The sequence below is a fragment of the Gemmatimonadota bacterium genome, from assembly GCA_009692115.1.
In the GTDB taxonomy this organism is placed as follows: Bacteria; Gemmatimonadota; Gemmatimonadetes; order Gemmatimonadales; family GWC2-71-9; genus SHZU01.
This window is the reverse complement of record SHZU01000002.1, coordinates 286,176-343,027: the sequence shown is the minus strand read 5'-3', so window position 1 is coordinate 343,027 and position 56,852 is coordinate 286,176. Positions and strand designations below refer to the sequence as shown.

Annotated in this window: 56 protein-coding genes, 2 tRNA genes and 1 pseudogene (2 of these 59 cut by a window edge); 6 read left to right on the top strand and 53 right to left on the bottom strand. The window is 66.3% G+C overall.

What is annotated here, in order from left to right:
* The 7 genes in view from miaB to alr are tightly spaced (at most 4 nt apart) and all read right to left on the bottom strand, a layout consistent with a single transcriptional unit that may run on beyond the window.
* Positions 1-827 carry the 5' portion of a tRNA (N6-isopentenyl adenosine(37)-C2)-methylthiotransferase MiaB gene (miaB, locus tag EXR94_04060; protein MSR01902.1) on the bottom strand. It extends 484 nt beyond the left edge of the window, so the window shows 827 of its 1,311 coding nt (coding positions 1-827); its start codon is at positions 825-827; its stop codon lies off the left edge, out of view.
* A gap of 3 nt (positions 828-830) precedes the next feature.
* Positions 831-1,973: a hypothetical protein gene (locus EXR94_04055; GenBank protein ID MSR01901.1), complete on the bottom strand. Its 1,143-nt coding sequence runs from the start codon at positions 1,971-1,973 to the stop codon at positions 831-833.
* Position 1,974: 1 nt separating this feature from the next.
* Positions 1,975-3,204: a hypothetical protein gene (locus EXR94_04050; protein MSR01900.1), complete on the bottom strand. Its 1,230-nt coding sequence runs from the start codon at positions 3,202-3,204 to the stop codon at positions 1,975-1,977.
* Entirely contained in the window at positions 3,201-3,575 is a 375-nt protein-coding gene (locus tag EXR94_04045; protein ID MSR01899.1) for a cytidine deaminase, read from the bottom strand. The genes EXR94_04050 and EXR94_04045 overlap by 4 nt, the downstream gene beginning before the upstream one ends.
* A gap of 4 nt (positions 3,576-3,579) precedes the next feature.
* Positions 3,580-4,764 (bottom strand): phosphopentomutase, encoded by a 1,185-nt coding sequence (locus tag EXR94_04040; protein MSR01898.1) that lies wholly within the window; start codon positions 4,762-4,764, stop codon positions 3,580-3,582.
* A complete protein-coding gene (locus tag EXR94_04035; protein MSR01897.1) occupies positions 4,761-5,018 on the bottom strand; it encodes a DUF1844 domain-containing protein in 258 nt (85 codons plus the stop codon). The genes EXR94_04040 and EXR94_04035 overlap by 4 nt, the downstream gene beginning before the upstream one ends.
* The gene (gene alr, locus EXR94_04030) at positions 5,015-6,145 is read right to left on the bottom strand and encodes an alanine racemase (GenBank protein MSR01896.1); all 1,131 of its coding nucleotides are present in this window, start codon (positions 6,143-6,145) and stop codon (positions 5,015-5,017) included. The genes EXR94_04035 and alr overlap by 4 nt, the downstream gene beginning before the upstream one ends.
* Between alr and EXR94_04025 the strand changes: the two genes are divergently transcribed.
* On the top strand, positions 6,130-6,885 hold the full coding sequence (locus EXR94_04025; GenBank protein ID MSR01895.1) for a nucleoside triphosphate pyrophosphohydrolase: 756 nt from the start codon (positions 6,130-6,132) through the stop codon (positions 6,883-6,885). The genes alr and EXR94_04025 overlap by 16 nt on opposite strands.
* The gene (locus EXR94_04020) at positions 6,882-7,238 is read left to right on the top strand and encodes a hypothetical protein (protein ID MSR01894.1); all 357 of its coding nucleotides are present in this window, start codon (positions 6,882-6,884) and stop codon (positions 7,236-7,238) included. Before EXR94_04025 ends, EXR94_04020 begins: the two co-directional genes overlap by 4 nt.
* On the opposite strand, the gene EXR94_04015 is transcribed toward EXR94_04020, so the two are convergent.
* Positions 7,235-8,530 (bottom strand): asparagine--tRNA ligase, encoded by a 1,296-nt coding sequence (locus tag EXR94_04015; GenBank protein MSR01893.1) that lies wholly within the window; start codon positions 8,528-8,530, stop codon positions 7,235-7,237. The genes EXR94_04020 and EXR94_04015 overlap by 4 nt on opposite strands.
* Before the next feature lie 283 nt (positions 8,531-8,813).
* On the opposite strand from EXR94_04015, the gene EXR94_04010 reads away from it, so the two are divergent.
* Complete coding sequence (locus tag EXR94_04010) at positions 8,814-9,059, top strand: hypothetical protein (GenBank protein ID MSR01892.1); 246 nt, start codon at positions 8,814-8,816, stop codon at positions 9,057-9,059.
* 49 nt (positions 9,060-9,108) lie between these two features.
* Positions 9,109-9,672, top strand: coding sequence for a DUF2878 domain-containing protein (locus EXR94_04005; GenBank protein MSR01891.1), 564 nt, complete (start codon positions 9,109-9,111; stop codon positions 9,670-9,672).
* On the opposite strand, the gene EXR94_04000 is transcribed toward EXR94_04005, so the two are convergent.
* From EXR94_04000 to EXR94_03885, 24 genes are all read right to left on the bottom strand, one after another.
* Positions 9,619-10,182 (bottom strand): NUDIX domain-containing protein, encoded by a 564-nt coding sequence (locus EXR94_04000; GenBank protein MSR01890.1) that lies wholly within the window; start codon positions 10,180-10,182, stop codon positions 9,619-9,621. The genes EXR94_04005 and EXR94_04000 overlap by 54 nt on opposite strands.
* Positions 10,179-10,949 carry a DUF1295 domain-containing protein gene (locus tag EXR94_03995; GenBank protein MSR01889.1) on the bottom strand — a complete coding sequence of 257 codons (771 nt, stop codon included), beginning with the start codon at positions 10,947-10,949 and terminating at the stop codon, positions 10,179-10,181. Before EXR94_03995 ends, EXR94_04000 begins: the two co-directional genes overlap by 4 nt.
* Before the next feature lie 5 nt (positions 10,950-10,954).
* Complete coding sequence (locus EXR94_03990; GenBank protein MSR01888.1) at positions 10,955-11,293, bottom strand: DUF1475 domain-containing protein; 339 nt, start codon at positions 11,291-11,293, stop codon at positions 10,955-10,957.
* Positions 11,294-11,341: 48 nt separating this feature from the next.
* Positions 11,342-13,450: an ATP-dependent DNA helicase RecG gene (gene recG / locus EXR94_03985; protein MSR01887.1), complete on the bottom strand. Its 2,109-nt coding sequence runs from the start codon at positions 13,448-13,450 to the stop codon at positions 11,342-11,344.
* On the bottom strand, positions 13,447-14,382 hold the full coding sequence (gene ftsY, locus EXR94_03980; protein MSR01886.1) for a signal recognition particle-docking protein FtsY: 936 nt from the start codon (positions 14,380-14,382) through the stop codon (positions 13,447-13,449). Before ftsY ends, recG begins: the two co-directional genes overlap by 4 nt.
* Positions 14,383-14,396: 14 nt before the next feature.
* Complete coding sequence (locus EXR94_03975) at positions 14,397-16,187, bottom strand: hypothetical protein (protein MSR01885.1); 1,791 nt, start codon at positions 16,185-16,187, stop codon at positions 14,397-14,399.
* A complete protein-coding gene (locus tag EXR94_03970) occupies positions 16,188-16,571 on the bottom strand; it encodes a M23 family metallopeptidase (protein MSR01884.1) in 384 nt (127 codons plus the stop codon).
* Positions 16,558-17,436, bottom strand: coding sequence for a hypothetical protein (locus EXR94_03965; GenBank protein MSR01883.1), 879 nt, complete (start codon positions 17,434-17,436; stop codon positions 16,558-16,560). The genes EXR94_03970 and EXR94_03965 overlap by 14 nt, the downstream gene beginning before the upstream one ends.
* Positions 17,436-18,593 (bottom strand): cell division protein FtsZ, encoded by a 1,158-nt coding sequence (gene ftsZ / locus EXR94_03960; GenBank protein ID MSR01882.1) that lies wholly within the window; start codon positions 18,591-18,593, stop codon positions 17,436-17,438. Before ftsZ ends, EXR94_03965 begins: the two co-directional genes overlap by 1 nt.
* A gap of 19 nt (positions 18,594-18,612) precedes the next feature.
* Complete coding sequence (ftsA, locus tag EXR94_03955) at positions 18,613-19,866, bottom strand: cell division protein FtsA (GenBank protein ID MSR01881.1); 1,254 nt, start codon at positions 19,864-19,866, stop codon at positions 18,613-18,615.
* Positions 19,863-20,531 carry an FtsQ-type POTRA domain-containing protein gene (locus tag EXR94_03950; GenBank protein ID MSR01880.1) on the bottom strand — a complete coding sequence of 223 codons (669 nt, stop codon included), beginning with the start codon at positions 20,529-20,531 and terminating at the stop codon, positions 19,863-19,865. Before EXR94_03950 ends, ftsA begins: the two co-directional genes overlap by 4 nt.
* Positions 20,528-21,901 (bottom strand): UDP-N-acetylmuramate--L-alanine ligase, encoded by a 1,374-nt coding sequence (murC, locus tag EXR94_03945; GenBank protein MSR01879.1) that lies wholly within the window; start codon positions 21,899-21,901, stop codon positions 20,528-20,530. Before murC ends, EXR94_03950 begins: the two co-directional genes overlap by 4 nt.
* Positions 21,902-21,949: 48 nt before the next feature.
* Positions 21,950-23,050 carry an undecaprenyldiphospho-muramoylpentapeptide beta-N-acetylglucosaminyltransferase gene (gene murG, locus EXR94_03940; protein MSR01878.1) on the bottom strand — a complete coding sequence of 367 codons (1,101 nt, stop codon included), beginning with the start codon at positions 23,048-23,050 and terminating at the stop codon, positions 21,950-21,952.
* Entirely contained in the window at positions 23,047-24,237 is a 1,191-nt protein-coding gene (locus EXR94_03935) for a cell division protein FtsW (protein ID MSR01877.1), read from the bottom strand. Before EXR94_03935 ends, murG begins: the two co-directional genes overlap by 4 nt.
* Positions 24,162-25,505, bottom strand: a complete 1,344-nt coding sequence (gene murD, locus EXR94_03930; GenBank protein ID MSR01876.1) for a UDP-N-acetylmuramoyl-L-alanine--D-glutamate ligase — start codon at positions 25,503-25,505, stop codon at positions 24,162-24,164. Before murD ends, EXR94_03935 begins: the two co-directional genes overlap by 76 nt.
* 9 nt (positions 25,506-25,514) lie before the next feature.
* The gene (locus tag EXR94_03925) at positions 25,515-26,642 is read right to left on the bottom strand and encodes a phospho-N-acetylmuramoyl-pentapeptide-transferase (protein MSR01875.1); all 1,128 of its coding nucleotides are present in this window, start codon (positions 26,640-26,642) and stop codon (positions 25,515-25,517) included.
* 11 nt (positions 26,643-26,653) lie between these two features.
* Positions 26,654-27,997, bottom strand: coding sequence for a UDP-N-acetylmuramoyl-tripeptide--D-alanyl-D-alanine ligase (gene murF / locus EXR94_03920; protein MSR01874.1), 1,344 nt, complete (start codon positions 27,995-27,997; stop codon positions 26,654-26,656).
* On the bottom strand, positions 27,997-29,466 hold the full coding sequence (locus tag EXR94_03915) for a UDP-N-acetylmuramoyl-L-alanyl-D-glutamate--2,6-diaminopimelate ligase (protein MSR01873.1): 1,470 nt from the start codon (positions 29,464-29,466) through the stop codon (positions 27,997-27,999). Before EXR94_03915 ends, murF begins: the two co-directional genes overlap by 1 nt.
* Entirely contained in the window at positions 29,463-31,421 is a 1,959-nt protein-coding gene (locus EXR94_03910; protein ID MSR01872.1) for a PASTA domain-containing protein, read from the bottom strand. Before EXR94_03910 ends, EXR94_03915 begins: the two co-directional genes overlap by 4 nt.
* Position 31,422: 1 nt before the next feature.
* Positions 31,423-31,734 (bottom strand): hypothetical protein, encoded by a 312-nt coding sequence (locus tag EXR94_03905; protein ID MSR01871.1) that lies wholly within the window; start codon positions 31,732-31,734, stop codon positions 31,423-31,425.
* Entirely contained in the window at positions 31,718-32,638 is a 921-nt protein-coding gene (gene rsmH, locus EXR94_03900; GenBank protein MSR01870.1) for a 16S rRNA (cytosine(1402)-N(4))-methyltransferase, read from the bottom strand. The genes EXR94_03905 and rsmH overlap by 17 nt, the downstream gene beginning before the upstream one ends.
* Before the next feature lie 59 nt (positions 32,639-32,697).
* Positions 32,698-32,772, bottom strand: a tRNA-Asp gene (locus EXR94_03895).
* Positions 32,773-32,805: 33 nt separating this feature from the next.
* On the bottom strand, positions 32,806-34,539 hold the full coding sequence (locus EXR94_03890) for a hypothetical protein (GenBank protein MSR01869.1): 1,734 nt from the start codon (positions 34,537-34,539) through the stop codon (positions 32,806-32,808).
* Between the two features lie 71 nt (positions 34,540-34,610).
* A tRNA-Val gene (locus tag EXR94_03885) sits at positions 34,611-34,685 on the bottom strand.
* A gap of 870 nt (positions 34,686-35,555) precedes the next feature.
* Here EXR94_03885 and EXR94_03880 point away from each other — a divergent pair.
* Complete coding sequence (locus EXR94_03880; protein ID MSR01868.1) at positions 35,556-35,741, top strand: hypothetical protein; 186 nt, start codon at positions 35,556-35,558, stop codon at positions 35,739-35,741.
* A gap of 170 nt (positions 35,742-35,911) precedes the next feature.
* Here EXR94_03880 and EXR94_03875 read toward each other — a convergent pair whose 3' ends face one another.
* The 18 genes and pseudogenes from EXR94_03875 to EXR94_03790 form a co-directional block, all read right to left on the bottom strand.
* The gene (locus EXR94_03875; protein MSR01867.1) at positions 35,912-36,874 is read right to left on the bottom strand and encodes a hypothetical protein; all 963 of its coding nucleotides are present in this window, start codon (positions 36,872-36,874) and stop codon (positions 35,912-35,914) included.
* A gap of 322 nt (positions 36,875-37,196) precedes the next feature.
* Positions 37,197-37,364 (bottom strand): annotated as a pseudogene (locus EXR94_03870) (DUF4388 domain-containing protein).
* Positions 37,288-37,470 (bottom strand): response regulator, encoded by a 183-nt coding sequence (locus EXR94_03865; protein MSR01866.1) that lies wholly within the window; start codon positions 37,468-37,470, stop codon positions 37,288-37,290. The pseudogene EXR94_03870 and the gene EXR94_03865 overlap by 77 nt, the downstream one beginning before the upstream one ends.
* Positions 37,471-37,498: 28 nt before the next feature.
* Positions 37,499-38,023 carry a chemotaxis protein CheW gene (locus tag EXR94_03860; protein ID MSR01865.1) on the bottom strand — a complete coding sequence of 175 codons (525 nt, stop codon included), beginning with the start codon at positions 38,021-38,023 and terminating at the stop codon, positions 37,499-37,501.
* Entirely contained in the window at positions 37,860-38,852 is a 993-nt protein-coding gene (locus tag EXR94_03855; GenBank protein ID MSR01864.1) for an RluA family pseudouridine synthase, read from the bottom strand. The genes EXR94_03860 and EXR94_03855 overlap by 164 nt, the downstream gene beginning before the upstream one ends.
* A gap of 19 nt (positions 38,853-38,871) precedes the next feature.
* Positions 38,872-39,390 (bottom strand): signal peptidase II, encoded by a 519-nt coding sequence (gene lspA / locus EXR94_03850; GenBank protein ID MSR01863.1) that lies wholly within the window; start codon positions 39,388-39,390, stop codon positions 38,872-38,874.
* Entirely contained in the window at positions 39,374-39,757 is a 384-nt protein-coding gene (locus EXR94_03845; GenBank protein MSR01862.1) for a TraR/DksA family transcriptional regulator, read from the bottom strand. The genes lspA and EXR94_03845 overlap by 17 nt, the downstream gene beginning before the upstream one ends.
* Entirely contained in the window at positions 39,754-42,906 is a 3,153-nt protein-coding gene (locus EXR94_03840; GenBank protein MSR01861.1) for an isoleucine--tRNA ligase, read from the bottom strand. Before EXR94_03840 ends, EXR94_03845 begins: the two co-directional genes overlap by 4 nt.
* Positions 42,907-43,440: a DivIVA domain-containing protein gene (locus tag EXR94_03835; protein ID MSR01860.1), complete on the bottom strand. Its 534-nt coding sequence runs from the start codon at positions 43,438-43,440 to the stop codon at positions 42,907-42,909.
* Entirely contained in the window at positions 43,437-44,123 is a 687-nt protein-coding gene (locus EXR94_03830; protein ID MSR01859.1) for a YggS family pyridoxal phosphate-dependent enzyme, read from the bottom strand. The genes EXR94_03835 and EXR94_03830 overlap by 4 nt, the downstream gene beginning before the upstream one ends.
* Before the next feature lie 21 nt (positions 44,124-44,144).
* Positions 44,145-46,511, bottom strand: a complete 2,367-nt coding sequence (locus tag EXR94_03825) for a DUF2723 domain-containing protein (protein ID MSR01858.1) — start codon at positions 46,509-46,511, stop codon at positions 44,145-44,147.
* Positions 46,512-46,575: 64 nt separating this feature from the next.
* Positions 46,576-48,507, bottom strand: coding sequence for an ATP-dependent metallopeptidase FtsH/Yme1/Tma family protein (locus EXR94_03820; GenBank protein ID MSR01857.1), 1,932 nt, complete (start codon positions 48,505-48,507; stop codon positions 46,576-46,578).
* A gap of 48 nt (positions 48,508-48,555) precedes the next feature.
* Positions 48,556-49,110 (bottom strand): hypoxanthine phosphoribosyltransferase, encoded by a 555-nt coding sequence (gene hpt, locus EXR94_03815; protein MSR01856.1) that lies wholly within the window; start codon positions 49,108-49,110, stop codon positions 48,556-48,558.
* Positions 49,094-50,440 (bottom strand): tRNA lysidine(34) synthetase TilS, encoded by a 1,347-nt coding sequence (tilS, locus tag EXR94_03810; GenBank protein ID MSR01855.1) that lies wholly within the window; start codon positions 50,438-50,440, stop codon positions 49,094-49,096. The genes hpt and tilS overlap by 17 nt, the downstream gene beginning before the upstream one ends.
* Positions 50,437-51,012: a hypothetical protein gene (locus EXR94_03805; protein ID MSR01854.1), complete on the bottom strand. Its 576-nt coding sequence runs from the start codon at positions 51,010-51,012 to the stop codon at positions 50,437-50,439. Before EXR94_03805 ends, tilS begins: the two co-directional genes overlap by 4 nt.
* A 19-nt stretch (positions 51,013-51,031) precedes the next feature.
* Complete coding sequence (gene pdxH / locus EXR94_03800) at positions 51,032-51,664, bottom strand: pyridoxamine 5'-phosphate oxidase (protein MSR01853.1); 633 nt, start codon at positions 51,662-51,664, stop codon at positions 51,032-51,034.
* Between the two features lie 22 nt (positions 51,665-51,686).
* Positions 51,687-53,003, bottom strand: a complete 1,317-nt coding sequence (fahA, locus tag EXR94_03795) for a fumarylacetoacetase (protein MSR01852.1) — start codon at positions 53,001-53,003, stop codon at positions 51,687-51,689.
* The gene (locus EXR94_03790; protein ID MSR01851.1) at positions 53,000-53,890 is read right to left on the bottom strand and encodes a hypothetical protein; all 891 of its coding nucleotides are present in this window, start codon (positions 53,888-53,890) and stop codon (positions 53,000-53,002) included. The genes fahA and EXR94_03790 overlap by 4 nt, the downstream gene beginning before the upstream one ends.
* Positions 53,891-54,143: 253 nt before the next feature.
* Between EXR94_03790 and EXR94_03785 the strand changes: the two genes are divergently transcribed.
* Positions 54,144-54,605 (top strand): response regulator, encoded by a 462-nt coding sequence (locus EXR94_03785; protein ID MSR01850.1) that lies wholly within the window; start codon positions 54,144-54,146, stop codon positions 54,603-54,605.
* A 6-nt stretch (positions 54,606-54,611) separates the two neighbouring features.
* Here the strand turns inward: EXR94_03785 and EXR94_03780 are convergent, their stop codons facing one another.
* The 3 genes in view from EXR94_03780 to EXR94_03770 are tightly spaced (at most 21 nt apart) and all read right to left on the bottom strand, a layout consistent with a single transcriptional unit that may run on beyond the window.
* The gene (locus EXR94_03780) at positions 54,612-55,508 is read right to left on the bottom strand and encodes a peptidase M55 (GenBank protein ID MSR01849.1); all 897 of its coding nucleotides are present in this window, start codon (positions 55,506-55,508) and stop codon (positions 54,612-54,614) included.
* 21 nt (positions 55,509-55,529) lie between these two features.
* Positions 55,530-56,666, bottom strand: a complete 1,137-nt coding sequence (locus EXR94_03775) for a M20 family peptidase (protein ID MSR01848.1) — start codon at positions 56,664-56,666, stop codon at positions 55,530-55,532.
* Positions 56,667-56,677: 11 nt separating this feature from the next.
* Positions 56,678-56,852 carry the final stretch of a 3-keto-5-aminohexanoate cleavage protein gene (locus tag EXR94_03770; GenBank protein ID MSR01847.1) on the bottom strand. Its footprint extends 791 nt past the window's final position, so the window shows 175 of its 966 coding nt (coding positions 792-966); its start codon lies beyond the right edge, outside the window; the stop codon is at positions 56,678-56,680.

Here is a 56,852-nt window from a genome sequence, read left to right as displayed (position 1 = left end):
TACTGGTCCCGGTCATAGCGGCGAAGCATCCGTTTGAGGACGGCGCTCGATCCGCTTTGGACCGGCAGGTGGACATGCTCACAGACCGCCGGTGTCGTCGCCATGGCCTCGATCACCCGGTCAGTGAAATCGGTGGGATACGGGCTCGTAAATCGAATCCGCCGGATCCCCTCCACCGCGCCGACCGCTCGGAGCAGATCGGCAAAGTCAGCAGCCCCGTGGCGATACGAATTGACGGTCTGACCCAGCAACGTGACTTCGGTTTTGCCCTCGGGCACGAGAGACCGGACCTCGTGGACGATGTCCTCGATACTTCGGCTCCGCTCCGGGCCCCGGGTATAGGGCACGATGCAGAACGTGCACTTGTAGTCACAGCCCCGCTGCACGGTGACGAACGCCGTCGGGCCATCCGAACGAATCGGCGGAACGTCCTCGTAGTGTTCCCATGACCGGAACTCGGTGTCCGTCGCGCGCCGGCCGACCGATGCATCGTGAATCAACTCGGCAAGGTTTCGATAGGAATCGGGACCGATCACGAGATCGAGCTTGGGGACTCGATCGAGCAAGGTCGAGCCGAGCCGCTGCGCCATACAGCCGACGACCCCCAAGACCGACCCCGGGCGCTTATGCCGCTGGAGTTCCCCCACCCGACCGACGACCCGTTGCTCGGCGTGATCCCGGACCGCACAGGTGTTGACCAGCATCACATCCGCCAGCGCCGGGTCCTCGACCCGGGTATACCCATGGGCGAATAGAACCCCGAACATGAGTTCGGTGTCGGCCACATTCATTTGGCAGCCATAGGTCTCGATGTAGGCCCGCCGCATCGATCAGGGCCGAATCGAGAAGCCGAGCGTCACCACCGTCGCTCGTTCGGTGTAGCCACCGCCATCGGAGCGCCACAGTTGTTGGAGCGCCACGTCAAAGCCGCCGCGCCCCTCGGTGAAACGAAGGCCGGTGCCGGCCGAGATTCCGTATTCGTGAGGCTGGTTCCCGATCCGGATCGGGAACGGCAACGTCGCGTAAAATCCGCCGAGCCGCCACGGCCGGTGTCCCGGGTTCTTGGGATCGCGGAGGATCTCGATGCCGCCGGACATTTCATACGCGTTGTCGGCCCCGACGCCGCCTTGGGCTCGGATGTCGGCATCGGATGCCCGCCACCGCTTTTCGGAGTAGCTCGCCGCCAGCGCGACCTTCTGACTCGGCTGCCAGCGGGCCCCGAAACCAAAACTGGTCGGCAGGTCAGTCCGGGCAATCCGCGTCGTGTCGCGGTCAATGCCAAGATGCCCGTCGGTCCGGAACGTCCCGGCCACGGTGAGTCTCTGCGCCACCCGAAACATGGCGCCGGCGGAAATTCCCAAACCGAGGTACGACAGCGTCGATCGCTCCGACGCGGTGGCATAGGCCGAGTCGGAGAAGGTGCGCCGGTTCTCGAGCCGGTTCGATCCGGTGATGGCATGGAGGCCCAGTCCGAGATGCAGCGCGGAAGTGGCCCGCCATCCGCCCGCCAGGCGAACGTCGGACAGGCCGCCCCGGGAAATCAACGTGTCGAACACGCCAACCGGCACCCCGCGGAGGCTGACCGTGTCGGTGGTGCCTAAGGCGAAATTCCGGTCGGTGTAGCCCGACATACTGATCGCCGCGCCTAACCGGGTGCCGCCAATCGGCCCCACCGCGAGGATATGGGGAAACCGGTTGTCCTTGGCCGAAGACGATCCGAACGGATTGGTTGACCGTCGAAAATTCTGGGCGCTGGAGAACAGGGAGGCGAATTGAACCGCCAAGGCGGGGGTCGCCGGATTGACACTCGACTCGAGGTCGAACAATCCGAAAGCCCCTCCCGTGGCAATGGCCCGCGGGGACAGAGGCCGGACCGGGATGCCCAACCCCCGGACCCCGAATTGCGACGACTGGGCTTGGAGCCCCGCCGGCGTGGCCAACAGAGCAAGCCCGAACAGCAGAGCAGTCCTCATGCTACGGCCTCCCCGGGCGGGTCGGCAGCCCATACGTCAATCGAAGTCTCGGTTGTCCGGTTGGCGACCGAGTGGAGTAGAACACCGGCTGCATGAAGCCGCCGCCCAGGGGTTCGTCCAAATGGGCAATGAATACCACCGGCGGCGGCCCGCCGGCCACCTGCCATTGAGACACCATTGAGAACATGTCCGCCTGGGTCGCGTTGGTGGTGCCTTGGCCCAATCCCCCCTTGACCAACAGTCCGGCAGCCCCGAGCGGCGGGGACTTGGCCCCGAGATCGGCGGCCACGCCACGAACCGCCATCGAGTCCCCTCCCGGATTGTTCGGCAAGCCGTCGAGCCGAGCGGCCGGTGTCAACTCGAGGGTGGCCCGGAGGATCTGAGACGAATCCAGGATGAACTTCGGGATCGCGAAGCGAAGAATCGACCGGGCGGCTTGCGGCCCTCCGATGTAGAGCAGGTCGGGGTTGGCCCCAACCGCGAGGTCGCGGTTGCCAACGTAGCCCAGCTTGTCGGCGGCGTCGGGCCGAACCGACGTTCGCTGCCGTTGCTTGGCCGTATCGCTGACGTCGACTTTCCCGCGGGTTTCGAACAAGGGGCCGGAGGTGAGCCCCGACCCGCCACCCAAGCGGACCCCAGTGGGCTTGTCGGCCCGGACGGTGAGCCCAAGGGCAAACCGACCGCTGTCCGCCTCGGGACCATCGATCAGGGCGAGCCGGGGGCCCACAAACAGCGCTTCGATTTTGCCGAGTTTGACCGTGTCCGCGACCGCGATGCTGTCGAACGCCGGCGCTCCGGCGATCAGCGCCTGGAGCGAATCGAACGTGATGGCGGTATCCACCGTGATCGGGACGCGGTGGAGGAACAGCATGAGATTCTTGGCCGTACTGTCGCGGGCTTGGAGCGAAAATGAGATCGAGATGGTGTCGACGATCAGAGCCCGCTGGGCCCCATCGACTTGAATCGAATCGCGGCGTTGCTTCGGAAACACCAGAAACGACCGCAGTTCGCCGGCCGCCAGCCCGGATGAGACCAGGAGCACCGTGTTGGAAGCCCGAGGGAAATAGCCGAAAAACGCCGAGTCGCTCCCCGCAATCGCGAGGATCGTCGTGTCCCGGACGATGATCTGCTCCCCGGGACAGAGGGTTGGGCAATCACCCGGAGTAGTGATGTTTTCCTGACACGCCGCCACGGCGATGACTGTCGCGAGGCCAGCGAATAGTTTCCTCATGCCAACGACTCCGGCCCGAATGAATCGGGCAATAAATCTCGTATCCGCCATCGTTTGGTCGACGACGGTCCCACAGCCTCTACCACCCAGTCCACCCCGAACTCAGCCAGCACCTGCCGACAGGCACCACAGGGAGCCGCCGGCGGTTCCGTACCGGTCACCACCACGATCCTGAGGAACTCCCGAATCCCTGAACTGACCGCCTGGACCACCGCGGCCCGCTCAGCACAGATCGTCAGACCGTACGAGGCGTTCTCGACATTGCACCCCACGAACACCTGGCCGCTGGTGGCCTCGAGCGCCGCCCCGACCTGGAATCCCGAGTAGGGGGCGTACGCCCGTTGCCGGACCGCCCAGGCCTGTTCGACCACCGCATCAGCCAGACCACACCTCCGTTAAAAACGAGCGTCCGGCTGAGAGCGGCTCCACTCCCAGGAACTCCGCAATCGTCTGCCCAACGTCAGCGAGCGTCGTCCGTTCGCCGATCCCGACCGGCCGGACTTTCGGGCCGTAGATCAACACCGGGACCCGCTCCCGCGAGTGGTCGGTGGATGGGGTCGTCGGGTCGTTCCCGTGATCGGCCGTAAATATAATCAAATCATCCGGTTGCACGTTCCCGAGAAGCCTGGGGACGGCCTGGTCGAGTTCCCGGAGCCCTTGCAGGAATCCCGGCACGTCGTTCCGGTGGCCCCACGTCTGATCGAACTCGATGACATTGGCGAAGATGAATCCGGCCGTTGCCACCCGCAGGGCCTCCTCCAGCAGCCGATAGGCCGCCTCGTTGGTCGCAGCGTGCGTACTCTGGATGCCCCGTCCGGCAAAAAGGTCGTCGACCTTCCCAATCCCGATCCGGGGCTGGCCGGCCCGTTCCAGCCGATCGAGCAGTGTGGCCCCGGGTGGCGGCAGCGAGAAGTCCCGGCGGCGGGCGGTCCGAACCCAATGACCGGGCCCGCCTTCGAATGGCCTCGCAATGACCCTCGACACGCCCCAGGGCCCGGTACAGAGGGTTCGCGCTAACTCACAAGCCCGGTACAGTTCCTCGACCGGGACCACGCCCTCGTGCGCGGCAATCTGCAGCACGCTATCGGCCGAGGTGTAGACGATCCAGTGGCCGGTCCGGAGGTGCTCCGATCCGAAGGTCTCGATGATCGCCGTACCTGACGCCGGCCGGTTTGCCAGCACCCCCCGGCCGGTCCGGTCCGAAAAGGCCATGACCAGAGCCGCCGGGAACCCCTCCGGAAACGTCGGAAACGCCCGATCGAGCACCACGCCCGTGAGTTCCCAGTGGCCCGTAATGCTGTCCTTGCCCGGGCTCGCTGGTTGGGCGGTCCCATAGGCCGCCGAACCCGCCGCGGTTCCACTGATCCCGGCCAAGGTGCCGCAGCGACCGACTCCCAGCCGCTCCAATTCCGGCAAACCGAACCCCTCCGGGTACCATTGCGATGCCTGGGCCAGGGCGTTGCCCAAGGTATTGCTGCCCGCGTCGCCATACGCGGCTTGATCGTGCGCCGGTCCGATCCCGAGGCCGTCGAGAACGATCAGCGCCGCCCGGCGGCTCACGTCGAGTCGCCGCTTTGGACGAAGCGAAACCGAAGCGCCGTCAGGGCGTCCGCCAGGAGCTTGGCCTCGTCAGCCTCGAGGTGCCCCTGGGTCTTCTTCTCGAGCATGCCTAACGTGTCGATCAGAGTCTGGGCCACTTGTCGCGGGGTGATCCCCGGGATTTTCTCCGCCCCCGGGGGCAACTGGCCCGCCAGAGCTCCCTCGGCCTGTTGCGCCAAACCGAACACCAGCGTCGCAAGGTGCGGGTTCATCATCCCTCCAGGTATCGGCGGACCACCCGGGATCCGACCGCGGTGAGTAGTTCATAACTGATCGTGCCGGCCCGGCCGGCCTGGCGCTCCAACCCGACCCGGCCGCCGAACAGGGTGGCGATGTCGCCGACCCGGACCGCGCCCGCGGGAGCCACCACCATCGTCATGTCCATCGTGACCCGCCCGGCAATCGGCCACTCCCGGTCGCCGATCGACACCACCCCCGTGTTGCCTAACGTTCGATGAAGACCATCGGCGTACCCGATGGCCAGAGTCGCGACTTCGGCGTCGGCGCCCGCCAGGTAACTCGCGGCGTAGCTGACCGGGTCACCGGCCCGAATCGGGCGCACCGCGACGACCCCGGCCGTCAATTGCGCCACCGACGCACCGGCGAGACAGCCGGCCTCCCCGCCGTAGAGAAAGATGCCCGGCCGTGCGAGGGTCCCCGCGAACCGCCGCCGCCACTGCCCCGCGCCGCTGTTGGCGGCATGGATCAGCGGCGGCGGCGAACCGAGGGACGCTACGATCGTCTCGAACCGCGACCACTGGAGAATCGTCGCCGATTCCGAGGAGTCCGCCGAGGCGAAGTGCGTAAAAACCCCCTCGAACCCGTCCGCCTGCCGGAGCCGCACCGGCAACGCGGCAAGCCCGTCGGCGGCGTGCCAGCGAAAACCCGCCCGCCCCATTCCGGTGTCGATTTCGAGGTGAAAGGGCCCCGGCGAACGATCGAGCCAGGCGTCGAGACTTTCGAGATCGCCGATCGCGGGTCGGACCCCGAGCGCGATGTACTCGTCTATCCACTGGGGCCGAAACGGCCAGAACGCCACGATCGGACGCTCGATTCCGGCCTCCCGGAGCGTCCGGGCCTCGGCGAGCGTGGCCACCCCGAAGCCCCACGGCCCAACCGATTCAAGGGCCCGGGCCACGGCTACCGCGCCCAGGCCGTAGGCGTTGGCCTTCACCATCGGCATGATCGGGACCCCGACCAGGCTCGCGAATTGTCGCGCATTTCGGACAACGGCTGCGAGATCCACCGTTAACCAAGGTCCCTGTTCCTCCACGTCCCTCTCCCCGCGTCTATCCCGATTGGGTACAATAAGGGCCGGGAGACTAAATGCAAGAAAAGTCAGCGCTTGAACGAGCCATGGCGATGGTGGTCGATCTCCGAGCCCGGTGTGCCTGGGACCGGGTTCAGACCCGGGAGACGCTCCGCCCCTACCTGATCGAAGAAGTGCACGAGCTCGACTCGGCCATCGGCGAGCGGGACCCCGACGCGATTCGGCGCGAGGTCGGGGATTTCCTGCTCCATCTGGCGTGGCAACTCGTCCTGGCTGAGGAACTCGGAGAATTCACCGCCGAGCAGGTGGGGGCGGATGTCGAAACCAAGATGAAGCGACGGCATCCGCATCTGTTTGACTTGGGGCCAAAGGAACCCTGGGAACTCCTCAAGAAGCGGGAGGGGTCCCGCGGCGTCCTGAAAGGCTTGCCGGCGTCGCTTCCGGACCTGCTGCTCGCCTATCGGCTTGGTGAGCGAGCGGCGGCCATCGGGTTCGACTGGCCCGATACCCGAGGCCCAATCGACAAAGTCCGGGAGGAACTCGCGGAGGTGGAGGAGGCCTTGAGCGCCGGCGACCCGGCGGCCCTGGATCACGAACTCGGCGACCTGTTGTTCTCGGTCGTGAATCTCGCTCGGAAGGCTGGGGTAGTCCCCGGCCCCGCGCTGGACCGCGCCAACACCCGATTCCGCAGCCGGTTCGAGGGCGTCGAGGAGCTGGCCGAGGCGCGCGGACTTGATCCATCGACGGCCGGGCTCGCCGCGCTCGACGAGCTCTGGAATGAGGCCAAGCGGCGCGAGCGAGGCGGCAAATGAGAGCCCCGCTGACCGTGGCGGCCACGCTGGCAGCGGCGTGCGCGGGTTCCACGCGGCAAGCGGTGGTTCGGGCCGGCCCAGCCAATTGCCGGGCGGTCGACTCGGCGGCCGGGCAATGGCGGGCCGCGATTTTCATTGACGGGACCCGAGTGGGCGATCACCTCGGGGCCCGGCTCGAGCAGGCTCTGCCGGAAAGCTTCGAACTGACCGACCCCGAACCGCCCGGGTTCGCCGCGTTGCGGCCCGACGCGATCGACCTGCTCCAATTTTCCCGAGGGGCCGAGGTCGAAACCGCGATGGGCCTCTGCCCCGGCTACGTCGCGTGGCTCATCACGACGAAGCGGCCACGTTAGGGGTACAGCCGGTGGATCTGGCGGGGGAACGCGATCGTTTCCCGGATATGGGGAACGCCGCAGATCCAGGCCACCGTCCGTTCGACCCCGAGCCCAAAGCCCGAATGTACGAAGGTGCCATAGCGGCGGAGGTCGAGGTACCAGCCGTAGGCTTTCGGATCGAGCCCCTGGGCCTCGATCCGAGCCAGCAGGCGGTCCGGATCATCCTCCCGCTGCGACCCGCCGATGATCTCCCCATATCCTTCCGGAGCCAAGCAGTCGTTCCCCAGCACCGTCCTCGAATCGGCGGGGTTTTCCTTCATGTAAAAGGCCTTCACTTCCTTCGGATAGTTCATCACGAAGATCGGCCGATCGTATTCCTTGCAGAGCAGGGTTTCGTCATCGCCGCCAAGATCCTGGCCCCAGGTGAGGTCCGAGCCAAGCTGGTTGAGCCGGGCCACCGCGTCGGTGTAGGTAATCCGAGGGAATGGCGGGATGACCCGTTCGAGCGCCGCGGTGTCCCGTTCCAACTCCTTGAGCTCCACCTGACATTTGTCGAGTGCCCGGGCAACCAACGAACTCACGAACTCTTCCTGGAGCCTCATGTTGGCGGCGGAATCGGCAAAAGCCACTTCCGGCTCGACCATCCAGAACTCGGTCAAATGCCGCCGGGTCTTTGACTTCTCGGCCCGAAACGTCGGTCCGAAGCAGTACACTTTCCCGAGCGCGGCACAGGCCGCCTCGACGTACAGCTGGCCCGTCTGGGCCAGGTAGGCTTGCCCGAGATCGAAGTACTCGGTCGAGAAGAGATTGCCCGCCTCTTCGCCGATGCTGCCGGTCAGGATCGGTGTGCTGACGTGGCAGAAGCCCCGCTGGTTGAAGAAATCATGGATGCCTAAGAAGACTTGGTGGCGAACCTTGGCGATGGCAACTTGCTTCCGGCTTCGGAGCCAGAGGTGGCGATGCTCAAACAAGAACGAGGTGCCGTGCTCCTTCGGCGAGATTGGAAAGTCGACGCTCGGCCCGAGAATCTCGAGGTCGGTCACGCTCAGCTCGGCGCCGCCTTCTTGGCGGGCGTCGAGCCGGACGGTTCCCGTGACCACGACCGAGGTTTCGAGCGTCAGGGTCAGCGCCCGGTTCCAAATCTCCTCGGACACATCCCGTTTCGAGACGACGCATTGGACGTAGGCGGAGCCATCGCGAACCACGACGAACGCAATCTTGCCGCTCGACCGGGTGGTGGTGACCCACCCCCGGATCGTGACCGCCTGGTCCGCGAGCCCCGACAATTGATCAATTCTTGTGTCCTTCATACCGAGATTCCGTTAGTGCGGGTGCCTATTGTACCGAGGAGGCGAACACGGGGTCAATTGGCCGGGGTCTTTGGTCTGGGCAAGCCGGGACCGGCCCGGCCGTCTTTAGCAGGTAATCCCGGGAACAGCTGGGCGTCAACAAACCATACAGTGCTTCGTTTTTCATGTCTTGCGGTGTTGACAAATCTGACCAATGTTTGGGTCGCCAGCATCTCGGTGCCGTTCCGGAGATACGGCCCTGGTGGCCGGCCGTTCCACCCCTCGAGCCTTGAGAGGTTGTCTGATGTCCTCGCAGCACATGCAAGCCCGATTGAAGTCCGAGCACACGCTCCGGTATCCCCGACTGTCGCCCAACATGTGGTACGAGGTCTCGCCGATTTTCCCTGGGGTCACCACGCGCCGAGTCGACATTTTCGGCCGACGTATCACCCGGATTCGGACAGCCCGCAACTACGAAACGGTGCAGGCAGCCCACTTCGACTTCCGGACCCGGCCAGTCGCGGAGGAGCAAACCGCCGGGGTCAGGTAGCGCCCGGGTTCGGGTCCGAACCCAAGCATCGTTCGTCCCCGGCGGCGGGATGGGGTTGACCCATCCCGCCGCGAACGTTCTGGGCCAGCAGATCGGCTGGTTTGCGTGCGTCATGGGCGCCGCCAACGGCCATCCATTTATCGGGGCCGGCGTTGGGCTGGCGATTGTCGGGCTCCACCTCCGTTCCCTCCCGGACCCGGAACCGGAGATCCGACTCCTTGGCCTGGCCGCCGCCCTCGGACTGGGGATCGAATCCGGCCTGCAGGCCGCCGGCATCCTCAGCTATGCGAGCCCATGGCGCGCGGTACCCTGGCTCTGCCCGCCCTGGATTGCCGTCCTCTGGATTCAATTCGCAACCACGCTGCGTTTCGGCTTTCGGTGGCTTCGAGGTCGGCCTGCCCTCGCGGCCGTTGTTGGGGCCGTGGGCGGACCGCTGGCATTTCGGGCCGGCGAGGCGCTTGGCGCGGTTCGGTTCGCGCCCGATCGGCGGCTGAGCTATTTGGCCCTGGCCGTGGTCTGGGGCGTTTGCTTTCCAGTGCTGACGGTGGCGGCCGCTAAACTACCGAAGCAGCCCACCACCGACCGCCTTGGTCAGCAGGCGGACCAACCCTGAGTCGGTGGCCCGCCGGAGCGCCACCGCCAAGTCGCACCATTCGCCCCCGATGCCCTCCCCGCTCGCGATCGGTGGCATCCCTCCTACCCGGGCAATGAATCGCACGTCGTGGTGATCATGCGCCGCCCGATTAACCCGGGCCGGAATCCGATGGACATCCAGATCGACGACCGTCGGGTCGAACTCGGGCTCACACCCGGTTTCCTCTCGAACCTCCCGAGTCGCGGCGTCGAGCACGGTCGCATCTTCCGGGTCAATATGGCCCCCGGGTTGGAGCCACCGGTCAAGCGTCGGATGCTGAATCAGCAGCACCCGGTGCGCTGTGGTTGAAACCACCAGGGCGCTGGCGGTGAAGTGCCCCGGCTCGAATTGCGTCGCGGAAAACGGGGCCGGCGACCGGCAAAGATCGAGCATTGCTTCGCGGTGACGGGCCTCGGCCCGGTCGAGGGGCCGATGGCCGGTGAGCTGATCGAGCAGGCTCCGAAGCCGAGGGTCTCCCCGACCAGTCATCGCTTGGGGGGCCAGGGAATAAAGGAGCTGGTCCGAGCGACGTACTCCCGGTATTGGGGTTTGGTCTCGATCAATTTCTTTTCCAACAACACAACACCGGACACCTTCAGCAACAGGGCCGTCATCACCAGAGCGCTCAACCCGGTCCAGGCGCCTCCCGCCGCCACCGCGAGGCAGTAGAAGCCCCACCAGAGACAGGCATCACCGAAGTAGTTGGGGTGCCGTGTGTACCGCCACACCCCGGAGTCGAGGACTCGGCCGCGATTGGCCGGGTTGGCCCGAAACGTGGTCAACTGCCAGTCGCCGGCGGCCTCGAAGAAGAACCCGACGGCAAACAGGCCGAGCCCAAGCCAGACCATCGGCTGCCCGAGGGACGCCCGGCCCTGGAACATTGCGAGCAGGGGCAACGACACGAACCACATGATCACGGCCTGGAGATAGTGCACCGTGAACAGGTTGCCCCACCAGAATCGGGGTCCGCCCGCCCGGCGCATCGACTGGTACCGATAATCCTCGCCGTGGCCCCAGTTCCGCCAGGTGAGGTACCCGGAGAGGCGGAGCCCCCAGAGGCCGACGAGTCCAAGCGTCAGGTTCCGGACCACCCGGGCGTCGGCCGGCGGTTCCAGAGCGGTGTTCCAGTAGTACGCGGCCAGCACCACGAAGCCGAGGCCCCAGAACCGATCGACCAAACTGGCATCCTTCCGTGCCACGCTGCCAACCCACACCAGAGTCAGAAGCCCGAGGGCAAGGGCCAACCCGCCGAGCATCGGGGTCACGCCCGCGCCGCCTTCCGGGTAAACAGGCCATCGATGCCCGGGCCTTCGAGGTCCTTGAGAGCCAGGAGGAAGTAGGCGGCAATCGCAATGTTTCCGAGGGTCATCAGGAGGACGAACCAGGTGGCCCGGGCCAATCCCGATCGTTCTCGCCAACCAATCCAGACGAACACCGCCGCGAACCCGGAATACGCGTCGACCAGGGTGGCCTTGAACCACCAATCGGCCCACAGCCGGCCGCCGGCCGTGAAGACGTTCTCCCCCAAGCTGGCCCGGATGGTGACGGTGAGCATCACCAACAACACCAGCGTAAAGATGAATTGCAGTACTCGTTTCATTTTGTCCTTTTTCAACAATAGTATAATGTGAATTGTCTTTCTAGCCGTTTACCCAACCCGAAAAAGGACTTCCGCGTTTGGATACCTGGCCAACGCCTTGGCCTTGAGGGCTTTGTTTCGGGTCATGTCGAGGCCAGGATCCTCACCGAGAACCGCCTCGGCGAGTTCCCGGGCCGTCGCCAGCAAGTCATTGTCGTCCGGAAATCTGGCTACCCGAATGTCCGCCGTGCCCGACTGCCGTTGCCCGAGCAAGTCTCCCTGGCGGCGTTCCTCCAGGTCCAGTTCGGCAATCCGAAATCCGTCGTCGGTGGCCGCGAACGCCTTGAGCCGGGTGGCCGGATAACGACTGATCAGGACACAGTGGCTCGCCTGGCCGCCCCGCCCAACCCGTCCCCGCAGTTGGTGCAGCTGGGCCAATCCGAACCGTTCTGGATGCTCGATGACCATGATCGTGGCATTGGGAACGTCGATACCGACTTCAATGACGGTCGTCGCGACCAGCACGCTGATCTCCCCGGCCCGGAAGGCTCGCATCACCCGGTCTCGGTCGGCCGATTTGAGCTTGCCGTGGACCAGCCCAACGACCAAGTCGGGCCACCGGCCGATCAGGGTATCCGCCATCGTCTTGGCGGCCAGGAGGTCAGCCTTCTCGGTTTCATCGATGACCGGGAGCACCACGTAGGCCTGGCGGCCGGCCCGGCACTCGGCCTCGACAAAGGTGAGGACTTGATCCCGTTGGGCCGTTCCCCGCACTGCGGTGCGGATGGTGCCCCGCCCAGGCGGCCGCTGTTTGACCACGCTGAGATCGAGGTCGCCGTACCGGGTCAGGGCCAGCGACCGAGGAATCGGGGTCGCCGAAAGCAGCAGAACGTCGGGCGCCGAGCCCTTCGACATCAGGGCCGCCCGCTGTTCGACCCCAAAGCGGTGTTGCTCATCGATGACCGCCAGGCCGAGACGCTGGAAGGTGACCGTCTCCTGGACGAGGGCATGGGTGCCGACGACCACTCGCATCGCCCCGCTTGCCAGTTGTTTTCGGACGGTTTCCTTTTCGCGAACGCCAAGCCGCCCGACCAGAAGGCCCGGGGCAATGCCGAGCGGCTCGAGCATCCGGGATAGCGTCGCGTAATGTTGCTCGGCCAACAACTCGGTCGGGGCCATCAGGGCAGCCTGGTAGTCGTTTTCGACGGCCAGAAGCATGGCGAACAGAGCCACCACCGTCTTGCCGGTACCGACGTCGCCCATCAGCAACCGGTGCATCCGGTCCGGCGCCGTCATGTCGCCGATGATTTCTTTGAGCGCCCGCCGTTGATCCTCGGTCAGCGGCCACGGTAGCGTGGCCTTGAGCCGGGTGGTCAAGTCCCGCCGATTCTCAAACGCCACTCCCTGGCGGCCCCGTTTGGCGATGAATCGGGCCCGTCCGAGCATGACCTGGAGGTCGAGCAGCTCATCCAACGCCAATCGCCGCCGCCCCCTCTCTGCCTCGGCAACCGAGGTCGGGTGGTGCACGGCCCGCAGTGCCTCTGGGAGGGCTGGAAGCTGGAACCGGACCCTGAGGTCGTCGGGCAGAATTTCGGCCGAGAGGGCGACCAGGCTGTCGAGGTGCCGGTCAATGACCCCGCGGATCAGCTTGTGGCTTAAGCCCTCGGTGGCCGGATAGACCGACAGCACCCGGCCGGCTGCCAAGGGGTCCGGCGAATCATCGTCGCCCTCCTCCGCCAGGACGATGAATTCTCGCGGAGCCATTTGGCGACCGTGGTAGAACCGGATCGGGCCGGCCACGAGGAGGGTCTGCCCGACGACGATACTCCGATCGAGGAACGCCTGGCCGGGCCACACGCATTCGATGGCCCCGGTCTGGTCGCGGAGGACGGCGTGAAAGATCCGGAGGCCCTTCCGGGTCGGCAGAATGCCTTTGGCGACGACCCGCCCCACCGCGGCGGCATCGGCGCCGACCGCGAGCTTGACGATCGGGGTCACTGACGATGCATCGATGTATCGGTGGGGGAGGTGCCACAACAGGTCGTGCGCGGTCTCGATGCCGAGCCGGGCCAGTCCCTCAGCGCGTCGTTCGCCGATCCCTTTCAAGAACTTGACCGACATGTCCAGGCGGATCGGGGCCTTGGAGCCGCTCGAAAATCTAGGTGAGGAGTCGGTCACTCATCGGCACCACTTTCGACCAACTCTCGTCCAAACGCGAGCGGATCGAATTCGACGAGATCGTCGAGGCCTTCGCCAAGCCCGAGAAACCGAATCGGCACGTCGAGTTCCCGGCGGAGCGCGACCGCCGCCCCGCCACGGGCGGTGCCGTCGAGTTTGGTAATCACCAACCCGGTTGGTCGAATCGCTTGGGTGAAGGCCCTGGCCTGTTGGACCGCATTCTGGCCCACCGTGCCATCGAGGACGAGAAACGCCTCATGCGGGGCGTCGGTGATCTTCCGGCTGATGACCCGCCCCACCTTCCGGAGCTCGTCCATCAGCCCGTCTTGGGTATGAAGCCGACCGGCCGTGTCGATGATGACCAGACTCGCCCCCCGGGCGGAGGCCGCCTCCAGGCCGTCGAACGCGACGGCCGCCGGGTCACCTCCCGGTGCCCCGCTGACACATGGCACTCCGATGCGATCGGCCCAAATCTTCAATTGGTCGATGGCGCCGGCCCGGTAGGTGTCGGCGGCCACGAGCAGCACCGAGTCGCCTTGGCGCTTGAACCGGGCAGCCAGTTTGGCCACCGTCGTGGTCTTGCCGGTGCCGTTCACCCCCATCACGAGGAGCACGGTCGGTCCGGAGGCCGGGCGCCGGAGCGTTCCCGGGGCGGCCGGTCCCGCCAACAGCACCGCGACCCGCTCGGCAATCGCCCGCTTGACGTCATCCTCGGATTTGAGCTTGCCCCGACGAACCTGAGATTCCAAGTCGTCGAGAATATCGGTGGTGGCCGCGATCCCGAAATCCGATTCGAGTAGCACCCGCTCCATGGCCTCGAGGTCGGCGGCCTTGAAGCCCCGAACCAACGCGCCCACGTCGGTCAGGGCCAGTCTCTTGAGCTTACCCCAGAGCGACGATTTCTTGGCCTGGGTAACCCGGGAGGATGTCATGCTGGAACTTAGTACTATCGAAGCCCGGCCCGGCGCCGCCACCACCACTCGCCCGAGAGCGTCACGATGACCAGCGCGAAGAGCCACAGTTGGTCCCGAAGCGGGGCTCGCCCGGCCGGCGGCGCGGCGGTGGCTTCCCGCTCCGGCACGACCACCGGCCGGGGCAGCCACTCCTCGGAGTAGACCTCAACGCCCACCAGCCCGCTTCCGCCGCCCTCGAGCCGGTAGTCGTACCTCCCGGGAGCCAAGAACAGCTCGGCTCGTCCAGACCCGTCGAACCGAAGCGTGTCGGACCGATCGCCGGCTGGGTGGCGGAGATCGACGCGAAGGGTACTGACATCAGGCCGGAGGCGCTCAAACACCACCGGCCGCCCCTGGGCGACCACCGCCCGAACCGGCCGGGCCCGGCCGGTTGCCGAATCACTGGCGCCCAGAAGCCAGGTTGTCGTCGCGGCCACCCACGCGCGGTACGCCTGTTCGCTTTGGCCGCCGCGAAACGCCCAGCGCCACAGACCGGCCGCCCCGACCAGCACCTCGCGGCGCCCCGCGGAATCCCGGCCCACCACTGCCGGACGTTCGCCCCCCCGCCGGCTCAGCTGACCGACCAGACCAACCCAGTCGCCCGGGCCCGGCGTGAGCGCCACTAGCGCCGCCGCCGGTGGAAAATTATCAACCGGCAAGCCCACGAAGGCGCCCGACACCGGCGATACCCCACCTGGCAGGAGGTACCAGTCGCCCTCGGCCGGGAGCGAGGTCTTCGACGTCGCCACCCAGTCCAATCGGCCGCGCGCGGCACTCCGGCGGCTCCGATCGGGACCGTCACCGAACTGGACGAGGAGATCGGCCCGGGCCACGGCTTGATCGACTTCGGCGGCCGATACCGGGGTGAGATCGCCCATCCGGGCCCACCGATTGGGGGCCACCGCGAAGTATCCCCGGACCGGGAGCGCCGCGACCTCGCCGATAGTCCGGAAGAAGAACCGGCTTTCCCAACTGGCCGGGTTGGCCACGACCACGATGCCCGGGGTCGGGAGCACGACGATCGCGTGGAGTCGCCGATCCGTCCGGGGTTCCCCGTCCCGGGCGTCTCGAAGGGCAAGCGTGAGCAGGTGGCGTCCTGGAACGGCCGTTGGGGGCAGCGCCCCTTCGATGACGACCGCCCCGGACCCGTTGGTGAGGGGAACGGTGGCCGAAAGCCAACGGACGTCCCCGGACGACACGTCAAGGGTTACCTGGGTTCGGTCGGGGACCTCGAATCCGGACACTTCCACATCGAGTCGGAGGGTGTCACCAACCGCGATGCGCTCGGGCCCCGAAACCCGCACCAACGCCAGGTCGGGCCCGCGCGGGCGAGCAAACAATTTGATCCCGGCCTGCGCCAGGATGTCGGCGGGGATCTCGGACCCGTCCTCGAGCTCACCGTCGGTGACGAGCCAGACCGGACGGCCGCTCGCCGCGCCCGCGGCGACCGCCCCGGCGAGCATTGACCGACCACCGGTTGGTAGCGAGTCGGCGCCTAACGTTCCGACCAGCCGGACCTCGCCGGCCCCGTTGGCTGCGGCCCTGGCCTCGGCCCAACGTCCACCGGCGCCCGCCATGCTCAGCGAGGCGTCGAGCAGCACCAGGGGGCGGCCGGCTTCCGGTGGCCTGGCACAGGAAAGATCCAGGAGCAGCAGGCCGAGGATCAGCCACGCGCCGGCCCGGAGCGCGGCCGGGACGAGGGCGGCGGATCCGAGCCGCTCCAAGCCCCAATACACCCCGCCCGAGAGGACGATGGCGGCGATGACCACGGCGACGATGACCACCTAGTCGCGGTCCGCGGCCACCGCGGCGGACACCGGGTTCGATGGAAACAGCAGCGATCGGAGCCGGTCTCGCTCGGCCAGAAAGGCGGCCCGGCTGGCCACTGGAACTGGTTCGCCGGTGCCCAACTCGACCCGAGACGGATCGCGGGCGGCGCCGTTCTGCCGAAACTCATAGTAAAGGTGTGCCGAGGTGGCGAGACCGCTTGAACCAACGTACCCAACGACGGACCCTTGGGTCACCCGGCCACCGGGCCGGATGCCACGGGCATAGCCCCGCAGGTGGGCGTACCGGATGGTGATGCCGTTTCGGTGGAGGATCTCGATCATTTTCCCGGATCCGCCGGACCACCCGGCCGTTCGCACGGTACCATCACCGGCGGCCATGACCGGGGTACCGGAAGCCGCCGCGTAGTCGACTCCCTGGTGCCGGCGCCAAATATTGAGAATGGAATGACGCCGGGACCGACTGAACCCCGAGGACACCCGCCGGAATTCGACCGGCGCCCGGAGAAACGCTCGCCGAACAGAGACGCCGTCGCCGTCGAAGTACTCGGTCCGCCCGGCCCCCGTCTCGAACCGATGGGCGGTGAGCCGACGGCTCCGGACCTCCAAATTCGGCCGCGAGGATGGGCCCGAGCCGCGATTCCCCCCGTTCCGAGATCCGGCGCTCGACGACCACGGCGAACCGGTCCTGCACCTGCACGTCGCGGGTAAAGTCGACTTGCCACGCCATCACATCGGCCAAGTCCCACGCCAAGCGACTCCGAGCGTCTCCGGCCACCGGCGCCGAGGTCTCCGCCCGCTCCAGGGCCTCGGCCAGTGACGATTCGATGTGGCCAACGACCCGGTCAACGCTCGTTTCCCACCGGATGGCGCGCCGAGTTGCGATCCAATCGGGGCCGACTCGGGCCAGCATCGTCTCCTCCTCGGGCCGAGTTCTGACCGTGATCGCCATGGCGCCGGAGGCCGAGTCGAGGTGACCGAACTGGACCACGAAGCCGGCCGGCACCCGGCGCGGATCGATACCTAACAACTCAACCAGGCGGGAAACCTCGCCGCCGTCAATGCCAAGGCGGCCGAAGACATCGCCCAGGGATTCACCGGGCTGGAGGGTGTCGGAGTCCGTCGTCAGGTTCGCCTTGGCACCGGCCGGCGGGGGTACGGGACTCCCACCGTCCCCCCGCAAGGCAAAAACGGCCGCCCCAATGACGACCGTGACCGTGATCCAGAACGCGAGCCGACGCCGCATCAGTCCATCTGGCGCCGGATGAATGTCGGGATTTCCATATCGGGGACGTCCTGGGGCGCACTCGCCCTCGGTTGGATCGAGGGTTTCGGCAGTGGCGTCGGCTGATGCGACGGGACCGAGACCACCGTTCGCTTCGAGGCCGGGAATGGCAACACGCCGGCTTGCGGGCGGCTGCCGGCGAACGGCGCTTCGCCGGTGACCGCGCGGTCGAACCCGGTGGCGATGACCGTGGCCCGGACTTCACCCTTGAGCGAGGGGTCGATGGTCGCACCGAAGATGATCTCGGCCTCGTCGCCAACGGCGTCATGAACGATCTCGGCCATGTGGGTGACCTCGTCCATGGTCAGATCGCCGCCGACAATGTGAATCAAGACGCCGGAGGCGCCGTGGATCGAAATGTTGTCGAGCAATGGGCTGGTGATCGCCTGCTGAGCGGCCTCGAGGGCCCGGTTCTCGCCGTGACCGAACCCGGTGCCCATCAGGGCCGATCCGCCGTTCTGCATCACCGTCCGGACGTCGGCGAAGTCGACGTTGATCATGCCCGTTGCGGTGATCAGCCCGGCGATGCCGTGGGTGGCCTGGAGCAGGACATCGTCAGCCTTCTTCAAGGCGTCCTGAAAAAGAATCCCCTTCCCGACGACGGCCAACAGCCGCTCGTTCGGCACCACGATCATGGTATCGACGTGGGTCCGCATTTCCATGATGCCGGTCTCCGCCTGCTTCATCCGTTTCTTGCCTTCGAAGAGAAACGGCTTGGTGACGATGCCGACCGTCAGCGCCCCGATATCACGGGCCATCTGGGCGATCATCGGAGCGGCCCCGGTGCCGGTGCCCCCGCCCATGCCGCAGGTGACAAACACGAGATCCGCGCCCTGCATGGCCTCGAGCACCTCGTCGCGGTTTTCCTCGATGGCTTGGCGGCCGATCTCCGGCCGCGCGCCCGCTCCGAGTCCCCGGGTGAGCTTCTTGCCGATCTGGACCTTCACGTCGGCCCGGTTGCTCACCAGCGCCTGGGCGTCGGTATTGACCGAGACGAACTCGACCCCGACCAGGTGCTCTTCAATCATCCGATTGACGGCGTTCCCGCCCCCACCGCCAACCCCGATGACTTTCATCCGGGCATTTTGGACCGGTGGCTCTTCGATCCGGAAGGTCATGGCCTCTGTCCTCTCGATCTTAAAAGAAATCCTGTAACCAACGTTTGACGGGACCGATCATTTTTTCAACGGCGGGCGATCGGCGCGCGGCCATCCCGAACCCGCCACTCTGCAAGACTTGTTTGGCGCCGTACAGTAAGAGTCCGGCCGAAACCGTCATCCGGGGGGTGGCCATCCGATCGGCCAATCCGCTCAACCCGTTGGCTGGTTCGGCCACCCGGACCGGGAGCGCCAAGACTTCCCGGGCGAGTTCCACGATACCCGCCGCCTGGGCGCCTCCGCCTGAGAGGACCACCCCGGCCGCCAGCCGTTGGCGGAACCCGGTTCGGGTCAACTCATCGAGGGCCAGTTCCAGGATCTCCTGGAGCCGCATGTGCATGATATGGGCGAGGACGCGTCGATGGGCCGACCGGGGCGCTTGACCGGGCCCAGAGGGCAACTCGATCGTGTCGCTGTCGGGAACCAGCGGTTCGTAGGCCGCGCCGAACCGTTCCTTGAGCTTCTCCGCTTCCGATTGGGTCACTTGCAGGCCGTGCACGATGTCGTTGGTGACATGACTGCCCGCGAACATCAGCGAGGCGGTGTGGCAGATCTTCCCGTTCTGGAATACCGAGAGGTTGGTGGAGCCGCCCCCGAGTTCGACCACCGCCACGCCGAGCTCCCGCTCGTCCGGGCTCAGCGCCGCCAGCGAAGCGGCCAGCGGCTCAAGGACGAATTCTCCGACCCGGAAGCCGGCCTTCTCGATGCACTTCTGAAGATTGACCACGGCGCTCGAAAGGACCGTCACCAAATACACTTGCGCTTCGAGCCGGGAACCGATCATGCCGATCGGATCGGCAATCCCGCCCTGCTGATCCACCAAGTAGTCCTGCGGCACCGCATGGAGCAACTCGTGATCGCGGCTGAACGCGATGTTGGCGGCCACTTCGTTGACCCGGGCCACGTCCGCGGTCCGGATTTCATTTCCGGTGACGGACACCACACCGTGCGAGAGGCGGCCCGCGACATGTTCGCCGGCAATGCCGACGTAGACGGTCCCCACCTCCACCCCGGCCATCAGCTGGGCGTCCTTGAGGGCTCGAACGATGGCCCGGGTCGTTTCTTCGATGTCGCGCACCACGCCCCGCCGGAGCCCAGTGGACCGTTCGGAGCCGACACCTAAGACCCGAACCCCGGGGGACCGCGGGTCGCCGGTAACTTCACCGATGGTCGCGATCACCCGGGTTGACCCCAGATCGAGTGCGGCTACCAGCCGCTGGGTAGTTCCGGTCATCCCCGCCTCCCCCGCACGACAACCCGACCTTCGAACCGAGCATCAAGCTCGGTCACCGCCATTCGGCGGCGAACCACTTCCGCGATGACCGCGCCGGCTGCCTGGATGTCCTTGATCGATGCCCCAACCCGAAACAACACTCGATGGCGGGCGGTTTCAACCACGATCACATTTCGCTCCCGGCTGGCCAAGGTGACCGCTCCAAAAAACCCGGGGTCGGCATCCCGGACCCGGTCGATCAGGGCGGCCACCGCCGGATCGGCCTCGGCCACCGGCAAGTCCGTGCCGGCCCGAGTCGGGTCGAAGGGTAATGACCGTCCACGTCGATCCACTAGGGTCAACTTGCCGTCGATCGGGGCGAGTGCCACCGGCTCGAACTCCTCGATCTCGACTTCGAGTGTTCCGGGGAGTCGAGTCCGGACCACCGCGGACCGAACGCCGCGGATTGCCAGGGCGCGGGCCGCCAGCGGTGCGGTCTCGTCGAAGACGCTGGCCGCCGGGCGGAGCGCCAACGCCCGGGTCACCTCAGCGGCACTCAGGTACCGGGCTCCCAGCACTTCAACCCGCCGAACCCGGAAGATCTCCAGCTTCCGAAGCGCCGACGGGCCGAGGAGCCACAGCACGGCCACCGAAACCACCGACCCGGCCACCCACCACCGTCTCATCCGGATGCCAGGACCGGCAACAGCTCACGGCCGACCCGGGTAATATCGCCTGCCCCAAGGGTGATCAGCACATCGCCCGGCTGGAGCACCGCTCGGATGGTCTCGGCCACGTCCGCCCGGATTGGCTGGTAGATCACTCGAACGCCGCGGCGAATAGCCGCCTCCGCCACCAAGGAGCCGGTAATCCCGGGGATCGGAGCTTCACGCGCCGGGTAGATGTCGGTGACGACGGCCACATCGGCGGCTGCCAACGCGGCGCCCATGGCGTCACTGTGCAGGGCGGTGCGGCTGAATAGGTGGGGCTGAAACGCGGCCACCAGCCGCCGGCCCGGAAACGCCTGGCGCGCCGCCCCGAGCGTGGCCACCAGTTCCGTGGGATGGTGGGCGTAGTCGTCGATCACCGTGACGCCGCCCACCTCGCCCACCCGTTCGAACCGGCGGCCCACGCCGGTGAACCGTCCGAGCGCCGCCGCCGCCCGTTCCCGGTCGCCGCCGAGCGCCCCGACCACACCTAACGCCGCCGTCGCGTTCCGGAGATTGTGAACCCCGGGCACCGTCAACTCAACGGTGATCTCGACCCCGTCGGGAAACCTCACCGCCGCCTCGGTCCCGGCGGCGGACTGCCGCCGAATGTCGACGCCGAGGTCTGGCGCGCCGGGACCGAAGCGCCAGACCGAGCCCGCCTCCAGCTGGGCGGCGACCCGGTCGGAACCCGGCCCGTCATTCCCGACCAGGACTCGGCAGGCCCGCCCCGCAAACGTCACGTAGGCCGCCTCCATCGCCTCGACGGAGCCGTAGCACTCCAAATGATCGGGCTCGACGTTATTGACCACCGCGATGGTCGGGCGGAGCGTCAGGAACGCCTGGTCGTATTCATCGGCTTCCACCACGAAGAGGTCGGTCCCACCGAGCCGGGCGTTGCCACCCCAATCGGGCACCCGCCCACCGGCCAATCCCGTCGGGTCGAGGCCGGCGGCGGCGAGCGCCTCGGTGGCCATGACCGTCGTCGTCGTCTTTCCGTGAGTGCCCGCGATGGCCACGCAGGTGGCCGAGCCGATGAGGCCGGCGAGCGCGTCCTTCCGCGAAACCATTGGAATCCCGAGCTGGCGGGCCCGAACCAGATCGGGGTGATCGGCGGGAATGGCGGCGCTGGCGATGACGGTGGTAGTCCGGTGGATCAGCTCGACGGCGCTGCCCGCCCGCACCTCCGCGCCGGCGGCCACCATTTCCCCAACGCCGCTGATGTCGGAGTCCGACCCGGTCACCTTCACGCCGCGGCGGAGGGCCACCAAGGCGAGCGCACTCATCCCCGCGCCGCCAATACCGACGAAGTGGAGTGGACCTGAATCGGACTGAAGAAATAGGTTCATGCCTGATGGGCTAATCTAAGGTAGCGCCTAGGCTTGGGAAAGACCGGATCAGGACGCGAGTAGCCGTTCCAGGGCGGCGACGATCTCCGCGACCGCCCCGGGCCGGCCTCGCTGCCTGGCGGCGGCGGCCATTCGGTTGAGGCGGGGCCGGTCGCCAAGCAACTCGGCAATGGTCCGCCCGAGCATCGCCGAGTCGAGCCCGGTCTGGCCCAGCATGACCGACGCCCCGGCCCCGGCCATGGCGGCGGCGTTCTTGGTCTGATGGTCGGCGGCCGCGGTCGGGAGCGGAATCAAGAGGCTGGGCACGCCCCAGGCGGCCACCTCGGCGATCGTCATCATCCCGGCCCGGCAGACGACCAGATCGGCCACGGAGTAGGCGTCGGCCACCGGATCGAGAAACGCCACGACCTGCACGTGAGGGGGCGCATGGAGATGGCGGAAGTCAAGAAAGGTGGCCGTACCGGCGGCCCAGAGCAGCGTTAGGCGATCCGCCCCGCCCTGCCCGAGCCATTCGGCAATCATCCGATTGATCGCGAGCGAGCCCTGGCTCCCGCCCATCACGACGACGACGGCCCGACCGGGAGTAATGTGGAGCGCGGCGCGGGCCGCGGCTTGACGCTCGAAGGAGGGCGGTACGATCGGGCTCCCGGTCAACACCACTCGGGTGCGGGGGCCGGGCTTCAACGCCGCCGCCGCCTCTGGTGCGCCGAGATACACCTCCCGGACGCGCGGGGCGAGCCACCGGGTGACCAAGCCGGGGAATGCGTCCTGCTCTAGAATCGCCGTCGGGAGCCCCCGGCGAGCCGCCGCCCAGACGACCGGACCCGACGCGTAGCCGCCGGTGCCTAACACCAAGTCGGGATGTTCGCGGTCGAGGAGTTCGCCGACCAGCCGAATCAGCCGGACCGCCAACGCCGGCCATCGCAGGTTCTTCCACCACTGCTGGCGGTAGATCGGTTCGAACGGCAGGAGATGGAACGGAAAGGCCCGCTCGGGAAGCAACCGGGCCTCCACGCCGCGGGTGGCGCCAACCAACACGATCCGCCACCCCGGGTGCCGGGCCCGGAGCGCTTCGGCGATGGCCAGGGAAGGCATCAGATGGCCGCCGGTTCCGCCGCCCGCGATCATCACGGTCTTCGTCGCGGTCACGGCGGGCCCAGGCGCCCCCGCATCCGCCCCACACTGACGATCACCCCGACCGACACCAGGGTCACCATCAAACTCGACCGGCCCGCCGACATGAACGGAAGGGTGACGCCGGTCGTCGGCATCAACCCGACGTTCACGGCCATGTGCATCAGAGCCGTCAGCCCAACCGACGCGGTGAGGCCGGTGGCGAGATACTGCCCGAAGGGATCGGGTGCGGTGCGGGCAATCCGGAACCCGAGCCAGCAGAACAGGACGAAGAGGGCAAGGACGAAGAGCACGCCGAGAAATCCCCACTCCTCTCCGATCGTTGAAAACAGGAAGTCATTGGTGGCGTACGGGAGATACTCCAACTTGAGCTGTCCCTCCCCGAACCCCGCGCCCAGCAACCGGCCCGACGCGAATCCCTTGGTGGCTTGGTCGAGCTGATAGTTCGTCCCGGTGGCGCAATCGGTGGCGAGGCCGAGCCAGCACTTCGCCCGGGTGAACCGATACGGGACCGCCATGATCGAGCCCACGGCCAAAAAGACGGCCACCACCGTGACCAGCAAAAACTGGCCGATCCGGGCGCCGGCGGTGAACAGCACCACGCCCCCGAGCAGCCCGATGATCGTGGCGATCGAGAGATTCGGTTCGGCGAGCACCAGCAGCGCCACGAAGCCGGTGACCAAAAGCACCGGGAAGACGCCCATTGTGAACTGCCCGATCGTGTCGCCTTTTTTCGCGGCGATCATCGCGGCCCACACCACGATCGAGAACCGGGCCAACTCCGAGGGCTGGAACCCGACGCCGGCCACGCTGATCCACCGGCGAGACCCGTTGATGACCGCCGCCCCCGGCATCAACAGGGCAATCAGCAACACCACCGTCAGTCCCAGGAGCCACCAGGCGGCGCGGGTCCACCGGCGGTAGTCGATCCCCGCGGCGATCAACAACGCGACCCCGCCCGCCCCGGCTGCGGTGAGCTGCTTCAAGACTTCCCGGAACGCGCCGGCCTGGAAGGTGGCCGCCGAGTACAGGCTGACCAGACCAAACACCGTCAGGACGGCAGCGAGGACCACGATCAACCGGGTCTCCCACCGGTGATCGGCGGGATGGTCGAAGGCGGGACGGGTCACATGGCCTCCACGAGGGCCCGGAACCGGGCGCCCCGTTGCTCGTAGTTGGCGAACAGGTCGTAGCTGGAACACGCCGGTGACAGCAGCACTACATCACCCGGAGCGGCCTGAGCACCCGCGATGCCCATGGCCTCCTCGAACGTCGTCGCTTGTTCGACCCGGACCAATCCCCCGAGGTCCCCGACAATTACCGGGCGCGCCTCCCCAAAGGCGACGACGGCCCGGCACCGGTCCAGCAACGGGGCCAGGCGGTCGTACGGCTCGCCCTTGTGCCGGCCGCCCAAGAGCAGCACGAAGGGCCGCTGCATCGCCGCCACGGCCACCTCGGTCGACGAAATGTTGGTGGCCTTGGAGTCGTTGATCCACAGGACGCCCCCCACCTCCCTGATCGGCTCGATCCGGTGCGCCAGCCTCGGGGCGGTTTCCAAGCCCCGGCCAATGGCAGCCACCGAGGCGCCCAACCCATGGGCGGCCAGCGCGGCGGCCAGCGCGTTGGCCACGTTGTGGTCGCCCAACAACGGCAACCGGGACCGCTCGACGATCACGACGTCGCCGAGTTTCAGGCAGTCCCGCTCACGATCGTACCAGCCGTCGCTCCGGCCCCGAATCGAAAACCGGCGCCGCCGGCCCTTGGGTGACCCAAACCACGCCGCCGACGCCGGGTCATCCTCGTTGGTGATCCACAACGAGTCTCGGGTGGCGTTGGCGACCAGCCGCATCTTGTCGCCGTAGTAGGCGTCGATGGTCGGGTAACGGTCGAGGTGGTCGGGAGCCAGGTTGGTCAGCACGCCGACCGTCGGACGAAGGGTCGGCATGTCGTGCAGCTGAAAGCTCGATAGCTCGACCGCGAGCACCGCCGGCCGCTCGGCGGCCAGGGCGATCTCCGACACCGGCGTGCCGATGTTGCCCACGGCCCGGGCGGAAAGACCGGCGGAGGTCAGGAGGTGGGCCACCAAGCTCGTAGTCGTCGTCTTGCCGTTGGTGCCGGTCACCGCCGCAAACCGGACCTCCGGTCCCAAGGCCCGGAGCCCGAGTTCGGCCTCGGCCAGCACCAGGATCCCCGCCTCCCGAGCCACGACCACCGGCGGTGCGTCGGGCGGCACCCCGGGCGACAGGACGGCGGCACTGGCCCGCCGAATCCGGTCGAGATCATGGCTCCCGACGTCGACCGCCGCGCCGAACACCCGAAGGGCGGCGGCGGTGGCCTCGAGGCCGAGCCCGCGGCCCCCGTCTGACGCATAGACCCGGGCCCCGGCTTGGCATAGCAACCGGGTGGCGGCGGACCCGCTCCGGCCCAAACCGACGACGGCCACCTCACCCCGAAGGTCGATCCCGAACACCGGACGTGCCTAACGAATCTTGAGGGTCGCGAACGCGACCAGGGCACAGAGGAGGCCGACGATCCAGAACCGCACCACGACCTGGGTTTCCGCCCAACCCTTCTTCTCGAAGTGATGATGAAGCGGCGCCATGCGGAAGACCCGGTGGGCATCCGCATACTCCCGGCCCCGGGTCCGTTTGTAGAACTTGTAGACACCCATCTGGAGAATGACCGACATTTGCTCGGCGACGAACACCCCGCCGATGATCAACAGCAGGAACTCGGCCCGGAGCAGAATCGCCACGGTCCCAAGGGCCCCGCCGATGGCGAGACTTCCGGTGTCCCCCATGAAGACTTGGGCGGGGTGGGCGTTGAACCAGAGAAAACCGATTGCCCCACCCATCAACGCGGCACAAAACACCGTGAGCTCGCCGGCCCCTGGCAGATAGTAGAAGTTGAGGTAGGAGGTCATGTCGACGCGGCCGAATATGTAGGCAAAGAACGCGAACGCGCCGGCGGCAATGGCGGTCAGGCCCGTGGCCAGGCCGTCCAATCCGTCGGTCATGTTGACCGCGTTGCTGGTACCCGTGACCACCAACGTGACGAACCCGACGTACACCAGCGGCAGGAACAGCACCACCGTGTATTTGACGAACGGCAGGACCGTCGCCGTCGACGGCAACGTCGTTTCCGGGACGACCGGCTGAAGCCACAGGTATAAGCCCAGCGCGATGCCGAAGCTGCACTGGCCCACCAGCTTCCAGCGGGCAATCAAGCCCCGGGGTTTCCCCTGAACGACCTTCAGGTAGTCGTCCAGGAAACCGATCGCCCCGGTCCAGAGCGTGGCTAAGATGGCCACCACCACGAATCGATTCGTCAACGGGGCCCAGAGCAGGGTCGGCACCACAGTGGCCAGGAGAATGATGAGTCCCCCCATCGTCGGGGTGCCCCGCTTGGCCTCGTGCGAGGCAAGAAGCCCGGGTCGCACCACCTGGCCGACCTTGTGCTCGGTCAGTTGGCGAATGATGATCGGGCCGAGCCAAAACGACATGACCAAGGCGGTAACGACCGCGCCGGCAGCACGGAAGCTGATGTAGTTGAAGAGATTGAACAGGATGTGGTCGCGGCCCAACGGGGCCAACAGATGATAAAGCATTGGACTCGACTCTAGGTCGCCGCGCGACCCACCAGGTCAGGGATGATCCGTTCCAGCCGTACGCCGCGGGAACCCTTGAGCACCACGAGCTCGTCGCCCCGGAGCCGCTCCGCCACCAGCGGACCAATGGCAACCGCATCCACCGCCGTCACCAGTCGAGGGCCGAACTGGGCCCGGTGACGCTCGAGCGCCGGGACGAATTCTCCAACCGCCGCGAGCACTTCGGGATCGAGCGCCGCCAGAGCATCGGCAATCGCAACATGCTCCGCCGTGGACTGGGTCCCGAGTTCGCGCATGGTGCCCGCCACGAACACCAGCCGCCGGCCGGCCCGCATCGACCGAACGAGATCTACCAGAGCCCGGAACGAAGCTGGGTTCGCGTTATAGGAATCGTTGAAAATCGTCAGGCGACCGTGCTCGGCCACGTCGCCGCGGCCAGCCGGAAGAGTAAACGATTCGAGCGCCCGCGCCACCCGGGTCGGCGGCAAACCCAGGGCCTGGCCAACCGCCCAGGCCAGCATGGCGTTCTTGGCCTGATGAAGCCCGTACTGGGCCACGGTAAAACTGACCTCGCCCACCGTGACCCGTGGCCGGCCACTCGGTTGGACCACAACCTGATCGGGCACCACATCGGCACCCGAAAGCCCCGCGGTGACAACCCGCCGGGCCACTGGTCGGGCGCCGGCTGCCAGATCCGGATTGTCGACGCCGACGATCGCCAACGGAACGTCCCGTACCAGAGCCAGCTTTTCTTCCAGGACCCCCGCCAGCGATCCAAACCCCTCGAGATGGCCGGCGTCGACGTTGGTGATGACCGCGATGTCCGGCTCGATGATCTCCCGGTATCGGGCGATTTCGCCCGGCCGGTTCGCCCCGGCCTCTACCACCATGGCCTCGATTCCCTCCGGGCATTCAAGAATCGTCTGCGGCACGCCCACCAGGTTGTTCAGGTTCAGACGGGTGGCATGGGTCCGGTACCGGGTGCCGAGCATGGCCGCGAGCATTTCCTTCGTCGACGTCTTGCCGTTGGTGCCGGTTACCGCAACCACCGGTCCTGGACACTGCCGCCGCCGGTGACGAGCGAGCCATCCGAACGCCCGGAGGGGGTCGTCCACCTCATAGAGCCGGAGCCCCCCGACCGGCTCGGTGCTCCGGCGAACCACGGCCGCGGTGGCGCCGGCCGCCTGGGCCTCGGAGAGGAACGCATGGCCGTCGAAGCGCTCACCCTCGAGGGCCACGAACAACGCGCCCGGCCCGATCTGCCTGGTGTCGGTCGCCACGCCACTGTAGCCGATACTCGACTCACCGGAGCCAAGGCCGAGGGCGATCCGAACCGATTCATCGGTCCATCGCATCACGAACCCCTGAGCGCGTCGGCCACGATGGTCCGTTCGTCGAACGGGACCGACTCGGTCCCGATAATCTGGTAGGTCTCGTGGCCCTTCCCGGCCAACAGCAGCGTGTCGCCGGGCCGAGCCTCACCTAGCGCCCACTGGATCGCCGCCCGCCGGTCCGGGATCCGGCGCACCGTGGCTCCAGCCGGAATACCTGCCAGGATGTCGTCGATGATTCGTTCGGGATCCTCGGTCCGCGGGTTGTCCGACGTAACCACGATCAGATCGCCGAGGTCGGCGGCGATCCGTCCCATGATCGGGCGCTTCCCGGTGTCCCGGGCGCCGCCGCAGCCGAACAGCACGATCAGCCGGCCCGTCGTCAGCGGACGGAGCGTGCGGAGGACCCGCTCGAGCGCGTCGGGTTTGTGGGCGTAGTCGCGGAGCACCACGAACGGCCGTTCGACCAACCGCTCCATCCGCCCGGGGATCTGCGGCGCGGCGGCCAACCTCCGTGCCACCGACCGAATGTCAATCCCAAGGCCGAGGGCGACCGCGGCCGCCCCGAGCCCGTTCGACACGTTGAATTCACCGGGTAACGGCAATTCGAGCTCGGCCGTGCCAAACCGACCGGTCAGGGTAAACCGGCTCGAGACCGGTCCGAGGTGAACCGCCTCGGCGCGCACCGATGCTCCTGGCCGGAGCCCGAACGTCAGGACCTTCGGCCTAGCCTCGAGGCCCGCCCACGCCGGATCGTCGCCGTTCACCGCCGCGATTCCGCCGGGAGCGAGATAGTCGAACAACTTGAGCTTGGCGAGGCGGTACTCGTCCATGGTCCGGTGATAATCGAGGTGTTCCCGCGACAAATTGGTGAACACCGCCCCATCGAACCGGAGGCCGTCGAGCCGCCCCTGGTCAAGACTGTGCGAGGACGTTTCCATCGCGACCCGGTCGACGCCCGCGCTAACGAGGCCGGCGAGCGTGGCCTGCAGATCGACGGGACCCGGCGTGGTCAGCGAGCCGGCTGTTGAACGGATCGGCCGGTCCGATCCGTCGAAGGCCCCGAGGGTCCCGATGCTGCCGGCGGTTCCCCGCTCGTTCAACAGGTGCCGCACCAGCAGCGTGGTCGTTGTCTTCCCGCTGGTACCCGTCACCCCGACCAGCGAGAGCCGGCGGCCCGGATCGCCATACCAGGCGCGGGCCAGGGCGATCGCCGCACGGCGGCCATCCGTCACGACGATCTCGGCTACGGCCAGACCGGATGGCCGCTCCACGACCACGACCCCAGCGCCGGCGGCCACGGCCGCGGCGAGAAAACGATGCCCGTCGGCCTCTAACCCCCGGACCGCCACGAAGATGCCTCCGGGCTCGACCGAACGGCTGTCAGTCGTGATACGCGCCAGGGCCGGAAGCCGCGGTGGGGCGGCGACCAGCAACGACTCGGCTCGGAGCGCCGCGAGCAATTCGGCGGGATCGGGCGGCATCGGGGTCATGAGGGACGTTCCGGCGCGGCGGTGACTGTGACCACCATGCCCGTGCTCAAGGAGTCACCGGGCTCTGGAGACATCCGGACCACGGTACCCCGGCCCTCAAGGCGGACTCGAAACCCTCGGCGGTGCAGCGCCACCGCCGCCGCCCGGACCGACTGACCGACCACATCGGGAATCTCCGCGATCCGGCCCGGCGTCGGCCCGGCAGGAGGGAGCGGGAGTCCGACCCATTTGACGTCACCGCGGTTGACGACCTCCGACCGGGGTTCGGGACGTTCAATCCGTGACTCCGCCAGTATGGCTCGGTCCAAGGTCGTTCGCCGGGCCGCGAGGGCCTGGCGCAGCATATCGCCGACCAGCGGGGCCGCCACCAAGCCGCCGGAATAGGCTCCCTGCGGGTCTTCGATCCGAACGACGAACACCAGTTGAGGGGCCCGGGCCGGATACATGCCGGCAAACGAGGCGGCGTGTTTGTTGGTGTACTGACGGTTTTCGACCAGCTTGGCCGTCCCGGTCTTGCCTAACACCGATCCCTTGACCTGGGCCCGTCCTCCGGTCCCCGAATCGGCGGCGGACAGGGCGAGGAATTGCCGCAGTTTGGCGGCCACTTCCGCCGACACAGCATTCCGCACTACCGTCGGCCGGTGCTGGTAGATGATTTCCCCGTCCGGGCGGCGGATCGCCTTGACGATCGCGGGCACCAAGAGGTGCCCTTGGTTGGCCAGCGCGGCGTAGGCGGCCGCCAACTGAACCGGGGTGACCATGAGCGCGTACCCCATCGCCGTGCTCGGGCCGGTCCCGCCGGCCCGCCAGGTATGGGCACCCGGCAGGACGCCGGGCTCTTCAAACGGAAACTCCACCCCCGTCGGCGACCCAAGGCCGAAGCGGCGGAGCGCGTCATAATGTTGGGCCGGTGTGAGCCGGGTCGAGAATTTCGCCATGGCCACATTGCTGGAAACCTGAATCGCCCGGGCCAACGTCACCGGAATCTTCTGGGGATGGTCATCCACGATCGGCTTGCTCCGCCCCGGCATGGGCCATCGGCCATTCTCGGGGGAGACCGTATCGTCGCCATCCACCAAACCCAACTCGAGCAGCGCCGCGGCGGTCAGGGGCTTGGCTGTCGAGCCCGGCTCGAAGGCACTGGTAAAGTACGATGCGCTCGCCATCGGCTGCCCATCGTCGGTGACCTCCCGCGACGCGGCGGCCAGGATCTCACCGGTCCGGGGGTCGAGAAAGATGACGTCCCCACGTTTGGGATGAAACGCCTCGAACGCGGCGGCCAAGCCACCTTCGGCGATTTCCTGCAACTCTTTGTCGATGGTCAGAATCACGTCGTGACCCCGCGTCGGGAGCCGAACGACCCGCCCCGGCGATTCGTAGGTTCGGCCGCTGGCGTCTTTGAGCAGCACGGTTTCGCCAGGGAGGCCTTGGAGGAGTGAATCAAGAAAGCGCTCGAGGCCCGTTGCGCCCGAGGAGCTGTCGGCCGTGAGCGAGCCAATCAGGGGCCGGGCCAGCGGACCCGAGGGGTATTCCCGGCGGTAGATCGGCGCCAGATGCACGCCCCGGATCTCTCGCAACCGGCGGACTTGGCCGGCGGTGTACGGCCCGTGAGCATAGAACGGCTCGTCCGAGCGCAACGCCGCCGCCAATCGGTCGGACTTTCCGCCGATGTCCGACCGGAAAACTCTGAGGAGGGTGGGCTTATCTTTGACTTGTTCGGCCGCAATGGTGACATGATACCGTTCGAGCGAGGTCGCCAGCGGTGTCCCCCCCCGATCGTAGATAACCCCGCGGGGTGCCTCGAGATATTTGTGTTCCGTGCGCTGGCGCGCCGCCCGCTTGGCGTAGTCCCCGCCCCGGACCAGCTGGAGATAACCAGCCCGCCCGGCCAGCGCCAACGCCCCGATCAGGAGCCCGACCTGAATCGCCTGAATGCGGGTTTCCGGCTTGGCCATACTACCGGTTCCGCCCGTCAACGGTCGAATCGCCCATCATCAGAATCGTCATCGCAGTATCGGGCGGTACGGCCAGTCCGAGGCGGGCGACCTTGGGGAGCAAGACCTGCGCGGTCGAGGCCACTTGAATCCGCCGTTCGGTCTGGGCGTGGAGGGCTTCGAGCCCGCCCCGGGTTTTCTTGAGCTCGCGGAGCCGCGCGGCGACATCATAGGAGGCCGTCTGGCGGAGCAGAACGGTGACCGCGACGGCGAAGAACCCGACCAACCAGAAGGCCAGCCAGTAGCGCCCGCGGGCCTTAGCTCGGCGCGCCATCAGTCCGCTCGAAGACCCGAAGCTTGGCGCTCCGGGCCCGCGGATTGAGCCGAATCTCGTCCTCGCCGGCGCCGACCGGACGCCTGGTGACCAAGCGGCCAAGGGGCCGACCCCGACAGACACAGCGCGGATGGGTGGGTGGGCAAATGCAGGCTTGACTCCAATCCCGAAAGGCGTTCTTGACCAGGCGATCTTCGCCGGAATGATAACTAATCACGGCCACAGCCCCACCGGCGGCCGAGAGGTCTCGCAGCCGAGGCAGCGCGGCGGCGAGGCCGGCGAGTTCGTCGTTGACGGCGATGCGAAACGCCTGGAAAATTCGGGCAAAGTCGGCCGGGCCGCTTCGGGGACCTAACGCCGCCCGGATGGCGTTGACCAAGTCATCGCTGACGAGGAACGGACGGGTGCCCCGCCGCCGGACCAACTCGGTTGCCAGCCGACGGGCCCGGGGTTCGTCTCCGTAGTCGGCCAACCATGTTGTCAACTCGGCTTGGCTCGCTTCGGCCAACAGATCGGCGGCGGTGGTTCCGGCGCGGGCCATTCGCATGTCGAGGGGGGCCCCGGGCCGGAACGTAAATCCGAGGCCATCATCGTCGAGTTGTCGGGACGAGACGCCCAGGTCGAGTAGAATCAGGTCGGGGCCGAATCGGCCAATCTCGGTCAAGGTCTCGGAGTCGAACGCGCTCCCGAGCAGGTAGGTAACTCGCTCGTCTCCCAGGCGGTGCCGGGCCCTGGTCAAGGCCACGGGATCGCGATCAATCCCCAGGACGGTGGCCCCCCGGGCCCAGAACAAGCCGGCGTGACCGCCATCGCCCAAGGTGCCGTCGACGACACGCCTGGCCCCGCCAACCATGGCCAGCAATTCGGCGCCCAAGACGGGCTCGTGGAACGAAGGAATGGTCACGGTGGCCTCAAAGCAATCACCCCGCCTCGGACGAGACGGGGTGATTGGAACCCGGGAAACGGGGCTGACGGGGCTCGAACCCGCGACCTCCGCAGTGACAGTGCGGCGCTCTAACCAAGCTGAGCTACAGCCCCAAAGTCCTTACGAGCCGCGGAATATAGAACCGCTCAGTTGCCCTTACAATAGGCCTTCTTCATTTGCGCGATCCGCGGCCCGTATCCGGCATCGAGGGCCTGGATCCGCTGCCCGACCACCTCGGGCTGAATCGGCTGTCCGGCTGTCAACGCGGCCTTCGTCTCGACAATCCAGGCATCGAGAATACTCACAGCATCGCAACTCTTGGTGTTGACGACATCAGTGTCTTTGGTCGGCACCTGGCCGAGCAGGCCGAAGCCCAGGACGTAGCTGGCCAGTTGGTGGGCCCGACCACCCGGCCGGAGCAGGCCGGCTGCCTTTTTCCCGATCTCGGCCGCCAGCGGGAAATCGATCGGCTGGGTCTGGAGGATCGGAAGGCCGGCCTCTTGGGCCAGGACGCTCCCGAGATTCGCCTTGTCATTGTCCTGGCCGTTTTGTTCGACCAGCGCCCCGAGCTCAGTGGCCTCTCGGAACCGCTTCTCCTTGAGCAAGGCCCGGACCGACCGAATAACCGGGCTCATGTCGACCTTGTCGACCACGATCAGCCGCCGAGTCACGGCGACGGCGCTGTCCACCGGGCCGGTCAGTTCGTAGCCCTTGACGAGCTCATTGAGGAGCGACGCATTGGTCGGGAACTTCTTCGCCGCGAACTCGCCCCACTTGACGTAGATCGCTCCGTTCGACGAGTCACGCGAGGCGACGTACAGCACCTTCGCCAGATTGAACGTGTCGGCCTTGGCGGTATCGAGCGTGAATACCATTTCCATGGCCTTGATGGCGCAGAGGTTCTTTTCCGCTTTGTCCTGCACCAGACACGCCGTGGCCAGCAGGTTGTGCATATCGGGGTTGGACGGGTCCCGCCCAATGGCGTCCTGAGCGATCTGCTCGCCGAGGTCCGACTTGCCGGCGGCAATGAAGTATCGGATGGCCTCTTCGACGACCTTCTGGTTGTTCGGGGCCACCAAGATCAGTTGGCGGTACGAGTCCAGGACGTTGACGGTGTCGCCTCTGGCTTGATGCTGTCCGAGCAAACCGCCGAGCACCTCGACGCTCAACCGGTCGCCGAGCGAGGCATTTCTGAGGTGGCCGATGATCTGATCGGCCGGCGCCTTCTTGGCGATTCCAATCTTCGCGAGGCAGAGTTCGGCGGGGCCGTGATTCGGCTGGACCTTAAGGGCCTTGGTGGCCGCTCCGATTGCCTTGTCCCCTTGGGTGGCCGCCAAATCGTCGCAATTTTTGGATTCTTGGAGCGCGTTGAAAGCGCCCCGAAGCGACTCGCCGAGCTTACCACCAAAATCCTCGAAGCTCTGGCCCGTGGCCTGAGTCATCGAGGCCATGTGCCCCGTCTGGTCATTGCCGGCCAGCAGTCGCACCTCAATGCTGACCCGCCCACCCTCACCGCGGCTCAACGTGCCGACCACGATGGCCCGGGCCTGGAGCTGGGTGCCGAGTTGGCGGGCGACCAACGGCGGCAGCACGGCATCCGGCGGGTAGCCGTATTGAATCAACGCATCGTTCATCTGAGTGCGTTGAATCGTGTTGTACCACTTGTCCGCGACGCCTTCGATCTTCTCCCGCATCCCGGTGCCGACCCGGACCGCGGCCGCGGAGTCCGCGGCCTGAAACGAATGCGGATTCGCAATCAACAGACGCGGCAGGTTTTTCGGCGCTGTCGGCGGGCGGCTCGCCCGCAATTGGGCGTGCGTCGGCGCGACGGCAGCGGCCGTCAGAAGACCAAGCACGAGGGGAGAAACACGGAAACGCATTCTTGACAACCTCCCTACGAGGTCACCCGGGTCCGGGTGGCGGATCCGCCGCCAGAGTTGGCGACGGAACATGGGCGAAGAGGGATTCGAACCCCCGACATCCTGCGTGTAAGGCAGGCGCTCTGAACCAGCTGAGCTATTCGCCCGAGCGGGCACGAGAGATCTGCTGTGACTACGGCATCCATGGAGACGCGTTTTCACGCCATCCATGCACGGGAGAACGGCCCGCACCGGACTGCTACAACGCGATAGCCAAGGGGAACAGTACGCAATACCCGATGACGAGCAAGACGGCCGCGAGGCTTGGCTTGCCTGCCGACAATACCATATAACCGACGACCAGACACCCGACCGCCATCGCCAAAACGATGAGGTTCCGCGGGCCGAGCAGGCCTCGACGAGTATTGGGGGGCGCATCCGTTTGGTGCATAAGGGCTTGAGAATATGACAGGAGGGTCAGTTGGTCAAGCTTCGTCGTCAGTTTTGGGCTGATCGGCTGGCCGTCGCTCCATGGCGTCACCGTTTGGCACATCCCACCCAAGGTCCAGCGCGGCCCGGCGCGACCGATCGCGGCCCCGACGGAGCCAGTACCCCGCCCCGAGGAGCAGGGCGACGACAACCCAGACGCCGCCACCCAAGAACCAGAGGCCCAGGCCGTAGCGTCGTTTGACATCCTTGCGCCAGGCCTCCTCGAACCGATCCGTCGAAAGACCGGTCGTGAGGATCACGGCGCTGTCGAACGGCACCCCGGCGGCCAGCCGGGCAATCAACGGTTCGAGCGACCGGGTGGGAATTCGTCGTTCCAGAAAGGTCACCGCGGTGCCGGCGAGCGCATAGGCGGCCTCCGCCGTCGATTGGTTGCCGCGCAATCCAGCCGCGAGGGCATCGAGACTCGGGACCTTCCCGCGGGCCACCGTGAGATTCAAGGCCAGCCGGTCGAACCGGCTAAACTCGGCAGCGGCGATGACCGCGTACCCTTCGTCGAACCAGAGCGGCACTCGGCCTCGAATGGCCTGATGCAACGCGACGTGGGCGAGTTCGTGTCGGAGGACCCGAAAGGGATCGTCACCGTCGGCTCGGACGAGGACGAACCGGGCCGCCGGCAGGGCGAGTCCGGCACCCCAGCCCGGGACTCGGCCCCGCGAAATGGCGTTGAACCGTTCCTGGCCGCGGACGACGACCAACACCAGCGGCCCGAGTGACCGCTGGCCCAGGCGATACCAGGTGGCGGGCCGATCGGCCTGTTCGGCCAACGCGACCGCGAGATCGAGATCCCGCGGCAGAGCAGCCGCCCGGATTTGTCCAACCTCAACCGTTTTCAGGCTGTCGGTGCCGGCAGCTTGGGCCGCCCCGAGACGGGCGCCGCCGAGGATCAGGCCGAAGCCGAAGCGCGCGGCACGGTGCCGCCACGCTCGACCGATTCCAGAAGTTCGCGGCAACGGACTGACCAAGGTGCAAATCCATTCGCGGTGGCGCCCTTGCTCCAAGTGGCCTTGGCCCCGGATTGATTGCCGCCGAACCACTGAGCCCGCCCGAGGTCGTAATACGCCTCGACAAGACTTGGGCCGAGCGAGACCGCTTTGCTCAAGAACGCCTCCGCGTCGAGATCCATCTCGCGCTCGAGGTACCCGAGTCCCAGGTAGTAATTGGCGTACCGAATGGCCTTCCGGTCGTTGCCGAGGCGGACGACCCGGCTGAGGTGCTCGATCGCTTCGCCGAAGATTCGCTTTCGGAGGCAGATGTACCCCACGTTGACGCGCGCGAGGGCGTTGCCCGGCTCCTCGGCCGACACCCGGGAGAAGGTGACCAGCGCTTCGTCGCATTTGAGGTCGAGCATCTGGGCCCACCCCAACAACGTCTGGGCATGGAGATCTCCGGGGGCGAGTTCCAACGCCCGGGTCAGTGCCTGCGTGGCGGCCGCGTGATCGCCCAAAGCAATGAACGACCAGCCCTTCTCGATATAAGTCGACGCACCCAAATGGTCGGCTCGGGTCTCCGGGCGGATTGCCGCCAACTTCGGCCCGGTGACGTCCTCGGCGCCAATCTGTTTGTACCGGTCGACCAGACCCTTGATCCTGTCGCGGGTGGTCTGGAGCTCGGCGATCGCGGCGTCCGTTGCCTTGAAGACGGCAATGATTCGACGCTTCAATTCCTCCTGGTTGGCCACCGCCGTTGCCAACTCGAGGCTGGTTTCGAGGAGCGCCACTTCCCGGCGCAGCGAATCGGCCGACTCGGTCACAGGGCCTGGCTTCCGCAATGACGCCGAGGAGGAACGGATCCGAGCCTTCGGAGGGCCGAAGCTCGACGACGCGACGAAACTCCCGGGCCGCCTCATCGAGCATGTCGGTGCGGAGGAACGCAATGCCCAGATTGCGATGCTCTTCGATCTGGACCTCGAGGAGCCGGGCCGGCGTCGTCTTCGATGATGTGCCGACGCGTTGGGCCAAACCCGCGGTGATCAGCCCGAACAGGGCCTGGCCGGCGTCGAAATCGGCTAACGCGGAGGCCTCGATGACCTCACGAGTATCACGGACCCCGTCAATCAGCGGGAGCACTCGCCGCTGCGCTTCGGTAAACGCCAGCGATTCATTGGCCAAGGCGTTGCGGTCGAGGGCAAACACCAGGTCGAAACTCGGGATCTTCTTTTCGATCAACGTCCATTCGTCGATCCGCCGGGCCCCTTCAAGAAGGAGATTTTCGGGGCTGATGCGATCGAGCTCGCCCTCCCACTCGGGCTTCACGCCGGCGTCAAACGTGAAGCCGCCCTGGGTCCAGGCGAACAACGTGTACACGGAGTCCGCGATACTTGCTGACCGCTTGGTCACCCGTTTCCGCCTCGCCGACCACCTCGAATCCCGCTTGACGCAGGATATCGGCGATCATGGTTCTCATAAACATCGCGTCATCGCAGACCAGAACAGTTTGCGCCACAGGCCCCTCCAGCGACCTGAGTCAGAGCTTACCCGAGCCGGTCGAATACCGATCCGAGCACGGATGCAATGTCTACCGAATCGATTCCGGTCGTTCCGGTATCGAGGTCAAGCACTTCGTCCACGCCAAGCCCGATCCGTCCCCCGACGGCCCCCAACACCGCGAGCCCCTTCGACACCCCAGGACCATCGCCGGGCAGGTCAAACAGCTCCGCGCCCCGGGCCACGGTCACGAGGGTACCGCGAATGTTCACGACGCCTTCGACCGGGGATGCAACTCCCGGCACCCGGACTAGACTGAATCCCGTGCAAACTTCGCGCACACTCGATACGGGGAGGGCGAACTGGCGCCCGCCGATCCGACAGGCCACCACCTTGCCGACGGCCACGTCAGGCACCAGGACTCCCATCGAACCCAAGACAGGCCAGCCAATCGGCCGGATCAACTTGCCCTGCAACGAGTTGCAGAGCTGGTCGGAGGTCGGACGGCCAGTCGGCCGAGAAGGATAGCAGCTCGGCGGTGACCGGGTGTTTAAAGGCCAACCTGGCCGCATGGAGGGCCTGCCGGCCCACCAGGGCGTTCAGGCGTTCCGCGAAAACTCGGCTCGCGCCGGTCATTCGGCGAGGGCCGCCGCCCCCGTAGACTCGGTCGCCTACCACTGGGTGTCCAATCTCTTGGAGGTGGACCCGGATCTGATGGGTCCGTCCGGTGTGGAGCTCGGCCCGAAGCAGTTCGGCGACGTCGAACCGGGCAATCCGATGGAAATCGGTCCGGGCGGGCCGGCCATCGGGGCGGACGATCATCCGCTTCCGGTCGGTCGAGTGGCGCCCGACCGGGGCCGACACCTCGACCAAGGGGCTGTCGAGGTGGCCCCAGGCCAGGACGGCGTACGTCCGTTTGACCTGCCGGGCCGCGATGGCGGCCCCCAGGCGCCGATGGGCCAGATCGCTCTTGGCAATGACCATGAGCCCCGAGGTGTCCCGGTCCAGCCGGTGGACGATGCCGGGCCGGCCGGCACTGCCGTCGGAGAGCGAAGTGCCCCGGGCCACCAGCGCGTTGACCAGGGTGTCATCCCAATGGCCCGGCGCCGGGTGGACGACCAACCCGGCCGGCTTGTCGATCACGGCGAGATGCTCGTCCTCGAACACCACCACCAGCGTGATGGGATGGGGGGTAATAACCCGAGGCGGCTCGTCGTCGTCGAACGCCACTTCAACCGCTTCCGTCCGGCTGAGGAGTCGGGAGGCGCGAGCCACCAGGCCGTTGACGGTGACGGCGCCGGCCGCCACGAGTCGGGCGGCCTGGGTTCGGGACAGACTGAGCTGATCGGCAAGAAAACGATCGAGGCGCTCGGTGGCGGGGGCCGCGACGGAGAAGGCGATCGTGATCAGGGGGTACTCCTCAGAGAGACGACGGTGTGACGGCGGCTTCTTTTGCTTTCCGAGCATCCTCGAGCCAAAACGAGATCGCGAGCGCGACGGCCCCGCAACTGACTCCCATATCGGCGACGTTGAACGTCGGCCACCGGGTCATCCCAATGCCGACGTCGATGAAATCGACCACGCCGGCCGCCCCGCGGATCCGATCGATCAGATTCCCGGCGGCCCCGCCAACGACGAGCGCCGCGGCAATCTGCCGAAGCCTGTCATTCCAATCAGCATCGCGGGCCTTCCAGGCAATCCCGACCACCGCCACGGCCGCGATGACCATGAAGATCCACCGCGAATAGGGACCGAGGGACAGACTGAACGCCGCACCCGGGTTGTAGGCAAGCCGCCAGCGAAACCACTCGCCGAGGACATTCACCGGTCCGTACGGGGTCAGCGTGGACTCGGCCCACCGCTTGGTGGCATAATCAGCCACAACCCACACCAGGGCCAAGGGCCAGAAGGCGCGATGCCAGCTACCGCCGTTTTTCATCCTCTTCCTTTTCCTTGCACCCGATGCAGAGCCGGGCGTGCGGCAACGCGTCGAGCCGCTCGAAGCTGATGTCCTTGCCACAGGTATGGCAGCGCCCGAACGTCTCCGGAGCAGCGTACAGCCGCCGGAGGGCCTGGTTCACATGCCAGAGGTAGCGACCCTCCTGGGAGGCGAACAGAAACTGCTTCTCCCGCTCCATCGTATCGGTGCCTTGATCGGCCATGTGGAACGAGTAGGACGAGAGATCGCCGTCGGAGTTCTGCTGGGTCGAGTTGAACGCGTCGTCGTAGTAGCCCAACTCCTTCATCACCCGGGCTCGCTCGTCGCGCAGTCGCTGTTCCAAATGCTTCAGTTGATCCTTCTTCATGACACCCTCAGTGGTGCGTGGGACGCCGCTCGGCCAACCGCGAGCGTCACCTGGTGATCGTCGATACGCGCGTCGTCCCGCGCGTCACGTGGGTCCAATACTTCGTCAATCAACAACCGCTCGGCCAAGGTTTCTCCCTGGACGAAATCGTGGTGGGCGCGAACGGCTTCAAGCACCGCAGCATCGCCCGCGACCGACAACACGATCCGGGTGGTATACTCGTACCCGGCATCCTTCCGGAGCCGCTGAACCCGGCTGACGATCTCGCGGGCCAGACCGTCCCGCGCCAGGTCGGGTGTGATTACCGGATCGAGCGCAACGACAAACGGGCCGGCGCTTTGGACCAGCCAATCGCTGGTCACTTCCCGTTCAATGAGAACATCGTCGGGTCCCAGGTCGATGGCGGTCCCTTCGAAGTCGGTCGTGACCGTCTCTCCGTGGTCGAGGCGATGCAGGTGCCCGGCGGGCAGCGTGGCGACGAGCGCGGCCACCCGCGGCGTGTCTTTGGCGAACCGCTTGCCGAGGTTCCGAAAGTTACCCTTGGCTTTGAGCCGAACGAGATCCCGATCGGAACTGACGACCTCGACCGCTTTGACATTCATTTCCTGCGCCAAGAGCTCCAGCAAGTCCCGGAACCGAGCATTGTCGACCTCCTTGGGAACCGCGACCCGCATCGTCCCGAGGGTTTGACGGACCCGACGGTTGCCCGCTTCACGAGCGCTCCGGCCGAGCGACGCCAGTCGCCGGATCCCGTCCATGGCACGTTCGAGGTCGGGATCGATCACGCCGGAGTCGGTTCGCGGAAAATCGGCGAGGTGGACGGATTGGCCCACCAGTGCTTGATGCATCCAGTCGCTCGCGAACGGCGCGGCAGGCCCGATCAGCCGGGTAACGGTGACCAGGCACTCGGCCAGAGTGGCGGCCGCCGCCGGATCGGCATCGCGTCCGGGCGCCCAGAACCGAGCCCGGCTTTGCCGGACATACCAGTTCGACAGCTCGTCGACGAAGTCCATGACCGCCCGGACCCCGGTGGTCGCATCGTACCCGTCCCAGGCCGCCGTGACCGCCTGAACCGTCGAGGCCAACCGGCTCCGGATCCATCGATCGAGGAGCGAGTCGGAAAGAGCGGGCGCCGGGGCCTCGGTGACGTACAGGGCGAAGAAATTGTAGGTATTCCGAAGGGTGTTCAGAAATCCACCCGCCGTGTCGGGAATGGCCGCCCGGTCGAAGGGTTTTGGCAGCCAGACCTGACTTGAGGCAAGGAGGTAGAGCCGGACCTGGTCGGCCCCGAACTCGCCCACCGCCGCCCACGGATCGACGACGTTGCCCTTGCTCTTCGACATCTTTTGGCCCTCGGCGTCGAGGACCAGCTCATTGACGACGACGTTGCGGTACGGGATTTCATCGAAGACCGCCGTGCCAATCGCCAGCAGCGAGTAGAACCAGCCCCGGGTCTGGTCGACGCCCTCACAAATGAAATCGGCCGGAAAGTGCCCCTTGAACTCGGCCTGGTGCTCGAAGGGATAGTGCCATTGGGCATAGGGCATCGAGCCCGAATCAAACCAGGTGTCGATGACCTCCGAGACCCGCCGCATCGTACCACCGGCCGGCGCCGGCCACGTCAGGTCGTCGATGAACGGCTTATGGGGATCGAAATCCTCCGGCAGTTTTCGGCCCAGATGCCGTTCGAGATCGGCCAGACTCCCGACGACCTCAATGACATCGGGATCGGCATCCGAGACCCAGATTGGGAGGGGCGTACCCCAGTACCGGTCGCGGGAGAGGGCCCAATCGACATTATTGGCCAGCCACTCGCCAAACCGTCCCGTGCCGACCTCCGGCGGGTGCCAGTTGATCGTCTGGTTGAGGGCAACCATCCGCTCTTTGACCGCTGAGGTCCGGACGAACCAGGAATCCTTGGCGTAGTAGATCAGCTTGCTCTTGCACCGCCAGCAGTGAGGATAGCTGTGGACGTACTGCTCCGTCTTGAGGTGGTGGCCGTCGGCCTTAAGCCGCCGGATGATCAGCTCCGTGGTGCTGTCGGCCGTGACCAACGCTCCCTCGAGCTCCAGCCAGGCCGAACCGGTAAAGGTCCCGTCGGGCGCCACCGGCCGAAGCATGGCCAGCCCGTGCTGCTGCCCGGTGGCATAGTCTTCAGCGCCGAAGGCCGGCGCCATCCCCACGATACCCGAGCCGTCGGCGGCCGTCACAAAATCGGCCCCGACCACTATCGAGTGGGCGCCAGGCGGCATCGGGAACACGTCGATCGGCCGGCGGTACGGCTTCCCAACCAAGGCGGCGCCCAACTCCACCGAGTCCGGTGCCGGCGGCGGGGCATCCTTGCCCGACAGGAGGATCGACGCCCTCGCGGTCGTGACAACCAACCGGCGCCCGTCGGGCATTCGATACGTACCATACTCGAGGTCAGGGTGGACCGCCGCGGCAACATTGCAGGCCACGGTCCAGGGTGTCGTGGTCCACACCACCAGTTCCCGGCCGGTACCGTCCTCGAGCGGAAAGGTTACATAGATCGATTTATCCCGGACTTCGGCGTAGCCTAACGACAGCTCGTGACTCGACAAGGTTGTTCCGCATCGTGGGCAGTACGGGAGCACCCGGTGGCCGCGGACCAGCAACCCCTTTTGATGGAGTCGTTGGAGCAGCCACCACACCGACTCGATATACTCCTTCGTACAGGTGACATAGGGACGGTCGTAGTCGAGCCAATACCCGATCCGGTCGGACAGCGCCACCCACTCATTCTGATAGGTGAACACGCTCTCGCGGCAGAGTCGATTGAAGGCTTCGACACCGAACGCCTCGATGTCTTTCTTGCCTTTCAACTGGAGTCGCTTCTCGATTTCAATTTCGACCGGGAGGCCGTGGGTGTCCCAGCCGGCAATCCGGGTCACCGCCCGCCCCTGCATGGAGCGGAACCGGCAGAACAGATCCTTGATGGTCCGCGAAAAGACGTGGTGAATCCCGGGCCGCCCGTTTGCCGTCGGCGGCCCTTCGAAGAAGACGAAGGGTGGGTCGCCCTTCCGGCGGGCCTCGACCTGATGGAACAGCCGGTCGACTCTCCACCGCTCAAGCACGCTCTGCTCGAGACGATCGGCACCACCGTCCGGCCAGACCGGGAAACGCCCCATCTAGGCGGGCCTCGGCAGCCAGGCGTCGGCGCGAGTGTCCGCGGACGCGAGGGCGTCGAGTTCGTCGAGCTCCCGTTCGAGCGGGCGGCGATCGCTGGTCACATACGCCAAGAATTGCTGCCGCACCGTCTCACTCGAATAGTGAAGGCGCTCCTCGCTGACCCGGGCTTGCTCCATGAGGCGCTCCGCCTCGTTTCGGGCCTCGAGCAGCGTCTGGTCGGCTTGGCCTCGGGCCCGCTGAAGCATCGGGCCGGCCTCCTTGTCCGCCTGGGACTGAACGTCGGCCCGGAGCTGTTGCGCGGCGATCAAGGCATCGTTCATGGCTCGTTCGCGATCGCGGGAGACCTTCAACTGCTCCATCATGCCTTGGAGGCGATCGTTGATCTGCCCCCGGTCCCGCCAGAGCCGGTCGAGTTCCTGGGCAATCCGTTCCTTGAAGTCATCAACCTGTGAGGGGTCGGAGTCCCGCATCGCCCGGCCACATTCCTGATGTCGGACATCATGCGCGCTGAGTTGGAACCCGTCTTCCGTCATGGCTCCCGCCTTCCAAACAGAATCGTCCCGAGCCGCACCAAGGTGGCGCCTTCCTCGACCGCCGCTTCAAAATCGCCCGACATGCCCATTGAGAGCTCGGCCACCGGAGTCCCCGCTGATTCCAATGCCTGCTTGAGTCCCCGCAGCCTGCCAAACGCCGCTCGCTGGACCCGTTCGTCGTCGGAGAGTGCCGCCATCGTCATCAGACCCCGAAACTCGAGCCCTGGCTTGGCGATGATGCTGGCCACCAACGCGGGGGCGGATTCCGGCCCCACTCCGCCCTTCTGGGCCTCACCGCTGCAATTCACCTCGACGAGCACCCGCTGCCGCCCCGCCGCCGCGGCCCGGCGATCGAGAGCCTCCGCCAACTCCTCTCGGTCGACCGAATGAATCAGTCGAAACCGGCCGAGGACCTGGCGCGCCTTGTTGCGCTGAAGCGATCCGATCAAATGCCAACCGACGGCCTCCAGGCCAATCTCGTCCTGCTTCGCGAGCGCTTCCTGAACCCGGTTTTCGCCAACGTCAGTGAGGCCGGCTGCCATCGCGGCCCGGACCGCCTCTGGCCCGTGGCTCTTCGTCACCGCGATGATCGTGACCGGATGCGCGAACCCGCCCCGGGCCTGGGCCCCGGCGATCTGCTCCCGAATCTCGGCCAGCCGCCCCGGCAGGTCCTCGTATCCCATAACCGTCCAAAATAAAAGGACTTACCTAGGGATTGGAAGCGTGGAATCAGGATTCGTCTGTAATCGCCGCCGAGCCTCCGTCAGCGCGTCCTTGACCCCTGGATTGGCGGAGAGCTGCGCGGCCTTCTCGAGGTGGCGGACCACAGCGGCGTAGTCACCCTTCTCCTCGGCATGAAACGCCATCTGCGTAAACGGCATCCCGAGGGTCTGGGCGATCCCCGCGGCCGTCGTTTCCAGCCCCGTCGCCCCCCGGCCCATCAGGTCGGCGAACCGGTAGTTCTTCGTGAGCAACTCCTCGGTGGCCTTGAGGTCGAGCGGGGCGCCGAACATCCGCCGGAAGTCGAGATTCGGGTCGGCCGGATCGGCGACCTTGGCTTCCAGAGAAATCCCGATTCCCCGCTGAAGGAGGAGCGGCTCGAGACCGTAGTACTTGCCGCCGGAGGTCAGCCCCCAGACAATCGGGCGTTTCCCGAAATTCCGCTGGATCATCCGGATCGAGACGAAGTCCTCGGTGTAGACCACGGTGTTGCTGTCGAGCCGGGTCTGATACGGGCCGAAGCTGACCGTAACCGCCTTCGGAAGATATTGGGGAACGGCGGCCGTGATCTCGGCGTCGGTCATGTTGTGGAGCGGCCAGGACGGCTTGACCGCCGGCGCATCGCGCCAATACGGAATCGAAGTGGCCGGATTGAAGTCTCGCTCGGGATTGTCCCGCAGTTGCCGGATATACCAATCGGTGCGCGAGAGCGCGAGACACACGACCCGGACATCCTGGCGGATCCCCTCGACCTCCTGAGCCCACCACAGGGGAAAGGTGTCGTTGTCGCCAAAGGTGAACAGCACCCCGTACGGCGGGGCCGAGTTGAGCATGTTGTAGGCGAAGTCGCCGGCCAAACGGGCATCGGGGCCATGCCGGCGGTCAGCGTCCTTGAAGTTGCCGATCACCGGGATCAGCGCGACCGCGAACACACTGAACGCCAAGCCACGACGAGCCGGCGCGAGACGGCCCACCCATTGGCGGGCCAGGTCAGTCAGCGCCATGGCCGACCAACAGGCCCAGACCACAAAACTCAGGACAAAGAAATAGTCCCGCTCCCGAACCTCATGCTGATCACCCCTGGGGTATTGCTCCCATCCGACCGAGAAGCCCGGCTTGAAGTTCATGTAGGCCATCAGCCCAAGGCCGGTAGCGCCCCAGAGCGCAAGCAGAAACCACCAACCGCTCCGATCGGCCCGCCGGTGAGCCAACGACCCCTTCAGTCCGAGCCACAGGAAGAGCATCGTCGGCAACAAGCGAAGAGGAAGCGCCCCGATTTTGGCCACCAGGCCCCGTCCCCACTGCCAGTCGAAATACTGGAGGTAATTCACCATTTGAAGGCCGATGATCGTCAGATTTCGGCCGGGATTGTCGGGTCCGTGTGCAAAGGTCGGATCGTCGAGCGGGCTTCGAGGGGGATACTGCTCCCGCCGAATGACCGCGAGGAGCGCGTCCCAGGTACCGGGGGCCGCCTCGTTGATGAACGGGTTCTGGGGTGAGCGGAGATACAAGAACAAGTACGGGGTGACGCCGATCAGGGCGACGGCTACGGCGACCACCGCAAATCCGAGGCTCTGGGCCGAGGCGGCGAACGCGGCCGAGGCAATGAACAAGACCGCCCCGGCGGCCGCGAGGGTCGGTTTGCCGAGTCCGACTCCGAGCAGCAGGATCCACACTGCCCCGAGGACCGCAACCTGGGCCCACTCCCGCTTCCGCTCGTTGCGATCGCCGCTCGGCGCCTCGAACAGATGAGCACTCAAGAAGGCCAAGACCGCCGGTCCGGCCAAAAGGGCCAGCAAATGGTTGGCAATCGACGCGCCGAGGAGATAGCCAATCAAGAGGAGCATGCGGGACGAATGGTCGGAGCCCCGGCTAGCCCGCCAGCGGAGACACAGCCATCCAATTGCCGCGACGACGAACGCGGCAATCGCATAGACCTCGGTTTCGTTCGAGTTCTGCCAGTTAGTGAACGAAAACGCGGCCATGACCGATCCGGCCATGGCGCCGGCGTACCGGAGCCAGCGAATGCCCCCGTCATCGCCTGGAACCGTCCGGACCAGAACCTGGTGAACGATCAAGAACCAGAACCCGGCCGCCGCGGCGCTGAAGACCGCGCTCATCAGGTTGGTGCGCCACGCGAACTCGCCCACCGGAACGGCGTTGCCCCACACATGCCCAAGCAGGATGAACAGCGGGGTGCCCGGCGGATGGGGAATACCGAGGACCTTCATCGACGCGATGAACTCACCCGCGTCCCAGAAGGTCACGGAGGGGGCCAGCGTGAACACGTAGCCCGCCAGCACGACGAGGGCGGCCACCACGGCGGCGCGATAGGGAGGGCGTTCGATCATAGACGATACGTCGAGGGGGCCGTTGCCGGCCCCCTCTGCGTGAAGGTGGTGTCCGAGTGACCGATTAGGCGCCGGCCGGCTCGGCCGGTGGCGCCCCGAGAATCCCGGGTGCCGACGCCGATTTCACGGCCGGCGGCTTGGGCTGTGACGGTGCAAACGACTGGGGCATGACCCGGGGGGGCAGCGGTTCGCCCCGTACGAGCATGTTGATCTCCTCGCGATCGAGCGTTTCGCGTTCGAGCAAGGTGTCCGCCATCAAATCCAGCAACGGCCGATTGGCGGCGAGAATAGTGCGGGCGCGTTCATAGGCCTCGTCGATCAACCGCTTGATCTCGGCATCGACGGTTTCGGCCATCTGCTCCGACACCGACCGGCGCTGCGAGATATCGCGGCCCAGGAAAATTTCCTGCTCCCGATCGCCGACGGCAATCATCCCGACCTTGTCGCTCATACCCCATTGGGTCACCATCCGGCGGGCGAGGGTCGTGGCCTGCTCGATGTCGCCCGCCGCCCCGGTCGTGATTTTCTCGGACCCGAAGACCAGCTCCTCGGCCACCCGGCCGCCGAAGCCGCACGCCAGATTGCCTTCACACCAATACCGAGTGACGTTCCGGCGATCCTGTTCGGGAAGCCACACGGTCAGCCCCAAGGCCCGGCCCCGCGGAATGATGGTCACCTTGTGGAGCGGGTCGAGGCCCGGGATCTTGAGCGACACGATCGCATGGCCGGCCTCGTGGTAGGCGGTCAACTTGCGGTCATCTTCCGTGAGCTGGAGACTCCGGCGTTCGACGCCAAGCATGACTTTGTCCTTGGCATCCTCGAAGTCCTGCATATCGACCAGGGTCTTGTTGCGGCGCGCCGCGAGCACCGCCGCCTCATTGACGAGATTGGCCAAGTCGGCTCCACAGAGCCCCGGGGTGCCCTTGGCCAAGACCTCGAGCCGGACATCGGCGCCGAGCGGGATCTTCCGGGTATGAACCCGGAGGATCCCTTCCCGGCCACGAACGTCGGGGGCATCCACCACGATCTGGCGGTCAAACCGGCCCGGCCGAAGCAGCGCCGGATCGAGCACGTCGGGCCGGTTGGTGGCGGCCACCAGAATCACCCCTTCGTTCGATTCGAAGCCATCCATCTCGACGAGCAACTGGTTGAGGGTCTGTTCCCGCTCATCATGGCCCCCGCCCAAACCGGCGCCCCGGTGCCGGCCGACGGCGTCGATTTCGTCGATGAAGATGATGCAGGGCGCGTGCGCCTTGCCTTGTTCGAACAGATCGCGAACCCGGCTCGCACCGACCCCGACAAACATCTCGACGAAGTCCGAGCCGGACATCGAGAAGAACGGCCTTCCGGCCTCGCCGGCGACGGCCTTGGCGAGGAGTGTCTTGCCGGTGCCGGGAGGTCCGATCAGGAGCGCACCCTTCGGCAAGCGGCCGCCCAACCGGGTGAACTTCTGCGGGTCCTTCAGAAACTCGATGATTTCCTGGAGCTCAACTTTGGCCTCGTCAGCACCGGCCACATCGGCGAAGGTGATCTTCGGCGTGTCGCCCGCCACCAGTTTGGCTTTCGACTTCCCGAACGAAAAGGCCCGGTTGCCGCCGGCCTGCATCTGGCGGAGAATAAAGAACCAAAGGCCGATGATCACGATCCAGGGCAGCGCCTGCATCAGAATGATCGGAAAGCCGATCTTCGGCTCCCGCGCGACGATGACCGGCACCGCCGCTTCGAGCCGTTTCATGAACTCTTCGCTGTTGGCGACCGGGAGCAATGACGTGAAGTTCTTCACGGTCACGTTGTCGGTCGGCACGGCCACTCGGAACTCGCCCTTGAGAAACTTGCCGTCGATGATTTCGACGCGGGCAATGTTGGCAGACTCGAGTTGCCGGTTCAGCGTGGTGTAGTCGATCTCGGCGGTGGTGGTCCGCTTTTGGTCGACAAACTGGTAGAGGGCGAGGCCAAGAAGGGCAACCAAGGCCCAGAGGGCAAGGTTGCGGCTCATGCCACCCCAATTCTGGGTCGGCGGGCGCGGCGAAGGTCTTTGCGACATTTACATCAAGTCCGCAATGAAGGGGAGGTGCCGAAAATCCTCGGCGTGGTCGAGCCCGTAGCCCACGAGGAACGCGGGCGGTGCTTCAAAGCCAACAAATCGGAGCTCGGGGAATGGATCGTGCTTCTCGACCTTGTCGAGCAACGCGCAGATCGCGAGCGACTTCGGACGCCGGCCCGCCAACAAGGCAAGCAACCGGCGGAGGGTATTGCCGCTATCAACAATGTCTTCGACCAGGACAATATGTTTGCCCTCGAGTTTGGTTTCGGGGTCATACAGCAACTTGACTTCCCCGCTTGAAATCGTGCCCCGCCCATAGGAACTGGCGACGATAAAATCGATTTGCAACGGCCGTTCGACGCAGCGGACCAAATCGCTCAAGAAGATGAAGCTGCCCTTGAGCAATCCAAGAACCAGCAAATCACCGTCGGGATAGGCGGCCGTGATGGCCGACCCAAGTTCGCGAGCTCGGGCCGCCAACGCGGCTTCATTGAACACGATCGATTTAACATCCCGACCGCCGGTCCGCCTCAATGTCTCAGCGTGAACTGACATCAATCCTCATCGCCAGAGCGCTCGGATCCGGCAGCAGACCGTCACTTCGGCAGACCCCCGGAACCCAAACCACTACACCTTCGTGCTCGATCACCGGCCACTGTAGCCGATGGGACCGAGGAACTTCCTGATCTTGCATACATCGCACCACGAGCCGGCTGCCCCGCCCCCGAATCGGCCGGATCCGATCGCCGGCCCGCCACGGTCGAGCCACGAGACAGACACCCAGTTGAACCCAGGTCGTAAACCCGTCCCGCGGCATCACCTCGGGCGGGGTTGACCGACCGGAAGTCACCCGCCAATCGCCTGCTTCGGCGGTTTGGTCTGGCCCTGAAATCGTGGCGCGGTACTCGGGACGATGCGCCAGCCCCCGAGAAAGTTTGAGTCGGCCAAACGCCAACTCGCCCCGTCCCCCTCCAACCAGATCCACCATCTGCCCCGTATGACCTTTGACCACAAGGCGTTGGAGCCGGTCAAGCTGGCCCTTGCCGAGCCCGACGTCGAGCCGGAAACCCAAGGCCTTCAGCAACGACCGAACGACGGCCGAAGAATACCCCTTGAGAGGGTCAGCAGCAACGGACACGCCGTCCACTTCGGTCTGGAATTCAAGGGCCGAAAGCTGCCCGAGCAGGTCATCCCAGCCCCGCCGGTTGACCTCGAATACGCCGGCGGCGGCCATCAGGTTTTCTCGGACCCTGGGCACTCGCCGTTCGATCCGCGGCAGCAGCTCATGGCGGACCCAGCTTCGGAGGTGCCGCTGATCGGCGTTCCCGGGATCGACCCACGAGGCGAGACCCCGTTCGGCCAAATAGGCCTCAATTTCCTGGCGGGAGACCTCGAGCAGGGGGCGCAGCCAACGGCCCCAATGGGGGCGGATCCCGACTAACCCCGAAGGACCTGAGCCGTTGAGAAACCGCATGACCATGGTCTCGACCTGATCATCTCGATGATGACCAGTCAGAATCCCCTTGGCCCCCGTCTCGACCGCGACCGTGTGCAGCCAGGCAAGTCGGGCCCGCCGGGCCGTCGTCTCGGTGGCGTCCGGGCCGAGGATGGTCCGGTGGCTCCGGTACTCGAGTCCGTAGCGCCCCGCTGCGGCGGCCACGCGGGCGGCGACGTCGGCGCTGTCGGGATGGATGCCATGGTCGAAGTGGGCGACCACCCAGGTGAACCCACACCCGGGCCCGGCCGTCGCCGCCAGGTCGAGCAGCGCGATCGAGTCGGGCCCCCCGGATACCGCCACCAGGGCCGTTGCCGGCCCGGGCCCGAGCCGCGCCAGGGCCCGATCGAACCGTTCCCGGACGGTCCCCATCCCGAGAGCCCCGATCATCGTCGCGGCAACGTCTTTTCGAAGAGGTCCAGAATCCGCCGATACTCATCGGCCCAGGAGTCGGGCCGAACGAAGCCATAGTCCTTGAAGGCGAACAGATTCTGATCGCGGCGGAAAAACACCCGGGTCCCAGTGGCGTCGAACGACGGGTCGACCTCCTGAGGGCCGGGGGTCTCGGTCAGGCGCCGGATGGTGCCCTGCGGGAGGGCCGCGAGAAACAGATCGCCCCGCACCGAGACCACTCGCCATTGGCGATCGCGACTGGTAATCCCATCGGCCCGCAACGGCGCCACCGAGTCGGCCGGCCGTACCGTGAGGCGTTCCGGGGCGGCGCCCGGGACGGCCCGGACTCGATAGGGCCGCGGATTCTCGCGCCAGGACTCGCCCGGGGGAAGCCAACTGACATGGATCCACTGACCGTCCGGCGGCCACCGGACGTTGCCCGGTTCCCGCCCGACCAACTCCGGGCCTCTCATGATCCAAGGCACCGTAAAGAGGGCAACCGCCGTCTGCACTTGCAGCGGTAGGGCCGCGATCAGCACCCCCACGAGGCGAATCAATGGCTGTGGCATGACATCCTCAGAACGGACCTTAGGGCGAGAGACGGTCACGGTGCCAAAGCCCGGCGAGGTGCCGGAATCGAAATCGATCGTGCAGGCGGCTCTGCCGGCCCTGCCAAAACTCGACCGTGTCGGGAATCACCCGATAGCCGCCCCAATCCGGCGGACAAGGGGCCGACTGCCCTTGGAACCGGGCGGTCACCTCGGCCAGGGAACGTTCGAGGACGCTTCGGTCGGCAATGACCCGGCTTTGGCACGAGGTCCACGCCCCGAGCTTGCTGCCCTCGGGCCGGGAATCGAAGTAGGCCTCCGATTCCGTCCGACTGACTCGTTCGACCGAGCCGGTCACTCGAACCTGCCGTTCGAGTGGTTGCCAGAAGAACACCAGCGCCGCTCGGGGATTCCGCTCCAGTTCGGTTCCCTTCTGGCTCCGATAGTCGGAGAAGAACAGAAAGCCGCGGTCGTCGACCCCTTTCAGGAGTACGATCCGGGCGGAGGGTTGGCCGTCGGACACCGTGGCCAGCGTCATCGCGTTCGGCTCCGGCACCGCGGCCGTGAGCGCCTGCTGGTACCAATCCCGAAACTGGGCAAAGGGCTCGACCGCCACGGTCGACTCATCGAGACTTCCTTGCCGGTATTCGATTCGTTCGTTGGCCAATGTCATGTTTTGATCTCCTGGGCCGGCGTCAGGCGGCCACCACTGTCCCCCGGCATTCCCCGAGCCCGATCCGCGCGGCCCCTTCCCGTTCGCAGGCCCCGCGCATGATGACCTCGTCACCGTCTTGGAGAAACCGGCGGAGTTCTCCGGACGGCAGCGTGATCGGCTCGGCGCCTCGCCAGGTCATTTCCAACAGGCACCCCCGGCTCTCGCGCGTCGGCCCGGAAATCGTCCCGCTGCCGAGGAGGTCACCGGGGCGGAGGTTGCATCCGTTGCTCGCGTGATGGGCCACCAGTTGCGCGAACGTCCAGTACATCATGGCCAGCCGGCCCACACTCAGCCGAACCGGCGGGAGGCCGTCGGCCCGCATCTTCTGGCTCGAGAGGGACACCTCCACGGTCACATCGATGCCGCCACTCCGCCGGTCGGACTCGGCGTGGAGGTACGGGAGCGGGTCGGGGTCACCGGCCGGCCGGTCGAACGATGGGACCCGAAACGGCGCCAGGGCGTCCATGGTCACGATCCAGGGCGACAGAGTACTCGCGAAGTTCTTGGCCAGAAACGGCCCGAGCGGCTGGTATTCCCAACTCTGGACGTCCCGAGCCGACCAGTCGTTCAACAGGCAAATCCCGAACAGCCTTGATTCGGCCTCCGCCATCGGGACCTCGGTGCCCAACGGGTTGGCCCCGCAGAGATAGGCCGCAATCTCACATTCGTAGTCGAGCGACCGGCTGGGGCCAAACACCGGGTCCGGCGCCTGGCCCTCCTTGATCTGGCCCATCGGTCGGCGGATCGGGGTGCCGCTCGGTACGATCGAGGAGGCCCGCCCGTGGTATCCGATCGGCAGGTACTTGTAGTTCGGCAGGAGCGGGTTCTCGGGCCGGAACATGCTCCCGACGTTGGTCGCATGGAAAATCGACGCGTAGAAGTCGGTATAGTCGCCGATGTCCGCCGGAAGGAGGAGTTCCACGGTCTCGGCCGGGACGAGGCAATGCGAGGCGGCCTGCCGATCCGGCGCCCCCTCTTTGAGGAGGGCGAAGAGCCGGTGCCGCAGTTCGGTGGCACCGGTGCGACCGAGCGCCATCAACGGATTGAGGGTCCGCGCGGCGACCGCGGCCTGGAGCTCCGGTGCGCATCCAGCGAGGAGCCCCTGCCCGACCGCACGATTGAGATCGACGACCTGGTCGCCGATGGCCGCACCGAGGCGAGGCGAGTCCGAATCCGTCCGGCGCCGGAACACGCCGAGGGGCAGGTTCTGAATCGGGAAATCGGCGCCGGGGCGACGAGCCGAGTCGAGCCAGGATTTGGTCGCCGGGTCGTGGGTGTGATCGAGGTGTCGGGTCATGGGGTCAACACGGTTCGAAGTTCGTCAATCGGTTCACGAAAGGAGCAGGACCCAAATCCGTGGAAGGATACCCGACAGGACTCGGGGTCGGCGAAACGGCGGTGCCGCCACTCGAGCGTTCCGTCCAGAATTCGAAGATGACGGGCGTCGGACTCGACGAGCGCGGCGCGGATTTCCGCCGCCTCGGACCCCTGGCACGCCAGGATCGTTGCGACCATCACGTTGAGATATCCGTACATGGTGCCAGTCGCACTGTCCGGCAGATAGGTCAGCGGGTACGGCCCCCGGAGCGGATGGTGGAGGCCGGCCGTCGCCTTGAATGGCAACGATCGGACGGCCACCGCCTGGAGGAACCGGACGACCCGGTCCGGATCGGGGAAGAGGTCGGCGGTGACACCCCCCATTCGGATCTTCGCGAACCCCCGGTGGGCGACGAGCGCATCGAGCACGGCCTCGAACCCGGTATCGAGCGCGACTTCGCCATACCACGCCTGCGCCGGCTCCGCCGACTGAGCCAGGACCGCGACGGCCGGACCATCGGGCACTCTGGCCTCGATCGCGTCGACGGCGGCACCCCGCCCCGTCAGCCGCCGATTCGCCTCGGCGACCAGGTCGCATTCAGCCGCTCCAGCCGCGCCTAACGTTGCGGACAGCCGCCAGCCGGCCGTGTCGCGGTCGGTGGCGTCGAGGAGCGCGACGAACTCGGCAAGCCGGGCTGCTGGCACGATCAAACGACCGAGTGCCCAGCAGTCGGGGCTGGCGCGGTACCGGCCATAGTGGTCGATGGTCTCACCGAGGGAAAGGCCGGCGGGCGGAAACAACCCCGCGTAGTCGATAGCCCCATGGAGAAGCCGAGCCAAGGCAGGAGGAAACCGGGACGAATTCATGGGCGGAAACATAGCCGTCACCCTGACGTTCCGACCGATGGCCGGGGATCCGAGCGACGGTTTCTTCCCGGCAACAATTGCCGCACTAGGGTCGATGCGACCTTGGCGCCGCCGTTTACCTGCACCCGCAACACGTTATCCAAGAACGACTTGCATCCGGTGGAGGAGAATGGCACAGGGCCTGCTTTTCTGGCGTGCGTCGGGGAGCCATTGCCCAGGACTCGGTCAACTTGTGGGGTAGAACGGGAGTGTAATGGTGGGACAACCAATCGCGATGACGTTAACGGGCCAGAGCCCGATGCTGAACGGAAGTCCCCGCCTCGCGGCAACCGGACTGACGCCCAAGGCTTCGCTCACGGTCCTGTTGGTCGAAGATAATCCAATTGACGCCATGCGAATGCGGCAACTCTTGGCGAGGGCGCGCACCAGTCACTTCGCCGTCGAGTCGGTGGCAAGCCTCCACACGGCCGAGGAGCGATTGGCGTGCAGTGGAGTCGACCTGGTCCTCCTCGACCTCAGCCTGCCCGACAGTGTCGGCCTCGGCACCTACTTGAGCCTGGCGCATCTGGCGCCATCCCTTCCGGTGATCGTCTCGACCGGATTCTCCCGACGAATCCGTCGGCTTCGAAGCCATCCAACTCGGAGCCCAGGACTTCGTGATGAAGTCCCAGTGGTCAAGGCCGCCGCAAGCAGAACCGCTCTGCCGCCTGCCTAGAGACGGTCAGGGCGTCAAGTCCGACCGGTACGTCGTCGCAAACACCAGGAAACGAACGAGGTCGGGGATGGTTCTGGCTTGATACCGAACCGTGTGCGCAGTCCGTCGTTCAATCCCTGGCAGCATCGCCATGGCTTCCGCGGGTGTGTAGCTCTTGTAGGTGAGATCCAGCGCGAACGGTCCCCGGAGGATGTGGGGCTTGAAGTCCTTGAGCCGGGTGATCGCCGCTTTGGCCCGGGCCCGAATCAGCGCCTGCCCGGCCTCCGGGGTCATCGTGGCGGCCGCGTGAAATCCAATCGACTGTTTGACCACCGCTCCCTCGACATTGCCAAGCAGTTGCGTCACCTCGGCCACTGCTTGGTCGTCCCCGCTCACCAGGACCACCGGCACCCCGAAGTAACCGGCGACGGCCGCGTTGATCCCCGACTCGGCCATCGGCACCCCGTTGACTTCGACGGCGGCAAAGGTCGCGCTCGAAATGGTGTGGGCCCGCACTCCTCGGGCATTGGTCGTTGCCGAGTGGTAGCCGATGAAGATCACTGCACTGAAGGTCGAATCGATTCCGTCCATCATCTCGAGCGGCCGGGGGCTCCCGCGGACGATCGTCACGTCGGGCGAGAACCGGTCGATCAGCAAGTTCTGCATGTTGCCGTGGGCATCGGCCACCACGAACTGGGTTGCCCCAGCCTCCCGGGCGCCTTGAATAGCCGCCAACACGTCAGCCGTCATGAACTCCCGAAACCGGGCGTATTCGAACCCGGCCGGGCTCAGTTGTTCACCGGTCACGACCCCGGTAATGCCCTCCATATCGGCCGAGATGAACACCTTGATCGGCCGCTGGGCCGCGAGCGGTGCGGTGGCGAGCGTCATCAGGCCAAGGCCCACGATCAGTCGATTGAGCATTATGGTTGTTCCGTTTGAAGGTCAGCGAAAGAAACGGCGCGTCGTGTCGACCAGGACGTCCACCACCGGGCCGAGCGTGTCGAGTTCGACATATTCATTTTTTTCATGAAGGCCCCGGCCCCGGGGCCCGAAGATGATCGTCGGGATCCCGCCTTCACCTTGATAGATGTTGGCATCGGTGATGCCGAGCATCCCGCCGACCGAGGGATCGCCCCCCATCCGGACCCGATAGGCCGCCTCGAAGGCGCTCATGCCGCGGTGGTCCGGGTCAATCGAGAACGGTTCGTACGAAGGGGGCGCCGCCTCCACCGTCACTGCCGATGCCAGATTCAGCGACGCCACCAGCGACTCCAACTCCGCCACGGCGCCGGACCGGGTTTCTCCTGGCGCGAGGAGCCTGGTGATGACGACCTCGCAATGCTCCGGCACCACCACTGAGTACTCGCGATACCCGCCGTCGATCTTGAGGGTTGAGTAATTCATCCGGCCGAGCACCGGGTGCGAGCCGAGGGGCAAGCGGTCGAGAGCCGACACGATTCTCGCCGCATCATCGACGGCGTTGATGCCGCGCTCGGGGTGACACAAAGCATGGGAGGTCCGGCCGGTGACGACCACCCGATAGAGGATCTTCCCAGGCATCACAAACGGCACGGGATCGTCGGGACCAGAGCCGTGGAACGGCTCCGTCAGCAGGATCAGTTCGCTCCGCCCAATCTCAGTTTCCAAGATGGCCCGGGCCCCGGTCCCGAACGCCTCTTCGTCGACCGTGGCGGCGAACCCGACCGATCCGAGTTCGTCATGATGGACCCGTTCTTCGAGCAGACGCTTGAAGGCCGCGAACCCACAAGCCAACCCGGACTTCATATCGAGCGCCCCGAGTCCGTAGAGCCGCCCCCCGCGCTCGGTGGCCTCGAACGGATCGGTGGCCCACCCTTCCGCCGCGTGCACGGTGTCGAGGTGCCCGGTGAGGGTTACCAGGCCGGGCCGGGGCCCGAGCTTGGCGACCACCCAGACGTTGGGGCGGCCCGGCGCAACCACCTGCCATGCCGGTTCAAGACCGAGCCCCCGGATCTCGTCGGCCACGAGGTGAGCGAGCCGCTCCTCCGCCGGAAGTCGCGAATCGACCCCGACCATCCGTTTGAGGAGGTCGACTACCATCGCGGGCGCGGTCAATACTTGGTCGGCGTCGCCGAAAGACCAAGCATCTGGCGGGCCTGCGCCGCAGTTGCCACCCCGCGGTTGAGCTCGTTGGCGAGCCGAGCGGCGCGTTCGACCAGTTGGGTGTTGCTCCGCGCCTTCTCGCCGCGGCGGAAGTAGACATTGTCCTCGAGTCCGACCCGGACG

Excerpts from the sequence above, each read along its gene's own strand:
- EXR94_04055 (MSR01901.1), bottom strand. The coding sequence starts at position 1,973 with ATGAGGACTGCTCTGCTGTTCGGGCTTGCTCTGTTGGCCACGCCGGCG.
- EXR94_04050 (MSR01900.1), bottom strand. The coding sequence starts at position 3,204 with ATGAGGAAACTATTCGCTGGCCTCGCGACAGTCATCGCCGTGGCGGCG.
- EXR94_04035 (MSR01897.1), bottom strand. The coding sequence starts at position 5,018 with ATGATGAACCCGCACCTTGCGACGCTGGTGTTCGGTTTGGCGCAACAG.
- EXR94_04025 (MSR01895.1), top strand. The coding sequence starts at position 6,130 with ATGCAAGAAAAGTCAGCGCTTGAACGAGCCATGGCGATGGTGGTCGAT.
- EXR94_04020 (MSR01894.1), top strand. The coding sequence starts at position 6,882 with ATGAGAGCCCCGCTGACCGTGGCGGCCACGCTGGCAGCGGCGTGCGCG.
- EXR94_04015 (MSR01893.1), bottom strand. The coding sequence starts at position 8,530 with ATGAAGGACACAAGAATTGATCAATTGTCGGGGCTCGCGGACCAGGCG.
- EXR94_04010 (MSR01892.1), top strand. The coding sequence starts at position 8,814 with ATGTCCTCGCAGCACATGCAAGCCCGATTGAAGTCCGAGCACACGCTC.
- EXR94_04005 (MSR01891.1), top strand. The coding sequence starts at position 9,109 with ATGGGGTTGACCCATCCCGCCGCGAACGTTCTGGGCCAGCAGATCGGC.
- EXR94_04000 (MSR01890.1), bottom strand. The coding sequence starts at position 10,182 with ATGACTGGTCGGGGAGACCCTCGGCTTCGGAGCCTGCTCGATCAGCTC.
- EXR94_03995 (MSR01889.1), bottom strand. The coding sequence starts at position 10,949 with ATGCTCGGCGGGTTGGCCCTTGCCCTCGGGCTTCTGACTCTGGTGTGG.
- EXR94_03990 (MSR01888.1), bottom strand. The coding sequence starts at position 11,293 with ATGAAACGAGTACTGCAATTCATCTTTACGCTGGTGTTGTTGGTGATG.
- ftsY (MSR01886.1), bottom strand. The coding sequence starts at position 14,382 with ATGACATCCTCCCGGGTTACCCAGGCCAAGAAATCGTCGCTCTGGGGT.
- EXR94_03970 (MSR01884.1), bottom strand. The coding sequence starts at position 16,571 with ATGGCCGCCGGTGATGGTACCGTGCGAACGGCCGGGTGGTCCGGCGGA.
- EXR94_03965 (MSR01883.1), bottom strand. The coding sequence starts at position 17,436 with ATGCGGCGTCGGCTCGCGTTCTGGATCACGGTCACGGTCGTCATTGGG.
- ftsZ (MSR01882.1), bottom strand. The coding sequence starts at position 18,593 with ATGACCTTCCGGATCGAAGAGCCACCGGTCCAAAATGCCCGGATGAAA.
- ftsA (MSR01881.1), bottom strand. The coding sequence starts at position 19,866 with ATGACCGGAACTACCCAGCGGCTGGTAGCCGCACTCGATCTGGGGTCA.
- EXR94_03950 (MSR01880.1), bottom strand. The coding sequence starts at position 20,531 with ATGAGACGGTGGTGGGTGGCCGGGTCGGTGGTTTCGGTGGCCGTGCTG.
- murC (MSR01879.1), bottom strand. The coding sequence starts at position 21,901 with ATGAACCTATTTCTTCAGTCCGATTCAGGTCCACTCCACTTCGTCGGT.
- EXR94_03925 (MSR01875.1), bottom strand. The coding sequence starts at position 26,642 with ATGCTTTATCATCTGTTGGCCCCGTTGGGCCGCGACCACATCCTGTTC.
- murF (MSR01874.1), bottom strand. The coding sequence starts at position 27,997 with ATGCGATGGACCGATGAATCGGTTCGGATCGCCCTCGGCCTTGGCTCC.
- EXR94_03915 (MSR01873.1), bottom strand. The coding sequence starts at position 29,466 with ATGACCCCGATGCCGCCCGATCCCGCCGAATTGCTCGCGGCGCTCCGA.
- EXR94_03910 (MSR01872.1), bottom strand. The coding sequence starts at position 31,421 with ATGGCCAAGCCGGAAACCCGCATTCAGGCGATTCAGGTCGGGCTCCTG.
- EXR94_03905 (MSR01871.1), bottom strand. The coding sequence starts at position 31,734 with ATGGCGCGCCGAGCTAAGGCCCGCGGGCGCTACTGGCTGGCCTTCTGG.
- EXR94_03890 (MSR01869.1), bottom strand. The coding sequence starts at position 34,539 with ATGCGTTTCCGTGTTTCTCCCCTCGTGCTTGGTCTTCTGACGGCCGCT.
- EXR94_03880 (MSR01868.1), top strand. The coding sequence starts at position 35,556 with ATGCAACGCGACGTGGGCGAGTTCGTGTCGGAGGACCCGAAAGGGATC.
- EXR94_03875 (MSR01867.1), bottom strand. The coding sequence starts at position 36,874 with ATGAGGCGGCCCGGGAGTTTCGTCGCGTCGTCGAGCTTCGGCCCTCCG.
- EXR94_03860 (MSR01865.1), bottom strand. The coding sequence starts at position 38,023 with ATGCGGCCAGGTTGGCCTTTAAACACCCGGTCACCGCCGAGCTGCTAT.
- lspA (MSR01863.1), bottom strand. The coding sequence starts at position 39,390 with ATGAAAAACGGCGGTAGCTGGCATCGCGCCTTCTGGCCCTTGGCCCTG.
- EXR94_03845 (MSR01862.1), bottom strand. The coding sequence starts at position 39,757 with ATGAAGAAGGATCAACTGAAGCATTTGGAACAGCGACTGCGCGACGAG.
- EXR94_03840 (MSR01861.1), bottom strand. The coding sequence starts at position 42,906 with ATGGGGCGTTTCCCGGTCTGGCCGGACGGTGGTGCCGATCGTCTCGAG.
- EXR94_03835 (MSR01860.1), bottom strand. The coding sequence starts at position 43,440 with ATGACGGAAGACGGGTTCCAACTCAGCGCGCATGATGTCCGACATCAG.
- EXR94_03830 (MSR01859.1), bottom strand. The coding sequence starts at position 44,123 with ATGGGATACGAGGACCTGCCGGGGCGGCTGGCCGAGATTCGGGAGCAG.
- EXR94_03825 (MSR01858.1), bottom strand. The coding sequence starts at position 46,511 with ATGATCGAACGCCCTCCCTATCGCGCCGCCGTGGTGGCCGCCCTCGTC.
- EXR94_03820 (MSR01857.1), bottom strand. The coding sequence starts at position 48,507 with ATGAGCCGCAACCTTGCCCTCTGGGCCTTGGTTGCCCTTCTTGGCCTC.
- hpt (MSR01856.1), bottom strand. The coding sequence starts at position 49,110 with ATGTCAGTTCACGCTGAGACATTGAGGCGGACCGGCGGTCGGGATGTT.
- tilS (MSR01855.1), bottom strand. The coding sequence starts at position 50,440 with ATGATCGGGGCTCTCGGGATGGGGACCGTCCGGGAACGGTTCGATCGG.
- EXR94_03805 (MSR01854.1), bottom strand. The coding sequence starts at position 51,012 with ATGCCACAGCCATTGATTCGCCTCGTGGGGGTGCTGATCGCGGCCCTA.
- pdxH (MSR01853.1), bottom strand. The coding sequence starts at position 51,664 with ATGACATTGGCCAACGAACGAATCGAATACCGGCAAGGAAGTCTCGAT.
- fahA (MSR01852.1), bottom strand. The coding sequence starts at position 53,003 with ATGACCCGACACCTCGATCACACCCACGACCCGGCGACCAAATCCTGG.
- EXR94_03790 (MSR01851.1), bottom strand. The coding sequence starts at position 53,890 with ATGAATTCGTCCCGGTTTCCTCCTGCCTTGGCTCGGCTTCTCCATGGG.
- EXR94_03785 (MSR01850.1), top strand. The coding sequence starts at position 54,144 with ATGGTGGGACAACCAATCGCGATGACGTTAACGGGCCAGAGCCCGATG.
- EXR94_03780 (MSR01849.1), bottom strand. The coding sequence starts at position 55,508 with ATGCTCAATCGACTGATCGTGGGCCTTGGCCTGATGACGCTCGCCACC.
- EXR94_03775 (MSR01848.1), bottom strand. The coding sequence starts at position 56,666 with ATGGTAGTCGACCTCCTCAAACGGATGGTCGGGGTCGATTCGCGACTT.